The following is a 57,671-nucleotide window of genomic DNA, read 5'->3' on the forward strand; positions in this document are numbered from 1 at the left end:
GGTGAGGGTCAGCTCCCCGCCGCAGGGGTCCGTGTCACGGAGTGCGGCACACTCCCGGACGGCCAGGACGGCCGCCGCCCGTGCCTTGGTCCGGCCGTCGGGCACCACCGTCACCTCGTCCGGCGGGCTGCCGGGCCGGCGCGCGAACCGGGCGGTGCTGCCCGGTCCGTTCATCGGCAGCGTGACCAGCGCGTGCACGGAGCGGCGCCGTTCGTCGAGGAAGACGCCCTGGAGGATCTCGCCGTGATGGCAGGCGGCGTGCCCGGTGCCCACCGTCGCGCGGGCGGCGGCCTGGGGAAGGCGGGTGGCGGCCGTCATGCGCCGGCCGCGGCCCGGTAGCGGTACAGGGTGGTGGGTTCGGCGCTGAACTGGGAGAAGGGAAACGGTTCCGCGGACAGCGCGGTCACACCCGTACCGAGGAACGCGCGCACCACGGCGCTGCCGGTCTGGGCGTACACCACCAGCGGCACGCCGCGCTCGCGGCAGCGGGCCAGGACGGTGTCGAAGCTGCCGTTGCCGAGGGTCATACCGGTGGCGACGACGGCGTCGGCGGTGTCGAGGACCTCGTGCATGTCGTCGGTCACCGGGTCGCCCCACTGGGTGGTGCGCAGGTTGAAGTCACAGAGCAGCGGGTCACCGCCGCGCTCGCGGATGGCCGCGACGAGCGGGTTGACCACGCCGATGAGGCCTACCCTCGTACCGGCCTCGATGTCCAGGAGCCCGGCGATGGCCGCGTCCCGGGCATGCGCGCGCGTTTCGGGGGTTCCGGCGGGCAGGGTGACCGGTTCCGCCCCGGTGGCCTCCCGGTGCGGGCGGGCCGCGCCGAGGTAGGCGTCCAGCGCGGCGACTCGCAGCGGGCGGGGCCCCTCGCTCAGCAGCGTGTCGAGCGCGGCACCGGAGCCGTCGCGGCATACGGACGCGTCGACCTCGCCCGCCTCGAAGGCGCAGGCACCGAAGGAGTCACCCAGCCGGACAAGGACGTACTGGTTGAGGTAGGTGGTGTTCCCGCCGGCCAGCCGCGTGCCGTGGTGCACCCAGAAGACGCTGGTGGCCACGAGGCCGGTGGGGCGGGGGCCGTGATCGCCCGCCAGGACGCCGGCCAGGAGTTCCTCGGTGTTCTTCATCGTCGGCCTCCGGTGCGGGGCGTGTCGTGGGTGATGCGGAAGAGGAAGGTCAGCACGCCGTCCTGCCAGTCGTGGAGATGGTCGACCCGCGGGCTGAGCCCGTGGTCCAGGGCGTGTTGTACGAGGGCCCGCAGATCTGCGGTGTTGGAGGCGATGACGTAGATCCGGCCGCCGGGGGCCAGCAGGTCCTTCTCCGCGATCTGGGCGAAGAATCTCGCCAGCAGCGGCGCGCCCACGCACACGTTGCGGACAATGTCCGGGTCGTCGCTGACGGTCTGGCTGACGGCGGGCGGGTTGAAGGTGACGACGTCCAGCTGTACGTCGTCGGGGAGAGCGTCGAAGACGTCGCTCACGGCGGGGTGGAACGCGGTGTCCGGGCTCTCGTCGACCAGGCGCCGGTAGTGACCGGTGGCAGCGGCCACGCTCTGCGGGTGGACGTCGAGCGCGTGGATCTCCCGGGCGCCCCTCAGACCGGCCACCACCGCCTCGACGCCAAGGCCGACCCCCATGGCCGCGTACCGCAGGCCGCGGGTCTCGATACGGCCGTCGAGCAGCCGCTCGTGGATCAAACGGCTGGTCCAGCCGGGGATGAAGACGCCGGGCGGGACGTCGAAGTCCCAGCCGTTCCACTCGTAGGAGCGGGTGGTGTGCAGGTCGGCCTTGGGCTGGTTGAGGGCGATGATCCGTTCGGCGGACAGGGGCGGGGGCAGTTGCTCAAGCAGCGCCTCGCCGATCGCGTTCCGGTACATGTCCGTGTGCATGTCCGTGTCCATGGTTCCTTCCTTGTCACACGTGTCCTGCGACTGGGTGGCGGGCAAGGTGAAGTGCGGCCTGCCGGGCGGCCGTCGATGCCTGCCCGGCGCGGGCCGTGGCGTGGGATGAAGTGGGGTGGGGTGGCTCAGCCCTTGAGTTCGCGCAGGTAGTCGGCGAACTTTTCCAGGCCGTCGATGTTGCGGGGGCCGCTGATGCCCTCGTTGTAGTCGAGGATGAAGAAGTTGTTCTTCTTCACGGCCGGGAGTTCCTTGGTGTGCGGCGACTTCTTCAGGAAGTCGATCTTCTTCTCGGCGGGCAGGTCGCCGTAGTCGAGGATGACGACGACCTCCGGTTCAGCCTCGGTGACGGACTCCCAGTTGACCTGGGTCCAGCGCTCGTCGAGGCCGTGGAAGATGTTCTCGCCGCCGGCCTTCTCGATGATGTCGTCGGGCGGCACCTGGTTGCCGGCGGTGAACGGCTGGTCGGTTCCGGAGTCGTAGAGGAATACCGGGGTCGCCTCGCCGGTGGGCGCCGCGGCCTCGACCTGTGCCACCCGCTTCTTCAGTCCGTCGACCACTTCCGTGGCCTTCTCCTCGACCCGGAAGATTCTGCCGAGTCGCTCGAAGTCGGTGTAGAGGGCCTCGAAGGGGCTCGCCCGCTCCGGGTGGCCGGGGTAGTTGAAACAGCTCTCGGTGTGCATGAAGCTCTGGATGCCGAGCTTGTCCAGGATCTCGGGTGTGATGCCGCGTTCGTCCTTGAACCCGGAGTTCCAGCCGGCCAGAACGAAGTCGGACTCGGCCTCGACGACGACTTCCTTGTTGAGAAGGTCGTCGCTGAGCATCTTCACCTTCGCGTACTCGGACGCCCACGGCGACTCGCTCACCGGCGGGTTGGCGGGCGGCATCACATAGCCGTGCACATGGTCGGTGAGGCCGAGCGCGAACAGCTTGTCCGCGCTGCCGCCCTCGTAGGCGACCGCACGCTCGGGCACTGTGTACCGCACCGGCTCGCCGCAGCGTTTGACCGTGGCCGTGTCGGACGATTTCGCGTCCGCTTCGACCTCGGCACCGCAGCCGCTGATCGTCATGGCGGCCGCCATGGTGACCGCCATGGCGGATCCGCGAGCGGTGTACTGCCGGGGCACGGCCCGGGTTCGGGTGGTTCGCATGCGAGAGAGAGCCTTTCAGGGGCGGGAGTCGAGCGAGTAGAGCAGTTGGGGGCCGCCGGTGAGCGGATGCGGTACGACACTGGCCGCGACGCCGAAGACATCGGCTACCAGTTCCGCCGTGAGCACGTCCGCCGGGGCACCGGAGGCGACCAGGCGGCCCTGGGAGAGGACACCGAGCCGGTCGCAGGCCGCGGCGGCGAGGTTCAGGTCGTGCAGGACGACGAGGACGGTCAGCCCCGAGCCACGCAGCAACGAGAGCAGGCCGACCTGGTGGCGGACGTCGAGGTGGTTGGTCGGTTCGTCGAGGACGAGGAACTCCGGCTCCTGTACGAGCGCGCGGGCCAGCAGGACGCGCTGGCGCTCCCCGCCCGACAGGGTGAGCACTCCTCGGTCGGCGAGGTGCCGGATGTCGAGCCGGTCCATCGCCCGCTCGCACAGCTCGCGCTCGCGGCGGCCGAGTGCCTGGTTCCCGCGCAGGTGGGGTGCGCGTCCGAGAGCCACGACCTCCTCGACGGTGAAGTCGAAGTCGACGCCGCCGTCCTGGGTCATGGCCGCGATGGTCCGGGCGCTCTGGCGCAGCGGCAGCCGGGTGAGGTCCTGGTCGCCCAGCCAGACGGTTCCGGAGGTGGGCCGCAGCGCCCGGTACACGCACCGCAGCGCGGTGGACTTACCGCTTCCGTTGGGTCCGACGAGGCCGACGACCTGTCCGGCCGGCACGTCGAGGGAGAGCCCGTGCACGAGGCTCTTGCCGTCGGTCACCACGGAGAGCCGGTCGAGTCTCAGGTCCGTGCCAGTGCCCGTGCCGGCACGCATGTCAGCACCCGTTCCGGCGCCCATGTCCGCGCTCATGTCCGCAGCCATGTCAGCGTCCTCCGAAGGTATAGCCCCTGCGGCGCATCAGGGTGATGAAGACGGGAACTCCCACGAGCGCCGTGATGACTCCGAGCGGCAGTTCGCGCGGGGCGACCAGCGTGCGGGCCGCCAGGTCGACCCAGACCATGAGGACCGCTCCGAGAAGCGGGGCCACGGCGAGCACACGGGCGTGCGTGGCACCGACGGCCATCCGCACCACATGCGGCATGATGAGCCCGACGAAGGCGATGGCGCCGCTGACGGCGACCATCACGCCGGTGACGAGCGAGACGAGGACCAGCAGCACCGTACGGTTGCGGTCGGGATCGAAGCCGAGGCTCGTGGCGGTCTCGTCGCCGAGGGAGAGAACGTCGAGCACCCGCCCGTACCGGTGCAGGACCGCGAGCCCGGCCAGCACCACGACGGACACGACGGGCAGCGCGCCCCAGGTCGCGGCACCGAAGCTGCCCATCGTCCAGTACAGGACCATGCTCGTCGCCTCGCTGTCCGGCGCGAAGTAGATGATCAGGCTCATCACCGCCTGGAAGCCCAGCGACATGGCCACGCCGGTCAGTACGAGGCGCAGCGGTGACAGCGCGCCACGACGGGAGGAGGCGGCGTACACCAGCAGCGAAGCGATGAGCGCACCGGTGAAGGCGCCGACGGAGACGGCGTGGATGCCGAAGGCCGCGAGTCCGCCGGTGACCGTGACGCCGACGGCGCCGACGGAGGCGCCCGACGAGACGCCGAGGACGAAGGGGTCGGCCAGCGCGTTGCGCACCATGGCCTGGATCGCCACGCCGACTGCGCTCAGCCCGGCCCCCACCAGTGCCGCGAGGAGCACCCGCGGAGTGCGGATCTGCCAGATGATCTGATACGTCGTCACCTCGTCCGCACCGATTCGCCCGCCGCTGATCGCCGCCCACAGATGGCGGGCGGTCTCCCCGGGGGTGACGACCGCGGGGCCCAGCCCGATGGCGACGACGACGGAGACGACCAGGACGGCGGTCAGTGCCGCGCAGCCGGCCAGCAGTGCCTTGCGGGACGCGGGCGGCCGGCCTTTCCCGGCCGCGGCGGCCGACGCGGCCGACGCGGACACGGGCCCCTCGGCCGGTCCGGCCGAGGCCGCGTCGGCCGACGGCATGGAGGTCGAGGGCGGAGGCACGTGAGCTACCCACACTTTCTTGCGTGGTGAAGACGAACGGGGCAGGGCAGGACGGAGCAGGGCCATGGCGCTCGTTCCGCACAGGCGGTCGACCGCAGCCGACTGCACCTTAATAGAAATGATTGTCATTGCGATAGTGTGTTGTCGACATGACGGCGTCGCACAACCTCCGTGCCGGGTACGGCTGTTGCGGCCGGCGCGCGCCAGGCTCGTCGTACGGCTCACCGTCCGGCCGCCGTCCCCGACAGGACAGGAGTGCTCCCTCGTGCCCACCCCATCCGCCCCGTCCGCCCCGCCCGCACCCGCCGAGGCTCCGCCTCCCAGGCAGCGCTCGATCCTGCTCGACCTCGCCTTCCTCCGCCTCTGGACAGGCGCAACGGCATCGGGCCTGGCCACTTGGGCCCTTCCCTTCGTCCTCGGACTCGCCGTCTTCGACCGGACCCTGGCCGCCACAGACCTGGGCCTGCTGCTCGCGGCGCGCACCGTCGGGTTCCTCGCCGCGGTGCCCGTGGCCGGGGTGCTGGCCGACCGGCACTCCCGCCGGGGCGTCGTCCTGTGGGCCGGGCTCGCCGCCGGAGCCTCGGCTCCCGTGATCGCCCTCGGGCTGGACCGCTCGGTGCTCCTGATGGCGATGGCCGCCGCGGTGGCGGGAGCCGGCCAGGGCGCCTGCCGGCCCGCCTACCAGGCGCTGACCGCCGACGTCGTCGACGCCGGCCGGAGGCAGCAGGCCAACGCCGCCATGACACTGTCCGTCCGGGTCACCACACTGGTGGGTCCCTCCCTGGCCGCGCTGCTCGCCGTCTTCCTGGACACCTGGGCACTGCTGGTGGGTATCGGACTGCTCTGGCTGGTCGCGGCCTGCGTCCCCGGAGCGGGCGTACGGACCGGAGCCGCGAGCGGCACGCCGGATCCCTCGGCCGGCACGGACAGAATGTCGTTCGCCGCTGAGTTCGCCGAGGGTGTCCGCGAGGCCCGCAGGCACCCTTGGTTCTTCGCCGGCCTGGGCGCGCTGACCGCCGTCATAGCCACCGGATACTCCGCGACCGGCGTCGCCCTGCCGTTGGTCAGCCGGGACGAGTACGGCACCGAGGTCGTTCTCGCCGGCGCGATGACCGCCTACACCGCCGGCGCGCTGGGCGGCGCGCTGCTCATCGCCCGATGGCGCCCCCGCTCCCCCGGCCGGGCCGCTCTGGCCGGCCTCGCCTCCTACGGTTTCGCCCCGCTCAGTCTTCTGTTCCCCGTACACCCGGCCGTCGTGATGGCCGCGTACGCCGTCGCCGGCGTCGGCATCGAGCTGTTCAACGTGCCGTGGTTCACCGCCGCCCAGCGCGAGGTGGCCCCGGACAAGCTGGCGCGGGTCTCCTCCCTGGACTTCCTGCTCTCCTACGGCCTCGCCCCGGTCGGACTCGCCGCCATCGCCCCTGCCATCGACGCCTTCGGCACCACATCGGTCCTCGCGGGCTGCGCGGTCGTCTGCTTCGCGGCGCCGGCCGCCGCCGCGCTCGTCCCCAGCGCCCGCACCTTCTCCACCACCGCCCCCGCCCCCGGCGAAGCCCACTGAGGCCGGCAACGATGGAGGGCCGATCTCGGATCACTCCGGAACCGGCCCGTTTCGCCGCACACCTCACCGCGGTCCGCGCCCCACGCTCGCTTCCCGGCCCGATCACCATGGCCCGCCGGCCCGGTCAGGGAAGCCCGGTCCCCCACCGGTCCCAGAAATGATCAGGGGCTGGTTTCGAATCTCTCCGGAACCAGCCCTTACATGCGACCGTCTCCAGTCGGGACGACAGGATTTGAACCTGCGACCCCTTGATCCCCAGGAGCAAGGGCAATCCCTTTTGTCACCACATACAACTCGAAATCAGGGTGCGCAACGTGCGGTAGCAGGCGTGTCGTGGAGGCACGCGGGCACCGTGTGGTCCCCAAGTGGTCCCCAGAACTGTCACTGAAACGGCGAGACCTACCCTCGCTCAGCGGGGCACCGCCCTCAAGCGCAGCGGCCGCACCTGCCGGCCGTGTCGCCAGATCTCGTTCGAGCTCCTCCGGGCCCGCACACGCAGCCTGATCAACAGTCGGCTCCGAAGGCATGGGCGCCACCGCCACCGCACGCCGTACGGGCCCGGACCCTGCCGGCAAAGCCCCTCCCCGACCCGCAGGGAGTAGGGGGGCGCGCAGGGAGCCGACGCTCCCCCTCGGCCTCTCCTCGCGATCCGATGACCGTGCCGCCGGTCCCGGGCGCGCCGGAGCCGTCTGCCGGTAGCCAGGACCGCCACTGACCGGTTCTTCGAAGACATCCCCCTGTACGCCGTACCGTCATGCTCTCCGCCGCTGCCGCCGCCCTGCTCCTGCCCGTCTCCGCCCACACCGCCCCCGCCCCACTCCGGCCCGATGGGCACTGGCCGTCGACCAGGGTGAGCACGAGGCTCACGAAGACCAGCTCGCCGACTGCCCCAATGAGGAGTTCACCGTCGTACTGGCCCGCTAGCCACCGCCCAGGGCCGGTGGCCGGCCGCCTCGATACGGATGCTGAAGCACCGAGCAGACGCGGCCGGCCTGCCCACGCATCCACCGGGCCGCCTCGCGCTGAGCGCATGCCTGCTTCATCACCCCACATTCGGAGCATCCCCGCAGGCTCGGGGGTGATCCGCTCCGGGTCAGCGTCGTTGGCCCACGGCCGACAGTGGTCCCCTCCGACCCACCCGGACAAGAAGGTGCTCCCAGACCTGATCGGCCGCGACCTCCACGCCGAGCGACCCGGGACCAAGCTGGTCGGTGACATCACCTGCCTGTGCCACCGCCGGTGGCTGGCTCGCCCCGCCTGCCGGCCGGACCTGGCCACCCGCGAGGCCGTCGGCTACGCGGTGGCCGGCCACCAGCGCCGAGCTCGTCATCGATGCCCTCGACGTGACCCACGGCCGTGGCGGACTGGGGCTGGACTTCGTGATCCACAGCGACTGCGGCACTGAGTACGTCTCGCACCAATCCTGCGACCGACCGGTGCAGTCGTGACTCCGAGCCAGCCGCGGACGCACCAGATCACGCTTCGGCAACGCCGCCGCGGAGAGTTCCCGGGCCTCACCTGAGGAAGGAATCAGCACGCTTACAGGCTCGGCCATCGCGCTGATCCGGCAAGTCGGGGACCGGCGACTCTGCCGCTGCGCAACGGTGCGTCCCGGTCGTCGGCACCCTGATGGAATCTCCAAGAGCCAGAGATTTTTTCTAGTAGACAGAAAGACGTTCTGCCCAGTAGCTTCCAAGGGAGCATTCGGTGGCCGACACCCTGGACAACAGGACCACCCCACCCGAATCCGGCCGAACCGTTCAGTTGCCCGCATCTGGCGTCAGACACCCCGCCTATGCGGCGGCCGCCCCAGCAGCAAGCAAGGAGTACAGACGCCGATGTTGACGCATGATGCGGTCGCCAGCTGGGACGGACTGCTCGCGACCGGTCTGCTCGACGTCACCAACGGCCCTGCGGCACTGGACTCGGAGGGCTTCTGGGCGGTGGTGGCCGGCTTCGAGGGCGAGGTCATCTGCGCACGGTTCGCGGAGGTACGGGCGTCGACGACCGGGACGGCGCCGGCCCGCCGGCGGGGCCCCGAACCGCAGCGGTGGGACACCTCGCTCGATCGGGGGCAGTTCACCGGACGCCGATATCCTGTGTCTGGCTCATGCGCTGCGGCAGAACAATCCCGCGCCGCAGGCCGGCGTCGTCCGTCTCCCCGGGCAGCACATCGAGGTGGCGACCGCTTCGCCGGAGCTCTATCTGCGCCGCCGCGGACGGACGGTGACTTCGAAGCCCATCAAGGGAACCGGCCGCACCGCCAGCGATCTGCTGGAGAAGGACCACGCCGAGAACGTGATGATCGTGGACTTGGTCCGCAACGATCTGGGCCGCGTCTGCACTCCGGGGAGCGTCACCGTTCCCGAGCTGTGCGCGGTCGAGAAGCATCCGGGTCTTGTCCATCTCGTCTCCTCGGTAGAGGGCGAGTTGAGGCAGGACGTCGGTTGGCCGGATCTGCTCGACGCCACCTTCCCGCCCGGTTCGGTCACCGGAGCTCCCAAAGAGCGCGCACTGCGGGTCATCGGAGAGCTCGAACCTTCGGACCGCGGTCCGTACTGCGGCGCTGTCGGTTGGGTCGACGCCGACCGGAAACGGGGCGAACTCGTCGTCGGCATCCGGACCTTCTGGATCGACGATCGCCGCATCAGGGGCCTCAGGCTCCGCGTGGTGTCCGCCGGAGCAGGACGTGCGCGGTGCATCCGCCGCGTGATCCGCAGCCCTTGTGCCGGTGACCCCACGAGTGAGGACGGGCCTCCGGCACCCGTCCGTACCGAGCGAGGCGCAGATGCCCAGGAACCTCTTGGCGGTCTCCGGCGAGGCTGCCAGACAGTACGCACACGACGAGTTGCGGCGGGCGATCCTGCTCGGTGACCTGGTACCCGGCCAGCGGGTGCTGGAGACCGAGTTCGCGGAACGGCTGGGCGTGACGAGGGCCGCCCTGCGCGCGGCCCTGCTCGACCTGTCTGTCGAGGGACTGGTTGAGCGCGTCCGGCACCGCGGTGCGCGGGTACGGGTGGTCACGGTGGAGGAGGCCGTCACCATCACGGAGTGCCGCATGGTGCTCGAAGGGCTCTGCGCGGCCAGGGCCGCGGTGCACGCCACCGACTCGCAGATCGACGAACTCGACGAGCTTCTCGCCCGGATGACCACCGCGGTCGCCCAGAGTGCCGTCGTCGCCTACTCCGATCTCAACCGCAGGCTGCACGCACGCGTCAACGAGCTGTCGGGGCAGCGCATGGCGTGCGAGCTGCTGGACCGGCTCAACGCCCAGCTCGTCCGCCACCACTTCCACCTCGCGTTACGACCGGGCCGCCCCGCGCAGTCCCTTCGTGAGCACCAGGCCCTGGTCGAGGCGATCAGGGCCCGGGATCCGCGGGCCGCCGAGACGGCTGCCCGTTCCCACGCTGCCGGCGTCATCCAGGCGCTGCGCGGCACCCCGGCGCCAGCCGCGCCGACCGCTTTCGCATCCCCTTTCCGTCAGGAGACACGATCATGACCCCGCCCCTCGGTGACATCGCCCATCTCGGCCATGTGGAGCTGCTCACCCCTGATCCGGAGGCCAGCGTCGCCTTCTTCACCGAGTACCTGGGGCTGACGGTGAACGGCCGCTCGGGTGACTCCGTGTACCTGCGTACATGGGACGACTACGAGCACCACAGCCTGGTCCTGACCTCTCACACCACGTCCGGTGTCCGCCGCACCGCGCTGCGCGCCTCCAGCGAGGAGGCGCTTCTGCGTCGGGTGAAGGAACTGGAGAACACCGGCCACGCGGGACGCTGGACGGAGGACGAACCCGGTCTGGGCCGTCTCTTCGTCACCACTGATCCCGACGGACACGAACTGGCCCTCTACTGGGAGTCCGAGCGCTACCAGGCTCCGGACGCGCTGGCGCCCGCCCTGAAGAACCAGCCACAGGCGAAGCCCGGTCATGGTGTCGGCGTGCGACGCCTGGACCACGTCAACTTCCTGGCCTCCGACGTCGCCGCCAACGGCGGCTTCCTCAGCCGGGTGCTCGGCGCCCGGCCGACCGAGCAGATCCGGCTGGACTCTGGGCGGATCGCGGGACAGTGGCTGACCTTCACCAACAAGTCCTACGACGTGGTGTACACCGAGGACTGGACCGGCTCCCAGGGCCGCCTGCACCACATCGCGTTCGCCACGGACTCCCGCGAGGACATCCTGCGCGCCGCCGACCTCGCCATCGACACGGGTGTGTTCATCGAGACGGGTCCGCACAAGCACGCGATCCAGCAGACGTTCTTCCTGTACGTCTACGAGCCCGGCGGCAACCGGATCGAGCTGTGCAACCCGCTCACCCGTCTGGTCCTCGATCCGGACTGGCCGCTGGTCACCTGGACCGAGGCCGAGCGTGCGAAGGGACAGGCGTGGGGTCTGAAGACGATCGAGTCCTTCCACACCCACGGCACTCCGCCTGTGCGGAGCTGACGGCCGCCGCCTCGCGCCGGCGACCCACACAGCTGGACGCGACGCCGGCGGGGGTCAGTGTGCGCGCCACCGCCTCCATGGCGGTGACCTCCCGGCGCAACGGTTCAAGGACGTCGGACGTGCCCGGTGAGGCGCCGAACGCCTCCGCGGTGCGACACGGCTGCTCGGCCGGCGTCTGTCTCAGGCTTTGCGCCAGGCGGCTGATCCGGCATCCGAGGCCGGTGACGTCGGCTTCGGTGGGAGCGGCCGATCCCTGGGCCACCTGGATGCGTGCGGCGGTCGTCGCGTCCACCGCACGCTCGACAGCGGTCACCAAAGGCCACCACGACAGTGCCCTGCTGCCGGCCGGTGCCGGCTCACCCAGCGCGCGTTGCAGTTCCGTACGTACTGCCGAGAGGTCCCGGTAGAGGCGACGGCGCAGTTGGCCCGGCGACGACGGGGCTGTCCCGGAGGTGCCGAGGGACCGTTCCGTATAGCGGGCCAGATCCTCGACGGCGTCCGCCAGTCGCGCTCCGACTCGGGTGTGCCAGCTTTCCGGCCAGAGCAGGTAGCCCGCGACGAGGGCGATCGCGCAACCGATCGCCGAGTCGAGCAGGCGCGGCAGTACCACCGCCGCACCTTGGTGGCTGAGCATGTCCGACAGCAGGAGGATCAGCGGGGTGATGGCGGCGGTCTGGTGTCCGTATCCCCTAGGTGTGAGAGCCGGGATGAGCGCGGCCAGACACAGGACGACAGGGACGTCCCACCATCCCCGTGGGATGCCCACGAACACCACGGCCGCCACCGCCAGTCCGGGGACCGTACCCGCGACGCGCAGGACCGCCCGGGAGAACACCGAACCGAAGTCGGGCTTCAGCACGAAGGTGACCGTGAGGGGGACCCAGTACGACCGTGGCACGGGAACCAGGGAGATGACGGCCTGCGCGAGCCCGATACACGCAGCCAGGCGTATGCCGTAACGCCAGGACGCGGCCGGGAGCGCCAGGAACCGGCCCAGGCCGCCGGGGGAACCGGCCGGCCTGCCGACAGTCGGATCGTTCACCGGCTTGCCGGTGTTCTCCCGGCCTGCGGTGGCAGCGGTGTCGGCCGTCTCCCACGGGCGGCCGGCCTCCACGGCGTCGGCCGCCCGGTGCAGCGCGGCCGGCAGGCCGGGTGACGTTTCGCGCGCGCCGATGCGGATGGCGGGGGCGGATTCGACGAGGTGGGTCAGTGCGTCGAGCCGCGCGGTGAGACGGGCGGGCTCGCTTCCTTCGTCCTGCCGTGGTCGATGAGCCGCCAGCAGGTCGTACGCCTTGTCCAAGGCGTGCGTGAGTTCGCGGCGTGCTTCGTCGTAGTCGGCTTCTGCCGCCGCGCCGTCCGCGCAGCAGGACAGCAGTTCGGCGACGGCACGGTACGCCTGCGCGACGGCGGCCCGCTCCGCCGCCCACGGTCTCAGTGGCCACGCGAGCAGGGCGAAGGCCAGGACGAGCAGCGCACCGAGCGTCATCAGCGCCGGGGGCAGCCACCACGGTCCGGGCATGGGGAGCCCCGCACCGACCACCGTGTTCAGCAGAAGCAGCAGGCCCGACGCGGAGGCCACGGGGCCGAGAGCGGAGATGAGGCCCGACACCAGCGCGGTGCCGGTCACCACCGCGACCGTCAGCCATCCCCGGCCGAGTACCGCGGCGCCCGAGAGCAGGCCGGCGGCGCCGGCGAGCTGCGGCAGGGCGATGGCACGGATGCGGGTTCGGTAGCCGGCCCCGCTGTCGCTGGTGATGCCGTTGAGGGCGCCCATGGCAACCAGCGCGCCGTACAGCGGCCGGCCGGCCATGAGCCCGACGGCGAGAGGCAGCGCCGTGGCGAGGGCCGCACGGACGACGGCGCCGCGGTTGACGGTGGTCGCCCAGCGGCGCCCTCCGGGACCGGAGCGCGGCCCCGCTGCGGTTCTGCGGCGTGGCGGTCCGTGCCCCTCGGCTGTTGACAATTTCGGCTCCCTCTATTGCGCCGGCGTTACCCGCCACCTAATGTTCTACGGACCAGACACACATTCTACTGAGTAGACAGCGGAGTGCGGCACACGAGGCAGCGGCCTGCGGCCACACCCCCGTACGGACGCTCAGCACGGGAAAGGCGGGACATGAGCCAGGAGAGCGTCGAGCAGGCGATCGAGCGAGCGGGCGGGGCGGTGGCGCTGCTGCGCAACTCCCCGATCCGGCCGCACACGTTTCCCGTCGCCGCGGAGTTCACCAACTGGCGCAGCGAGCAGCGCGCGTGGCGTGACTCGGTCGCCCTGCTGGACCAGTCGCACCACATGACCGACCTGTACATCGAGGGTCCCGACGCGCTGCGGTTGCTGTCCGACCTCGGGGTGAACAGCTTCGCCAGGTTCGGTCCCGGGCGGGCAAAGCAGTACGTGGCCGTCAACCACGACGGCCAGCTCATCGGCGACGCCGTGCTCTTCCACCTGGAGCAGGACAAGTTCGACCTGGTCGGACATCCGATGGTGCTGGACTGGGTGCAGTACAACCTGGAGACCGGCGACTACAACGCCACGACCGAACGGGACGACAACTCCTACGACCGCGTGGCCGGACCGCCCAAGGTCTACCGCTTCGAGGTGCAGGGCCCGAACGCCGTGGCCCTGCTGGAGAAGGTCACCGGAGCCCCGGTTCCCTCGGTCAAGTTCTTCCACATGACCACGTTCACCATCGCGGGTCACCAGGTGCGCGCCCTGCGGCACGGCATGGCCGGCCAGCCCGGCTTCGAGCTCTTCGGCCCCTGGGAGGAGGGCGACGCGGTCCGCGACGCCATCCTGGCCGTCGGTGACGAGTTCGGTCTGGTCCGGGCCGGCGCCAAGGCGTACTCCACCGCGAACCTGGAGTCGGCCTGGGTGCCCGCCCCGTTCCCGGCCGTCTTCTCGGGGGAGAAGATGAAGGGCTACCGCGAGTGGCTCAGCACCGAGGCCATGGGCTCGCTGGGCGGCTCGATGGACTCCGAGGACGTCACCGACTACTACGTGACGCCGTACGACATCGGTTACGGCTCCATCGTCGCCTTCGACCACGACTTCGTCGGCCGCGCGGCCCTGGAGGAGATCGCCAAGCAGCCGCGCCGCACCAAGGTCACGCTGGTCTGGAACGCGGACGACGTCGCCGCGGCCATCGGCTCGCTCTACCGGTCGGACGAACTGCCTGCCAAGTTCATCGAGTTCCCCAAGGCCCGCTACGCCCTCCACCAGAGCGACAAGGTCCTCGTCGACGGTCAGCTCGCCGGCATCTCCATGGACGTCGGCTACATCGCCAACGAGCGGGCCATGGTCTCCCTGGCCACCGTCGATCTCGCCCACAGCGAGCCGGGCACCGAGGTGACGGTGGTGTGGGGCGAGAACCCCAACTCCGCCAAGCCGGGCGTCGAGGCCCACCGTCAGGTGCAGATCCGCGCGACGGTGGCGCCTGCCCCCTACGTGCGGTTCGCCCGAGGCGCCTACCGCGACCGGTAGTCCCCGTCTCCGGCCCGGCCGGTGATTCACGCCCGCCCCGCACACCGGCCGGGCCGGCCGCGTCGCCGGAAGGGGGCGGACTTCACGAGCCAGCGCAACGGTGTCCGCACACAACGATGCCGTCGGCCCGACCGTCGCCGCCTCATCCGCGAGCAAGGAGCACGATGACCACTGTCCCCTCGTCCACGACAACCGGTGCGGCCTTGCTGCTGCGGGACTTCTCACTGGAGATGACCGGCAAGGACACGCCGAAACTGCGTTCCGCCGGGAGGCTCATCCCCCAGGGCACCCGCATCAACGTGACCTACCTCGGCAACGAGGACCTGTCGACGCGGCTGACCGCCGCGCGGGCGGTGAAGGACGGTGGCTTCGTCCCCGTGCCCCACGTCTCCGCCCGGCGCCTGCTCTCCCGGCAGGAACTCGAAGACTTCCTCACCGCCCTGCGGGACGACGACACACAGTCCGATCTCTTCGTCGTCGGCGGCGACCCCGCACGTCCCCACGGCCCCTATACCGACTCCCTCGACGTCATCCGCTCCGGACTGCCGCACCGGTACGGCGTGCGGCACATCGGGATGAGCGGATATCCCGAAGGGCACCCGCAGATTCCGCGGGCCGCCCTGTGGTCGGCGCTCGAACAGAAGGCGGCGTTCCTGGCGTCCGAGGGTCTGGCCTCCGACGTCATCACCCAGTTCGGATTCGACGCCGACCCGGTGCTCGCCTGGATCGAGGAATTGCGCGAGCGGGGTGTCCACCTGCCGGTCCGCGTCGGCGTGCCGGGCCCCGCCGGGGTGCGCAGACTGCTGTCCTATGCGGCCCGCTTCGGAGTGGGCACCAGCACCTCCATCGCCCGAAAGTACGGCCTGTCGGTGACGAACCTGATGGGCACGGCCGGCCCCGACCGGTTCATCCGCGCCCTGGCTCAGCGGTACGCCCCGGCCGTCCACGGTGAGGTGAAGCTGCACTTCTACACCTTCGGCGGACTCGACGCCACCTCCACCTGGATCGACGACTTCCGTACCAAGGAGGGACTGAAGTGACCGCCACCCAGCACGCCCCGGCCCCCGCCGGACGGCGCCCCGTACCCGCGCATCACGCCTCACTGGTCGTGCAGGGCACGGACCGGGTCGGCATCGTCGCCGCGGTCGGCGGTCTCCTGAGCCGTCGCGGCGCGAACATCCTCTCGCTTGACCAGTACTCCGACCCTGAGACCGGCGCCTTCTTCCAGCGCACCCTCTTCACCCTCGACGGTCTCCAGGCCGCGCTGCCGAGCCTGCGCGAAGAACTCGCCGAGCACCTGGCGCAGGGCTTCGCTCTCGACTTCACCCTGCGCGACGTCTCGGCGCCCAAGCGGATGGCGGTCTTCGCCTCCAAGTCGGACCACTGCCTGCTCGACCTGCTGTGGCGCCATCGCCGCGGCGAGCTGCCGGTCAGTATTCCGATGGTGATCTCCAACCACCCGGACGTCGCTGAGGAGGTGCGTGCTTTCGGTATCCCCTATTTTCACGTTCCGTCCATGGGCGCGGACAAGTCGGCCGCCGAGGCCGAGCACCTGCGGCTGCTCAAGGACAACGTCGACTTCGTCGTCCTCGCCCGTTACATGCAGATCCTGTCGCCCGGGTTCATCGAGCAGGTCGGCGTGCCGATCATCAACATCCACCATTCCTTCCTGCCCGCCTTCATCGGCGCCGGCCCCTACGCCAAGGCCAAGGAGCGCGGTGTGAAGCTGATCGGAGCCACCGCCCACTACGTCACCGAAGACCTCGACGAGGGACCGATCATCGAGCAGGACGTCGTGCGGGTCACCCATGCCGAGACTGCCGAGGACCTCAAGCGCCGGGGCGCGGACGTCGAACGCGCCGTCCTCTCCCGCGCCGTCCTGTGGCACGCGGAGGACCGGGTCATCCGCAACGGCAACCACACCATCGTCTTCTCATGACCCCCGCCGAGCCGCGCCAGGGGGACGCGCGATCATGACGACTCTCATCGACGGGAAGAAGACCGCCAGGGAGATCCGCGCACGCGTGGCCGACGAGGTGGCGCGCACGGCGCGAGGGCACGGGCGCGTGCCGGCCCTGGCGACCGTCCTGGTCGGCGACGACCCGGCGAGCGCCGTCTACGTGGCCGCCAAACGCCGCGCGATCCGCGAGGCGGGCATGGGCGACGTGCACCGGGCGTTGCCCCCGCACGCCTGCCAGACCGAGGTCGCGGCCGTCATCGACGAACTGGCCCGGGACCCGGACGTCTCCGGCATCCTCCTGCAGCTGCCGCTCCCAGGCGGCCTGGACGCGGGCGCGCTGATCGACCGTATCCCCGTCGACAAGGACGTAGACGGCCTCACCACCACCAGCGCGGGACTGCTCGCCCGCGGAGCGGACGGTCTGCGCCCGTGCACCCCGGCCGGCGTCCTCAAGCTCCTCGACACCGAGGGAGTCACCCTGCGGGGCGCTCACGCGGTCGTCGTCGGCCACTCCGAACTGGTGGGACGGCCGATGGCCCGGATGCTCCTCCAGCGCGACGCCACCGTCACAGTCGCCCACCGCCACACGCTCCGCCTGGCTTCCGTCACCCGGTTGGCGGACATCCTCGTCGTGGCCACCGGTGTGCCCGGCCTCATCGGCGCCGACCACGTCAAGCCGGGCGCCGTTGTCGTCGACGTCGGCATCCACCGCACTCCGGACGGTCTCCGAGGGGACGTCCGGGCCGGAGAGCTGGACGGCCACGCCGGGCTCCTCACCCCCGTGCCCGGCGGTGTCGGCCCGATGACCATCGCCATGCTGCTGGCCAACACACTGGCGGCGGCGCGGCAGAGCCCGTCCCGCTCATGACGGATTTCGCCGCCCGGACACCGACGCCCTCCTTCGATGCCCTGCCCGCACCGCACGGTGCGGCAGGGTGCGTCGTGATGGGCATCCTGAACGTGACACCGGACTCCTTCTCCGACGGCGGCGTCCACGCGGACACCGCGAGTGCTGTGCGGCACGGGCTCGGCCTGGCCGCCGACGGAGCCGACATCGTCGACGTCGGCGGCGAGTCCACCCGGCCCGGGGCCCGACCGGTACCGGCGGCCGAGGAACTCGCACGGGTCGCACCGGTCGTACGCGAACTCGCCCGTGCAGGTGTCCGCGTCAGCATCGACACCATGCACGCCGAGGTGGCCCAGGCCGCTCTGGACGCCGGAGCCTGCCTGGTCAACGACGTCAGCGGCGGTCTGGCCGACCCACGCATGCCCGGCCTGATCGCGTCCACCGGTGTGCCGTACGTCGTGATGCACTGGCGGGCACCGAGTAGCAGTATGCACCGGCACGCCCACTACCAGGACGTCGTCCACACCGTACGGGCGGAGCTCGTGCGACGTGTTGAGAGGCTGACCGAACAAGGCGTGGACGAGCGGCAGCTCATCCTCGACCCGGGGCTGGGCTTCGCCAAGCGTCCCGAGCACGACTGGATGCTCCTGTCCCGGCTTCCGGCCCTTACGGCGCTCGGCCTGCCCGTGCTCGTCGGCGCCTCCCGGAAGTCCTTCCTCACCGCCCTTCGCGGCTTCGGACCGGAGCGGACAGCCCGTCCCGCGGCCCGCGACGCCGCCACCACGGCGGTGTCCGCCCTGGCCGCCGCGTCGGGCGCCTGGGGAGTCCGGGTGCACAACGTGCCGGCCAACCGGGACGCCGTTGGAGTCGGCGCCGCCTGGCGTGTCCGCGGCCGGACACCCGGCACGTCCGAGGCGGGGCCTCAGAAGCGGTAGGCGCTCATCTCCTTGGCCAGTTCGGCCGCCGCTGACTTCAAGCGGGCCGCGACGCGCGGCTCCCACTCGGGATCAGCGGACGCCTCCGGACAGACCAGGCCAAGCGCCGCGGACATCCCGGGTTCCGGCAGGCTGAACGCCACTCCGAGGGAGAGGACACCGGGCTCGCTCTCACCACGGTTGACGGCATAGCCGGCCTCGCGGGCCGTTCGCAGATCCTGGAGCAGGGACTCGACATCCGAGAGGGACCTGTCGGTGACGGCCTGGGGCGGCGCGTCCCGGTACAGCTGGCGCAGCTGGTCGTCGCTCAGGGTCGCCAGCAGGGCCTTGCCCACCCCCGTGACGTGAGCGGGCAAGGTGTCTCCGGTGCGCAGCGCCGCCCTGATGGTACGGCGGCTTTCCACGCCGTCGACATAGAGGACGTCCCGCCCGCGGGGAAGCGCCAGGTGAGCGGTCATCTCCGTGGAGGTGGCCAGCTCGGTCAGGACAGGCCGTGCCAGAACCCGGACGTCCAGGCCGCGGACGGCGGACAACCCGACGTCGACCAGGGCGGCACCGGGGCGGAACAACCGCGAGGCCGAGTCCTGCCGCACGAAGTCGTAGTACGCCAGCATCGCCATGAGACGGTGCGCGCTCGACCGCGCGATGCCCAGCTCCGCGGCGACGTCCGCGAGATTCAAGTGGTTGCGCTCGCTCAGCAGCAGCAGAATGCGCAGGGTGTTCTCCACCGAGGCGATCGGATAGGCCGGCGCCGCGCGGTCGCTCAGCGGCGGCATCTCGCCAAGGCGGTCGGGTGGATTCTCCATGGGGTCAGCTTCCCATGCCGAGCCGGGGCCGTTCACGGGCTCCTGCGTCACGGGTCCTCCCCGGACCGGTCGGATCGAGCGTCCTCGGCCCCATAAGCTCGTCAGGCCGAGTCGCCCGTCCCTGGAGACCACACCGCATGACCGACCACCAGACACTCTCCCTCGTGCTGAACATGATCAGAGGCGGAACGGCCGTCACCCGGCCCGCCCTCAGTCGCCGTACCGGGCTGGGCCGCACAATCATCACTCAACGGGTGGACCAGGCCATCAGGGCCGGTCTGGTGACCGAAGGGGAGACAGCACCCTCCACCGGGGGCCGGCCCTCCCGCACCCTTCGGATCGCGTCCGGCCGGGGCGTTGTGCTCGGCGCCCTGTTCGGCGCCAGCCAGTTGCATGTGGCCGTAACCGATCTCGACGGCACCGTACTGGCCGACCGCCGTACGGCCTGGGACATCGAGGCAGGTCCCGAGGCGTCCTTGGAGACCCTGCGTCAGATCTCCGGCGAGCTGCTGACACCGCGGCTCCACGAACGCCTGTGGAGCGTGTGCGCCGGGGTTCCCGGACCGGTCGACTTCACCCGCGGCACCCCTGTCCGACCACCGATCATGGCGGGCTGGCACGCCTTTCCGCTGCGGGAACGGCTGGAAGCCCACTACGACGTGCCGGCGTGGGTCGACAACGACGCCAACCTGATGGCCCTGGGTGCCTGGAGCAGGACACGCTCCGTCGCCGGCGACAACATCCTGCTGGTCAAAGCGAGTACGGGTATCGGCCTGGGACTGATTTCCCAGGGTGGCCTGCACAGGGGGGCTCGCGGCTCGGCGGGGGACCTCGGCCACACGATCGTCGCGGAGGAGTCCCGCCTGCGGTGCCGGTGCGGAAAGTTCGGCTGCCTCGAAGCCCTGGCCGGCGGATGGGCCCTCAGCCGTGACGCCCGTGCCGCGGCCCTGAGCGGGCGCAGCCCCTTCCTCGCCGAGCGGCTGGAACGTACGCCGGAGTCCCTGACCGTCACCGACGTGGTCGAGGGGTGCCGGGCGGGAGATCCCGTGAGCGCCGAGCTGATCACCAGGTCGGGTGAGCTTGTCGGTGCCCAACTGGCAACACTGGTCAGCGTGTTCAACCCGTCGACGGTCTATCTGACCGGCCTGCTGGCCCAGGCGGGCGAAGCGTTCGCGGGCCCTGTGGGGGAAGTCGTGGCCCGGCGCTCCCTTCCCATGGCCATCGACGAACTGGCCATCTCCGAGGCCGGCCTCGACCGGCGGGAGGGTGTCATCGGCGCGGCCACTTTGGCGGTCGACGAGCTGACCCGGCCCGGCATGCTCGGCCGGTGGCTGCCGCGGGGGGACCCGCGTGGAGGCCGGAGTGAGAGCGTCGGGCCCCTCGCGTTCGGCGGCGGCTCGTCGTCCTACCGACGCTGAGGCATCGCGTCGGCCTCCTTGTCGCCCTTCAGCGATGCATCAGACACTGTGGCCAGCGTGCCCACGTCGAGCAGGGCCTTCCGCACCGGCAGGACGGCCAGCAGACTGGCGGCGCAGACCCCCGCTATCAGCATGGCGACCGCGTTCGACGTGCCGAAGCGCGTGTAGAGCGACTCCGCCAGCAACGGCACAAGCCCACCACCGACGATCGACCCGATCTGGAAACAGAGCGAGGCGCCGCTGTAGCGGACGGCCGCCGGGAACATCAGGGTGAGCATGGCCGGCTGAGCACCGTTGATGATGGAGTTCGCGATCGTCAGCAGGAACAGTCCGGCGAAGACGAGCGGCACCGCGGCGGTGTTCACCAGCAGGAACATCGGCCACACTCCGACGGCCGCGAGTCCGGTGCCGATGATGAACATGCGCTTGCGCCCGAACCGGTCGCTCGCCTGGGCGGCGCCCAGCATCATGGCGATCCACGGAACGCTGAGCACCACGGTAATCCACAACATCGTGCTGGAGTCCATGTCCAGCCGGTGCGTGCCGTAACTGATCATGTACACGGACAGCAGGGTGCCGAGCGTGGGCCCGGCCAGGGAGAGGAGGCTGCCCGACAGCACCCGCAGCGGCGACCGGCGAAATACCTCGACCAGCGGTATGCGCGCGATGTCCCGGTTCTCACGAGCCTTCTCGAACTCTCCGGTCTCCGTGATCGACAGCCGTACCAGCAGGCCGACCACAATCAGCACCGCGCTGAACAGGAAAGGCAGCCGCCAGGCCCAGGACCGCAGTGCCGCGTCCGAGAAGACCTGAGTCATCAGCAGGAACGCCAGCTGGGACAGGAGGATTCCGGTGGGGATGCCGACCTGCGGGAAGGAACCGTAGAAGGCCCGCCGGCCCGGCGGCGCGTGCTCGACGGCCATGAGTGCGGCACCGCCCCATTCTCCGCCCACCCCGATGCCCTGAAGCAGGCGCAGCGCGACCAGCAGGATCGGCGCCCACACCCCGATCACCTCATAGGTCGGGAGAAGGCCGATCGCCGTGGTCGCCACTCCCATGGTGAGCAGTGAGAGCACCAGCATCGACTTGCGGCCGAGGCGGTCACCGAAGTGCCCGGCGACGATCGCGCCGAGCGGCCGGGCGATGAACCCGACCGCGAACGCCGCCAGCGCGGCAAGGGTGCCGCTGGTCTCGGAGAAGGCGGGGAAGAACTGCTCGCTGAACACCAGCGCTGCCGCCAGGCCGTAGATGTTGAAGTCGTACCACTCGATGACGCTTCCGATGTAGCTGGCCAGAGCGATCCTGCCCGTACTGGCGCGGCTCGGCATGAGGCACTCCTCCTTGAGTGAGCCCGACGGAGCGTCCTGTATAGCAGTCACTCATTCTGTAGTACAGACATCTGCCATCGGCCTGCTCATGCTCTTCGCCGGCACACCTCCGGACCGGTCCGAGGATCAGGCGGCTCGCGACACGTCCGTCGTGACGTCGACCCATCCCCCGTCCCGCGCCGAATCGACCACGGCCTGGGTGATCGCGGCAGCACGCAGCCCATCGGCGAACGTCGGCAGATCCGGCACCCGCTCCCCCCTGACCGCCGCGTAGGTGTCTGCGGCCAGATCGGCGAAGCACTCGTAGTACCCCTGGGGGTGGCCCGCGGGCAGCACGGCCGACCGGCCGGTGGGCGCCTGAGGACGGCCCGGGTCACGGAGCAGGACCTGATTGGCCTCGCGTCCGCCGATCCACAGCGACTCCGGCGTCTCCTGACGGAAGGCATAGCTGGCATCCGGCCCGTCGAAGGAGAACGACAGCGCGTTCTTGTAACCTGCGGACGCCTGGCTCACCACCACCGAGCCGACCGCTCCCCCGTCCGTCCGCAGCAGGACGGCGGCTCCGTCCTCGGTCTCCACGGGGCGCACGGTGCCGTCGGGCGCCGGCCGCTCGGCGACAGCGCGCGCGAAGGAGGCGTTCACCCGGGTGATGCGCTGGCCTGTGACGAACTCGGCGAGGTCGCACCAGTGGACCCCGATGTCACCGAACGCTCGCGTGGCGCCGCCGTCCACCGGGTCCACGCGCCAGTTCGTGGCCTGCGGGTCGGCGAGCCAGTCCTGGAGGTAACTGCCGTGGATGAGCCACGGCGGCCGGTGCCCCGGTCGCGCGAGCCGGGCTCGCGCCTCACGCACGGAGGCGTAGTAGCGATACACGAACGGCACAGCGGTGACCACCCCGCGCTCGGCCGCCAGCGCGGTCAGCTCCCCTGCGGTGGTGACGTCGGTGGCCAGCGGCTTCTCGCACACGACCGCGACACCGGCGGCGAGCGCGGCGCGGGCGAAGCGGGCGTGCGTAGCGTTCGGGGTGCACACGTGCACCACGTCCACGCCGTGCCGCAGGACGTCTTCGACGGAGTCGAAACCGCGGCCGACACCGAAAGCCCCCGCGGCGGCACGCCCCTTCGCCGGGGTGGAGCCGACGACTCCCACGACCTCCGCACCGGCCGTGACGGCCGACCGCGCGTGGACCGCCCCCATGAAGCCGGTACCTATGACAGCGACCCGGAGCTTGTCCATGGCACACCTCTCCCTCTGCTCCCACCGGAGCTAACGACTGATACGAGCTAAAGAAGCACGACGATCGATTGATTCAAGCGACACTTTTGCTCAGAATAGACTTAAGTAAGCTCTGGAACCAGGAGAACGCATGAGCCACAGCCCCGGAACGGCACGCCAGCCGGTCACACTCTTCACCGGCCAGTGGGCCGACCTGCCGTTCGAGGAAGTCGCCCGCCTGGCGAGCGAGTGGGGATACGACGGCCTGGAGATCGCCGCCTCCGGGGACCACCTCGATCTCCCCCGGGCCGAGGAGGACCCGGACTACCTGCCGGCCAAGCTCGACGTGCTTGACCGGTACGGGCTGAAGGTCTGGGCGATCTCCCACCACCTGGGCGGTCAGGCCGTCTGCGACGATCCGATCGACTTCCGCCACCAGTCGATCCTGCGTCCGTCCGTCTGGGGCGACGGCGACGCGGAGGGCGTCCGCCGACGGGCCGCCGAGGACATGAAGCGGGCCGCCCGGGTCGCCCGGCGCCTCGGCGCGGACACCGTCGTCGGCTTCACCGGCTCGAAGATCTGGAAGTACGTGGCGATGTTCCCGCCGGTTCCCCAGGCCGTGATCGAGGACGGGTACGAGGACTTCGCCCGGCGCTGGAACCCCATCCTCGACGTGTTCGACGCCGAGGGCGTGCGCTTCGCGCACGAGGTGCACCCCTCGGAGATCGCCTACGACTACTGGACGAGCGTGCGCGCCCTGGAGGCGATCGGCCGGCGGACCGCTTTCGGCTTCAACTGGGACCCCTCGCACATGATGTGGCAGAACATCGACCCGGTGGGCTTCATCACCGACTTCGCCGACCGCGTCTACCACGTCGACTGCAAGGACACCCGCCTGCGGCGTCCCAACGGGCGGGCCGGTGTCCTCGGCTCGCACCTGCCCTGGGGAGACCCTCGGCGCGGCTGGGACTTCGTCTCCACCGGGCACGGGGACGTCCCCTGGGAGGACGCGTTCCGGGCACTCTCCGCAATCGGTTACACCGGCCCCGTCTCCGTGGAGTGGGAGGACGCGGGGATGGACCGGCTGCACGGGGCCGCGGAGGCCGTCGGCCGGATTCGCGCGGCGCTGTGGCCGCTGCCGCAAGCGTCCTTCGACTCCGCCTTCAGCAATCAGTGACCACCGGTCCGGGGCGCTCACCGCACGGTGGCCCCGGCACACGGGCCCGGGCGGCGTCGTATGGTCGTCCGGTGAAACACAGCGACGACGGCAGCGCGACGACGTCCACCCGTACCGCTCCTTCCCGTGCGGGCGGACGGCAGGGCAATGTGCGCCGCGTGCTGGAGTCGCTGCGCCTGCACGGCCCCTCCTCGCAGGCCGCGCTGGCCCGCCGCACCGAGTTGTCCCGGGCCACGGTGAACAGCATCGTCACATCCCTCAGAGAAGAGGGCATCGCCGAGACCCGCCCGGTCAACGGCCGCGAGTTCCTCGTCGCCCTGGTCTCCCGCCAGGGTGCCGTCATGTCCGTCCAGGTCAACGTCACGTCACTGCGCGCGTCCCTCTTCGACTTCGGCACGCACGCACGCCACGACGCCTCGGTCACCTTCGAGGAGGGCACCGAGGAGGAAGGCGGCGACCCGGATCTCGTCGTCGACATGGTGCGCACCCTGGCCTCCCGGGCCGGGCTGCCCCTCACGGACCTGGCCGGCGTCGCGGTGGCGGTGCAGGCCCCGCTCGCCCGTTCCACGGGAACGGTCACCTCGTGGGCGCGGCTGCAACTGCCCGCGTGGCGGGACATTCCGGTGGCCGGAAGCCTGCAGGAGACACTCGGCGTGCCGGTGTGGGCCGAGAACGACGCCAACCTGGCCGCCCTGGCCGAATGGACCTGGGGTGCGGGGCAGGGGGCGGCCGATTTCCTGTACGCCATGTGCTCCGCGAAGGTGGGCGGCGGGCTCGTCATCGACGGACGGATCTACCGCGGCGGTGACGGCCTGGCCGGGGAGATCGGCCACATGGTGCTGGAGCCCGAGGGGCCTGTCTGCTTCTGCGGCAGCCGGGGCTGTCTGACCACCTTCGTCTCCGAGCGTTCCCTCCTGCACGCCCTCCAGTCATCCGGCGGCGGCCACACCACGCTGCACCAGGTCATCGACAGCGCACGGCGCGGAGACCCGGCCTGCCGACGGGTCCTGTACGAGGCGGGTCGGCACCTGGGGCGTGCCTTCGCCAACACCGCCAAGCTGATGGCGCCCAGCGTCGTGGCGGTCGGCGGGACGCTCAGCAAAGCCGGGCCGCTGCTCTTCGACAGCCTCGTGTCCTCCGCCGAGGTACAGAGCCTCAAGGTCGCCTCGCCGGACATCCGTTTCGTTCCGGCCTCCCTCGGCGAGGACGCGGCCCTGTTGGGCGGAGTGGCCATGGTGCTCGCCGAGACGGGGGCCGGTGCCAGCACCCTGCCCGGATGGGCTCTCCGGCAGCGGACCGTTCAGAATCCGAACAGTCGCTGACGAAATCGTTGACAATCTCGGCCAACAAGGCTGACGATGGCCGAGCCTGATCGGTGAACGGAACGTTTCCTGAACATTCCGCCACCTTTGCCTCTGACGTCATCTGTGACGCGCGAGCCGCCGCGAACAGATCATCGACAGTCGAGAACTATTCGATGACGCTGCACACCGGGTGGTGAATACGCGTTTGGTCCCGGGTTGCCTGACTTCCCGGGACGAGACAACACCTGCCAAGCGCTGACGTTCGACCGCCATCCGCCGCATGATTCGGACACGGATACCGACGGAAGCGGAAACGTTCAGAACGCGAACGGTCTAAGGATCTCAATGATGAGAAGTCAACCGCCGAACGTGGCTCCCCAAGAGCCGGCCGCCTCCGCCGACACCGCGGGTCCCGGCGAGTCCGTACCGGCCACGCCGGCGAACGGCGACACGAAGCTCTTCGTCCAGCTCACCGTCATGATGCTGCTGGAGTTCGCCGTCTTCGGGTCGTGGTTCGCGACCGTCGGCCTGGTGCTCGCCACGAACGGGCTGGCCACCGTCATCGGTACCGCCTTCACCCTGGCCGCTGTGGCCGCGATCGTCTCGCCGATGCTGCTGGGTGCCCTGGGCGACCGCTTCCTGCCGTCCCAGAAGGCGCTGGGTCTGGCCCATCTCCTCGGCGGCGTCGCCATGCTGTTCCTGCCGGCCGCCGTGCGGGCCGGCGGTGGGGGACTCGTCCTGACCCTGACCTTCGTCTACATGCTCTTCTTCCAGCCCACGCTGGGACTGACCAACGCCATCGCCTTCCGGCACCTGGGGGCGAACCAGCGGCGGTTTCCCTACGTCCGGGTGTTCGGCACAGTCGGCTGGGTCGTCGCCGGTGCCGTCGTCGGCTGGCTCGGTCTGTCCTCGTCGCCCGATCTCTTCTACGCCACCGCGCTCATCAGCTTCGCCCTGGGTGTCTACGCGTTCACCCTGCCCAACACGCCGCCGCCCGCCAAGGGCGTCCGCTTCTCCGTCGGCGACCTCGTCGGAGCCAAGGCGTTCCGGCTGCTGCGCCACCGCAACTTCACCGTGCTGATGGTGTGCGCCCTGTTCACCTCGGTCTCCCTCGGCGTGTACAACACCTACGCCTCCTCCTACGCCGGAGCGCTGGGCTTCTCCAACGTGGCGGGAACCCTCGCCCTTGGCCAGGCATCCGAGGTGGCCTTCATCGTCACCATCCCCTTCGTGCTCAAGCACGTCGGTATGAAGTGGGCCCTGTTCGCCGGCATGTGCATGTGGGCCGTGCGCTTCGCGCTGTTCGTCCAGGCATCGAACGGCTCCCACACCGTCGCCATCACCGCCGTGCTGCTTCAGGGCATCTGTCAGGACTTCTTCCTGGTCCTGGCCGCCATGTACATCGACGAGGTGGCCCCCGTCGAGCTGGCCGCCCAGGCCCAGAGCATGCTCATCCTCGTGGTGTCCGGCTTCGGGCAGTGCATCGGCTCCCTCGCCTCCGGCTGGATCTACGACGCGACCGTGGGCGCCCAGGCGCACAGCGTGCCCGCCGACTGGAACACCATCTGGTCACTGCCCATCGCCTCGGCGGCTGTCGCCGCACTGGTGTGGGCCTTCTTCTTCCGCCTCCCTCGCGCCCGGCGCCCGGTGGTCCTCGAAGCCTGACCACCGGCCCCGCACCGGCCCCCACCCGCACCGCACACCCCGAGGAGGTGGAGCACATGGCACACCCGACACCCACGGACACCTACGGCGCGCGCTGGGCTCCACCGCTCCTCGACGGCTCGCACGCACCCCTCGGACTCTTCTGCGGTGCCTGGGCCCGCAGCCGGCGCCTCGGCCTGCGCGAGGTACGCGGACCGACGCACGGTGACCGCCGGCCGAGGCAGAGACCTCGCCGACGTCCGCCCGGTTCCGACGCAGCGGCGGCCCGGGACCCCGAACCACCGTAACGAGCCCGAAGGACTGTGAAACACATGCGCGACACCTACGATGTGGTGATCGTCGGCAGCGGCCCCGCAGGAGCGGCCTACGCCCGGACCATCAAGGAGGCCCGCCCCACCGCGCGCATCCTGATGGTCGAGGCCGGGCCGGCCGTGTCGGACCCGCCCGGACGCCACGTACGCACCATCACCGACCCGCGCGAGCGCGTCGCCGCGCAGTTCGCCTCACAGGGCCCCGAGGCCCGCCCCGACGACTACGAGGAGCAGGTCGCCCGCGCCCTGTCCCCGTCCCGCGGCCGGTCCGCCGGTCTCGTGGCCCGCCCCGGGACCTGGCTGCTCGACACGTCGGCTCCCGCCGAAGGCGAGACCGGCTTCCCGGCCGCCGCGCTGTCCAGCAACGTCGGCGGCATGGGCGCCCACTGGTCGGGCGCCTCCCCCTGGCCGGATGCGGCCGAACTCTCCAAGGATCTCGACCCGGACCGGTTCCACGCCGCGCTGGCCGACGCGCGCCGCCTGCTCCAGGTCACCCAGAGCGCCTTCGAACAGGCCCCGCTCGGCGCCGACGTACGCCGCCTCCTCGGCGCTCACTACAACCCGGGCCGCGAAGTCGACCGTGTGGTCCAGCCCATGCCGCTGGCCATGGAGGTGCGACCTGACGGCCAGCGCTACTGGACCGGCCCCGGCATCATGCTCGGCGATCTCCTCACCGGCCACGGGGACGGATTCGAACTGCGCTCCGACACCGCCGCCAGGCGCATCCTGACCACCGCCGGCCGGGCAGACGGAGTACTCCTGCACGACCGGCTCGAAGACCGTGAGTACGAGGTCGGCGCCCGGTTCGTGGTCGTCGCGGCCGACGCACTGCGCTCCCCCCAGTTGCTCAGCGCCTCCGGCATCCGCCCGGCCGCGCTCGGGCACTACCTCAACGAGCACACGATGACCACGAACACCATCCAGCTCGACGACTCCCTGCGCGCCGCCGCCCAGGGCCTGCGCAAGACCAGCGAAGGCGCAGTCGACGTCCTCGCCGGAGTCAGCTGGGTCCCCTTCCACGACCCGTCCTTCCCTTTCCACGGCCAGGTCACCCAGTGGGACGCGTCCCCCATCCCGGTCGACGACACCTTCGAGGCGTGGCCGGGATCGGTCGTGGAGTGCTCGGTCTTCATGGGCAAGGCAGAGGTCCGCTACGAGGACCACCTGAAGTTCGACGACAGTCATCCCGATTACCTCGGCATGCCGTCCATCAAGGTGCACTACACCTTCACCGAGGCCGACCGACAGCGGCTCGACGCCGCCGTCGCCGAGGCCAAGCGCATGGGTTCCCTGCTCGGCGAACCCATCAACGGCCTGGAGCCCGCCGTCATGCCGCACGGCGCGTCCCTGCACTACCAGGGCACCACCCGCCTCGGCAGCGACGACACCACCAGCGTCGTCGACACCTCACTGCGCATCTGGGGCAACGACACGCTCTACGTCGGAGGCAACGGCACCATCCCCACCCCAGCCGCCTGCAACCCCACCCTCACCACCGTCGCCCTGTGCGTCCTGGGCGCCCGTGACCTCGCCGGCCGGCTCTGACCATCACCTCTCTGACGAGGACAAGGACATGTTCGACAACTTCCTGATCCGCCCGGACAGCCTGCGCAACGAGCAGCGCGACGGACAGACGACCGGCTTCACCCTGGCCGTCCGCCACGCCAACTACCGCGGCTGCTACCTCTCCCTCCACAACGGCTACTACCTGGAGGTCGACGGAACCGAATACCCCACCTCCGTCCAGACCTTCGAGATCAACGGCAAGGCACCCCGGACCTTCGACGAGATCCGCACCGCCGTGCACGAACACTGGGACTACGACGACGAGGGCATCCTGCACATCGCCGCCCCCGGCGGACTCGCCCCCGGCCGCCACACCATCCGCCTCCAGCAGTCGGTCCTCGCCGCCTACGGCTACCTGCCCACCGACGAGGAATGGGTGAAGAACCCGCCCGAGCCCGGTTCCGGCGCCGGCTCGGACAAGACCCCCGAGATCGTCACCTACACCCTCGACCTGACCGAAGCGGAGGCCGCCCGATGACCACCATCCGGCGAGGAGTATCCCTCTACAGCTACCAGCAGTCCCAGTTCTTCAAGGAGCTGTTGCTGGAGGACCAGATCCGCGAGGTCGGCCAGAACCTCAGCGGCGCCGACGGCATCGAGCTGATCGACGAGATGTCCCTGCGCTACCCCGAGCCGGGCGACGACTTCCGCCGCCAGTGGTTCACCTGGATGGACAGCTACGGCACCAGGCCCGTCGCCATGGACGTCGGCATGGACGTCCTGCAGTTCCGCGACCACGTGATGACGTACGAGGAGTGCGCCGACCGGCTGCGCCAGGACATCCGGCTGGCCAAATCCCTCGGCTTCAGCAACGTGCGCGTCCTGTCGGTCGTCCCTGTCGAGATCCTGGTCTCCGCGCTGCCCCTGGCCGAGTCCCTCGACATCCGGCTCGGCAAGGAGATCCACCAACCGATGAACCTCGAGGGCCGGGAAGTCGGTGACATCCTCGACGTCGTGGAACGCACCGGCACCAGGCACCTCGGCATCGTCCCCGACCTGGGCATCTTCCAGTTCCGCCCGTCCGAGGTCCTGCTCGCCTGGCTGGAGCGGCGCGGAGCCCAGCCCACCGCCTCCGCGGCTTCCGTGGACCTCGCCCTGCTCATCCGCCGCGGCGAGGCCCCCTTCGACCTCTCCCCGCTCGCCCGGCACACCGCCGGCAACCTGCGCTCCGACTTCAACCGCTTCCTGTCCACCGGGCAGTGCGAGCCGGGATTCGCCGACGTCTTCACCGCCGTCAAGAAGTACGCCGACGACCGCGTCCAGGACGCCCGGGACATCGACTACCGCACCGTCGCCGAGGCGCTGATGCTCTCCCGCACCTCCGCCGACACCCTCCGCGAGATCGCGCCGCACGTCATCCACGTCCACGGCAAGTTCAACAACATGTCTTCGGTGCCCGACGCCCCCGGCCAGTACCAGGAGATCTCCATCGACTACGACGCCGCCATCGGCGCGCTCAAGGACGGTGGCTTCGACGGGTACATCAACTCCGAGTACGAGGGCCAGCGCTACTTCCAGGACCGCGGCCGGGAAGACCTGATGAGCGAGGTGGACCAGGTCCGCCGCCACCAGGAGATGCTGAGGAGGCTGATCGCCTCGTGACCGCTCCGCACACCCCGCCGACCGGCCGGCTCGTCGCCTTCGTCGGCGCCTACGGCAGCCCTACCGACCCCACGGCGGGCGGCATCACCACCCTCGACGTCACCTGGGACGGCGGCAAGCTGACCCCCGTGCACCGCGTCGCCGAGCCACGGGAAGCCGGATACCTGGTGTACGCGCCGGGCACCAGGACCCTGTACGCGGTGGACGAGCGAAAGACGGACGGCCGCGGCCCCGTCGAGCCACCCGCCGCCGTGCACGCCCTGACGGTGTCCCAGCGCGACGGCAGCCTCACCCCGCTCAACTCGCTCACCGCGCCCGGCCCCCGGCCTACCTTCCTGGCGCTCGACGAGCAGCGGGGCGTGCTCGTCACCGCCAACCACGGTGACTTCGACCACGTCGAACACGTCGTCCGTGCCGAGGACGGGACCTGGCGCACGGAATACCTCTACGACGACTCGACCGTGCTCCTGTACAGGCTGGCGGACGACGGACGCCTCGCCGAACTGCGCGACGTCCGCGTCCTGGAAGGGCACGGCAAGGACCCGAACTTCTCCCCGCAGGCCGGCGGCCACGGCCAGTCCGGCCCGCACGCGCACTGCGCCGTCATCGACCCCACCGGCCGCTTCGTCCTCGTCGCCGACAAGGGCACCGACCGCATCCTCGTCCACACCCTGGGCGACTCGCTCGAACTCGTCCACACCTACCAGCTGCCGCCGGAGACCGGCCCCCGCCACATCGCCTTCGCGCCGGCCGGCGACCGGGCCTACATCACCTACGAGTTCGCCTCCGAGGTCGCGTCCTGGGCCTTCGACCCGTCCACGGGCGAACTGCGGGAGCTGTCGGCGGTCTCCACGCTGCCCGACGGCTACACCGGGCCGAACGAACCGGCCGAGATCCGCGTCCACCCGAACGGCGGCTCCGTCTACGTCAACAACCGGGGGGAAGACACCCTGGTCTGGTTCCGCGCCGCCCTCGATGGCGCCCTCACCCGAACCGGCCACGTACCGCTGGCGCCCTCGATCCACCCAGGGCTGGCGGCCAGAAGCTTCGCCTTCGACCCGACCGGCACGTTCCTCCTCGCCGCCGACCGCCCGGCCTGCCTGGTGCGCTCCTACGCGGTCGGCGGCGAGGGCGCCCTGACCCCGCTGACGGAGACAGCCGTCACAGAACCCGCCTTCATCGAATTCGCGGTACTGCCGGACTGACCGACCTTCCAGTGTGGGGCCACCGTTCAGGTGACGGCCGTGAGGCGCACCTGAACGGACACTGAACCGCCCCGGGTTCGGTAGCTCATCTGCCGGGCAGCGACCGCCGGTCCTACGCTGTCGGCATGGACGGCACCTTCGTTATGGCAGCCTCGAGTCTGGTGCTGTCAGCCGTCTCCGTGGCCTGGCAGGTGACAAGTCACTTCCTCAGCGGGGGCCGCGTTCGCTGCCACCTGTCGGTCGGAGTGAGCGGAAGGGTCACCTTCACCGACGGCCCGTCCTACAGCCTGAGCAGTTCCCCAGCCGACGCCGACCGCCCCTACGACGCCTACGGCAGCCATGACCGCGAGCAGTACCCGTACGACGTTCTGATCGTGCAAGCCTTCAACGCTGGCCGCGCCCCCGTGACCGTCAGCTGGGCCAACGCTCACTTCGGACGTGGCCTTGACTGGGGAATCGGTACGGTTCCCCTCGGCTTCTCCATGACAGGCAGTTACTACCTCCTTGCCCCCGGCGAGACCCGGGAGTGGGTCATGCCCGTCTGGCCGGCCGTCGACAGATTCCGCGAGCTGCATCCTGACAAGCCCGTGATCCTGCGCGCCTCGGTCGGCCTCAACGGCGGGCGCAGGTGCGTCACCGCCACAAATAACGCTCTGACCATTCCGGAAGGGGTGCGGTCTCTCATTCCGGGCGCTCCGCCGCAAGAACCCTGACATCACCAGGCGCCGGGCCTCCCTTGATGACGTCCTGACATGGTGTCTCGGTCTTCGTCGCTGCCGCTCTGCGTCAGCCCGTGCATCGCGGGCCCACTCGTCTGACGTTCAGTTACCCAAACGGCACAAGATCCCGGCCACACCCGGGCCAACGGCTCCAGACGTCCGCCTTGCGAATTTTGGTCCGCCGTTCGCGCCGGGTAAGCACGGCGGGCGAGACTCCCGTACACGGCACTATCTACAACCCGCCCAGTGGTAGACCAGCCAATCTCGCTCCGTCATGGAACGACAGCGGCGCCTCCGGCGCACATAACGGACGGAGAAGGTAAGCCATGATCGCCGGTTGGCCAAACCGGTGTTGCTGCGGACCATTAATAGGGCGTGGTCACGCTGACGCACCTCCACGCGCGGCTGTCGGTCGGCGGAACCCTTATTCGAAAGCTCGACCTACCAGCCAACCGCCCTGGACCGACAAGCCTCGCTGGCACCGGCCAGCAATCCCACACATCCAGCACCACTCGGCCTCGTCGACAGCACGTTCCCACTGCTTTCAGCAACAGCCATGAACCCGCACCACCCGCCCACGCGCCGAAAGCACGCACGGCGTCCGTTCCATCCCGCCCGGAGCCCATGCCTCCCGCCATACCCGACCAGCAACCCACCACTGACACCCCCCACCAGGACCTCCTCACCGGAGGCTGGAGCAGCACCGAGCAGCTCGCCCGCCTGCTCGACGTCGATCCCTCCACCGTGCGCCGCTGGCGTACTGCCCGCCCGCCGCTGGGCCCTCCCTTCGTGCGGCTCTCCGCACGCGTCGTCCTCTACAGCGACTCCGACGTGGAACAGTGGCTACGCAGGCACCGCACCGCCCCCCGGGACGCCCGGGACGGGCACTGGTGAGCCGTGCCACCCAGATCCCGGTCGGCGTCCGGCTCTCCTCCGACATCGAACACCGGCCCCGACCGGCCCTCCCCCTACCGCGCCCGGGTCCGCTGGACCGACCCCGCCACCGGCCGACGCCTCACCCTGTCCGAGGGCAAAGCCACCGAGGACGACGCCCACGACTGGATCAAGGGCCTCAAGGAGGCCGCGCAGGCCGGACTCTCCCCCGACCTCGCCACCATGACACTGACCGACTACGGCAACACCAACATGCCCCTCGCCCTGCGCGGCCTGGAACTCAAAACCCACGACCCCTACCTCGCCGGCTGGCGAAGACGCGTCGTCCCCGCCCTCGGACACCTCCCGGTCCGAATGATCACCAACGGTGCCGTCGACCGCACCGTCCACACCTGGATCGCCGACGAACTCTCCCGCTCCGTCGTCAAGAACAGCTTCGCCGTCCTCGTCCGCGTCATGGAACAAGCCGTCCGCGACGGCCTGATCACCCTCAACCCCGCCCGGGGCGAGGCCGTCCTCTTCGCCGCCTGCACCGCCGCCCGTATCGGCGAGGTCTCCGGCGTCCGCGCCGGCGACATCGACCCCCGGAGCTGGATCTGGACCGTCCGGCGGCAGACCACTCCCGCCCCCGGCGGCCTCACCGACAAGGCCACCAAGGGCAAACGCGCCCGCAAGGACCCCCTCATCGAGGAGATCCGCCCCCTGGTCGCCCAGCGCCTCCTCGCCGCCGGGCCCGACCCCGACGCCCGCCTGTTCACCGGACCCCGCGGCGGACGCATCTCCACCGCCGTCCTGCGCGACGCCACCCACTGGGACACCGTCGTCACCCACCTCGGCTACGAACACCTGCGCCGCCACGACCTGCGCCACACCGGACTCACCTGGCTCGCCGACGCCGGCGTCCCCGTCCCCGTCCACGTCCTACGCAAGATCGCCGGACACGGCTCGCTGATCACCACCCAGCACTACCTGCACTCCGGCCTCCGCCAGATCACCGACGCCGGAGCCGCCCTCACCGCCCACCTCACCATGGTCCGCGCCCCCAAGACCCTGCCCACCCTCCCCGCCGGTCCCCGCCGCGCCCGCTAGACCCCCTGGTCCCCAAACGGTCCCCAGGACATACGGCAGAGGGCCCGCCGGATTCCTCCGACGGGCCCTCTGACCTGCGACCGTCTCCAGTCGGGACGACAGGATTTGAACCTGCGACCCCTTGCCCCCCCAGTCATCGAGGCACTCCCTGGGCTCTTCCACATCACCGGCCCCTCCCGAGATGTATCCGTTCTCACTGGATGTCTGTACAGTCAACAAACCAGCGAGCGCGGCACACCCGCGCGGCAGTCGGTGATGAGCGATGGGGAGGGCGGACACGGTGGCGCCACGGTCGGCACGGGCCAATCGGGAGATGCGCGAGCAGTCCCGGGAGCGCATCCTCGTCGCGGCCCTGGAGGTGTTCGCCGAGAAGGGCTACCACGGGGCCACCGTCTCGGAGATCACCACGCGGGCCGGCGTCTCCCGCGGCCTGCTCAACTACTACTTCCCCGGCAAGCATCAACTCGTCGACGAACTGCTCGCCCGCTACCTCGACGGCGTCGTCGCACTCGTCATGGTCGACGGCACCCCGGACGAACGGCTGGCCGCGATCATCGACCGCGTCCTGGCCACCGCCGTGGCGACCGCCGGAGTGCAGCGGATGACGCTCAGTCTGGTGCTGAGCCCCGCGACGCATCCGCTGTTCGCGGCGGCGGAGGCGCGCAAGGAGGAGCGGGTCGCCGCCCTGGAGGACGCGCTGCGCGCCCTGTTCGCGGAGCGCGGCGCCGACGACCCCGCCCTGGAGGAAGTGCTGCTGCGCAGCCTCCTGGAAGGCGTCATCTTCAAGATCGCCGTGTACGAGGGCCAGTACCCGGTCGAACGGATGCGCCGACGCCTGTACGCCCTGTACGGACTCGCCGCCCCGACCGACGGCCTGACCGCCTCCGACCCGCCGCCGGTGGGACGGATGCGCGCCGCGTCCGCCACCGACGCCGCCGCCCCGCCGCACACCCCATAGACACACCCGTAGACACACCCGCAGACACACCTCGTAGGCACGTCACCGATCACCCGAGTCCGCCGGAGGGACACGCATGCCCTGGATACGGATACGCCGAGGAAGACGGGACACCGAGGAGCGCCGGTTATGGGACCGCGCCCGCAGCCGGGCCGAGGAGTGTGACCTGCCCCGTCCCTTCGACGTCGAAGTGTTCCTCGCCGCGCTGGCCGAACGCCGGGGACGGCCCATCGTGGTACTGCCCGTCGTCGCCGGCCTGGTGTCGCCGTGCGGAATGGTGGTCGGCACGGACCACGCCGACTACATCCTCTGCACGGCCGACAGCACCGGCTTCCACCGGCGGCACATCCTCCTGCACGAGGCGGCCCACCTGATGTGCGGCCACGACCGGCGGCTCCCCGCCCGCGGCGACGGCTCCGTACTGCTGCCGGACCTGCCCCCGGAACTGGTCGGCCGCGTCTGGGGACGGACCGGGTACGCCGATCCGGAAGAACGCGAGGCGGAACTGCTGGCCTCCTTCATCCACCACCGGGCGGGCCGTGAGGCGGCTGCCCCGGACGGAGCCGGCGGGGCAGCGGACCGGGCCGGCGTACTCGTCGGCGCGGCGTCGTCCGCCCGGCCCGCCACCGGGGCGTGAGATGAGCCGGTGGCTCGCGTACGGGCCCGTCGCCGTCGCCGTACTGCTGGCATGGGCCGAACTCCGGTCGGCCGGGCGGCGGCACACCTCCGGGCCAGGGCGCCGGCTGGCGGCGTTCGCCGCGCTGCTCGGCGCGGCCATGCTGGCCCTCGCGCCGTCCACGATCACCTGCGCCGAGCGGGTGCTGCCCGGCTGGCCGGCCCCGCTGCACCTGGCCGGGCGGGAACTGGAGATGGCGGCGCTGTCCCTGCTGCCCGGCATCCCCGCGCGGCTGGGCATGCCCGTGCGGGCGGTCTGCCGCCCGCTGCACCGCCTGCTGACGGCGACCGCACTGCCGGCCTGCCTGCTCCTCTTCCTCGCCGCGGACGCCGATACCACCGGCGGGGCGGTCACCGTCGAGGACCGGGGCTGGGTCGCGCTGGCGCTGTTCGGGACAGTGTTCACCGCCTACAGCGTCTGGTGCCTGGCCTGCTTCACACTGCCCGTACTCGCCCACACCCGCACACTGCCGCCCGGCCCGTCGCGGCTCGGGTTCCGGCTGATCGGCGCGGCGGCGGGGGTGGGGCTGCTGTGGGCCCTGTGGGGCATAGCGGGTATCGCGGGCATGGTGCGCGACCATCACCAGGGTGCGGGCCAGGACCCCGTCGCCGTCCTCCTGGGCACAGGCTGCCTCGCGCTGGCGGCGGCGGGGGCCACCACGGTCCGGTGGAGGGGGGCCGTCGTCGGCTGGGCGCGGCGCCTGCGCGCGGGGCGGGATCTGCGGGCGCTGGCCGCCCTGTGGTCGGCCCTGCACTCGGTGCTGCCGAACACGGCCCTGCCGGTAGCCGGGGTCTCGCCGGGCCGGCGGGGGCACGGGGCGCGCGACGCCGAGTTCGCCCTGTACCGGCGGATCGTGGAGATCCGGGACGGCGGTCTGGCGCTGAGCCGCCACATACCGGAGCAGCTCGCCGAATGGACGGGCGCCGGGCTGGAACGATTCCCTGCGGACGGCCCGTACGGGGAGCGTGAACAGTACGGGCCGTACGGGGAGCGTGAACGGTACAGGCCGTACGGGGAGCGTGAACGGCACGGGCCGAGCGGGCCGTACGGAGCCGGTGGCGTCCGGGCCGTCGTGGGTCGGGGGGTCGGCCTGTCCCGCTCCGGGCCCGCGTACACGGTGGCGGCGGTCGCCGAGGCCGCCGCACTGGCCGCCGCGATCGAGGCGGTGAGGGCGGGGCGGGGTGCGCGGCCCCCCGCCCCGGCCGGGATTACGCCCGCGACAGGGGCGGGAGGCGGGGACCCGGACCGGGACCGGGGCCGGGGTGTCTTCGCCGGGACGGTCGAGGACGAGGCGGCGTGGCTGTGTCAGGTGGCCGCGGCGTTCGAGTTCTCCCCGACGGTCGCCTACGTACGTTGCCGGGCGCGTGCGGAGTTCACCGGCCAGGAGCCGTCTGAACTGGCCGAACCGACCGAGGTGGCCGAACCGACCGAGCCGGTCAAGCCGGTCAAGCCGGTCGAGCCGACCGAGGTGGCCGAACCGGTCGAGGTGGCCGTGTCGTCTGCGCCGGCCAGCCCGTCAGCACCATCCGGCCCGCCCACACCGGCTACACCGTCCGGCCCGTCCGGCCCGCCCGGCCCGCCCGGCCCGCCCGGCGCGGACGCACCCGTCGCCCCTCAGACGGACACCGCCGACGGTGAGGCGTCCGCCGTCAACGGTGAGGCGTCCGCCGTCGACGATGTGGCGGAATCCGTCGACGGCGGGACGGCGCGCTGGCCCTCGACCAGCGCCCGGTAACCCGGGCACCCGTCGAACAACTCCTCGTGCGTGCCGGTACCGAGCACCCGGCCCGCCTCCAGGTAGACCACGCGCGGCGCGTGCCGGACGGTGGACAGCCGGTGCGCCACCACGACAACCGCGCGTTCATCGGCCATCCGGCCCACCACATCACGCAGCAACTGCTCGTTGACACCGTCGAGTTGAGAGGTCGGCTCGTCCAGGAGCACCACGTCGGCGTCGGTCAGCAGCGCACGGGCGAGCGCCAGCCGTTGCCGCTGGCCGCCCGAGAGGTCCGTCGCGCCGCCGATGGGTGTGTCGGCGCCCCGGGGCAGCGCGGCGACGGCCGAGGTGAGCCCGACCGCGTCCAGAGCGGCCGTCAGGACGGCGTCGTCCAGCGGCTCGTCCCGGCCGAGGCCGAGGTTCTCCCGGACGGTGCCCTCCAGGAGGGTGAAGGACTGGTCGACGTAGGCGACGCGGCGGCGCAGCGCGGCCAGCGGCCAGTCTGCGAGGTCGGTCCCGTGCAGGGCGACGGTGCCGGCCGAGGGCAGCAGCAGCCGTTCGACGGTGGCCAGTACGGTCGACTTGCCCGCTCCGGACGGCCCGACCAGGGCGGTCACCCCGCGGGCCGGTACGGTGACGTCGATGCTGTGGAGCACCGGTTCGCCATTGTGCCCGGCGGTGAGGCCGCTGAGCCGCAGCGCGGGCGCGTTCCGGTCGGGCGCCGGTTCCCGCGCCGGGCCGGGGTCCTCGCGCGGAAGGCCCAGTACGGCCTCGATCCGGCCGCGGGCGGCCATGCCCGCCTGGATCCGGCCCAGGCCGGAAGCGAGCACCGTCAGCGGCGTCACGATCTGGAACAGGTACATCATGAACGCCGCGAAGTCGGCCGCGCCCAGGGCGCCGGAGGCGAGCCGGACGCCGCTGCCGGCGAGCACGCCGACGATGGCGATCTGCTGGCCGAGGCTCATCAGCGGCGTGATGAACGCCTGCGAGCGGTCCGCCGCCACGGCCGCGCGGGCGGCCGCCCCGGCGCCGTCCAGGATGCCGCGCGCGGTGTGTTCCTCCGCCCGCGTGGCCTTGATCACGGCGATGGCCGACAGGGCCGCGGTGAACCCCTGGGCGACCTGGCCGAGCGCCTCCTGCTGGGCGGAGATCCCCCGTCGCACTCCTCTGACGAACACCGCGATGGCACAGCCCGCCACCGCGAACGTGCCGGCGACGATCAGCAGCAGCACCCAGTCGAGGAACCCCATGAGGACCAGGGAGACCACGGCGACCAGGGCGGAGGCCGGCATGGAGGTGACGCCGACGTCGAACATCGAGCGCAACTGGGCGCAGTCCGCCGTCACCCGGGCCGTGAGATCACCGGTGCCGGTGCGGCGCAGGTCGGGCAGGGGCAGCCGCAGCGTGTGCCGGATTAGGCGGCGGCGGGTCTCCAGGACCGACCACTCGCCGATCCGTCCGAGCAGGAACGAGGCCCACGCGCCGGCCAGCGCCCCGCCGACGGCGAGTACGAGCAGGAGCGCCGCCGACGGCACCACCGAGCGGTCCGCGCCGATGTCGATCACCAGCTGACGGACGGTGAGGGGCACACACAGGGACGTGGCGACGGAGAGCGCGATCAGGGCGAACGCGGCCGCGGCCGGTGCCCGGTGCCGGCGCAGCTGGGCGGTCAGCAGGCCGCTGAGCGGCGCGTCAGGCGGTGCGGCCGACGGAAGCGGCGGGGAGGTGCGCGACACGGTGGTCCTCCAGGGCGGTGCGGTGGACGGGTACGAGCGAGGCGCCGCCGGTCTCGTCGGCGGCCGGGGAAGCGGCGGTGTTGCGCAGCACCCAGCCGGCGATGGCGACGCGTGAGGTGCAGTCGAGGCGGCGCATGGTCTCCCTGATGTGGTTGACCACGGTCCACTCCGAGATCTGGAGCCGACGGGCGATCTGCTTGTTGCTCAGCCCGGCGGCCACCAGCCGGGACACCTGGGTCTGGCGCGGGGTGAGCAGCCCGTCGGCCGCACCGGGGCGGTCCGGCGCCTCGTGGGCGGGCCCCAGGGCGCGGTCCGAGCGGGGCGTCGGCCGCTCGGGCGCCGGCCGCTCCGGCTCCGCCCGTACGGACGCCAGCCGTACGCCGAAGGCGGCGACCAGGTCGGCCGTCGGCGTCCGGGCGCCCTCACGTAACGCGGCGAGGTAGCGCCGCTCGCCCAGCAGCCGGCGCGTCGCCCCCTCGAAGCGGGCCAGCGTGAAGTCCGGGGCAGGATCGTCGTCACCCGCCAGGGCGCGGGCGCTGTGGACACTGCCGATGAGCCGTGCGGTGTCCTCGGGGCGGTCTGCGGTGGCCGGCAGCAACGGGCTGCGCAGCAGGGCCAGATGGGCGCCGAGCACGGCGGCCCAGCCGAGGGGGCGCAGCGTCGCGACGGCACGGTGGTGGTACTCGGCCCCCGCGTGCTGTCCGGTCGCCGCGTCGAACGCGCACAGGTGCAGCAGGGCGGCGCCGGCGAGGAGTTGGTCGTGCCGGCGCAGTGCATCGGACAGGACCTTCCGGGCGGTGCCGGTACCAGTGTCGGTGTCGGTGTCGGTGTCGGTGTCGGTGTCGGTACCAGTGTCCGTGTCAATACCGGTGTCGGTGTCGGTGTCGGAGTACAGGAAAGCGCTCAGGGCCGCCTCCAGGTCGACGCGGCCGGCCAGGTGGTCCGCGCCCCGCGCTCGGTGCTCATGAGCGGCCCGTGCGAGCAGGACGGCGGCGTCGGACGGACGGAGGGACAGCGCCGCGTACGCCTGGACGCGCAGATACGGGGCGGTGGCGGCGCCAGGCACCTCGTACGGCGCGGCATCAGGCACCTCGTACGGCGCGGCGTCCGGCCGGTGGACGGGGTCGGCCTCCGCCAGGAACGCCGGCCCGCACTCCGGACGGCCCGCGCGGATCGCCGCGTCGGCCTGTGCCAGGGCCGCGTGCCCGCGCAGGGCGGCCGGCACCGTGCCCGGCCGGGACAGCGGCCGCAGCAGCTGCGGCCAGTCGGCGGGTGCGCCGACCGCGTCCCAGTACACGGTCAGGTCCGTGGCCAGGGCGAGGGCCTCCTCGGTCAGCTCGCGGCTGAGCAACTCGTCCAGGGCCGTGCGCACATTGGCCTCCTCGGCCCGGAGGGCCGTGAGACCCAGGTGCTGGTCGGCCAGGGTGAGTTGACGGGTCGCGGCGCGGGCGAGCCGCGCGTAGTACCGGGCGTGCCGCAGCCGCGCGCCGTCGTGGCCGGGACCGGAGGTGTCGGGCACGCTGGCCGGTGGCAGGTGGAGCCGCGCCTGCCCGGCCCCGTCCAGGGTCCCCGACGGGCGTGTCGAGGCGATGAGCAGACCTTGGCGCAGCAGCCGTTCGACTCCCTCGGTGAGCCGGGGGCCGGGCAGCCGGGTGACCTCGCGCAGCGCTTCCGGACCGAAACCGTCGGCGAACAGGGCGCAGAACGGCAGCAGTTCCGATGACGCGGCACACGCGGCGTCCGTCGGACCCGGGACCGTGTACTGCCCCAGCAGCCCGGTCAGCCGGCCGCCGCGCGGTCGGCCGACCGCGCCGTGGACGGCCTCGGGACCCTCCAGGGCGGCCACCCGCGCCGCACTGACCAGGGCGCCGGGCATCCCGTGCAGGGCGGCGCACGTCCGTGCGAGGGCCTGATGGCTGTCGTGCCCCGGCACGAAGGCGGGGTTCAGCGCACTGATGGCGGCGGCGTAGAGGGCGACGGACGGGATGCGGAGTGAGGCGTCGAGATCCAGGGCGGTGCAGTCCCGCGGCACCGGCAGACCGGACAGCGGCAGCTCACGCACGTCGGGCAGGGCGAGCGGTCCCCGGGCCGTCGCCAGCACCGCCAGCCCCGCCGCGGCGGCCTCGGCGAGCAGCCCGGCGTACTCCTCGCGCGGCAGCCGGTCGAGCCCGTCGAGGACGAGCAGCGGCCGGGGATCGCCGCTCCCGGCGGCGAGGACGGCCGCGCGGGCCCGCGCGGCGCCGCCGGCATCGATGTCGAGGTAGAGATGGCGGGCCCCGGTCTGCCGGGAGCGGTGGACGGCGACCGCCGCGGCGAGGTGAGTCTTGCCCGCGCCGGCCGCTCCGCGCAGGACCACGGCCGGCGGGGTGAACGCGGTACGGGCCAACAGGCCGAGCAACAGAGCGGTTTCCCGCTCCCGGCCCACGGTCGGGCCACGGGGCGGGGACGATGGCTGAAGGGTCGGGCGAGGCCGTGACGGGGTCATCAGTGGATGCTCCGGAGTGGGATACCGAACGGCGACCGGATATTCTGAGATGAATGAAGAGGCGAGAGCCATCCACCTCAGCATGACTCCTATGCTGTCTCCGGCGGGCGTCGCCTGTCAACCAGGATGAATGATCAGCCAGAGATCATTCACTTCCGCTGACGTCCGATGCGTCGTCGAAAGGGAGAGGACCGTGGCCGACACCGAGCCCGTGGCGTCGAAGCTCGCCGAGAAGATCGAGGCGCTGTTCCGTGTGGTCCGCCGCCCCGACCAGCAGCCCTACTCCAACGAGGACGTCGCCGCGGCGTGCCGGCAGGCCACCGGCGAGTCCTTCTCGGCGACCTACCTGTGGCAGTTGCGCAGCGGACGTCGCGACAACCCGACCAAGCGTCACCTGGAAGCCCTGGCCCGCTTCTTCGACGTGCCGCCGGCGTACTTCTTCGACGACGAGGAGGGCGAGCGCATCGCCTCCCAGCTCGAACTGCTCGGCGCGCTGCGGGACGCCAACGTACGCAGCGTCGCCCTGCGCGCGGTCGGTCTGTCACCGGAGGCGCTGGACACCGTCAGCGATCTCATCGACGTCATCGCCCGCCGCGAGGAGGCGACGCGCAGGACCGACGGGACCACCACCGCCTGAGGCCGGGCCCGGCACACGGATCGGCCCCGCGGCAGGGATCGTCCGCGGGGCCGACGTCTCAGGGCCGTGTCTCAGGCCGTCGTGAGGATACTGATGGTGACACCGCTGACGAAGGAGAGCGACAGGCACAGCAGCGTGCTCTGGGCGTCCTCCTTCTGGATGCCGGTGGCGGCCAGTTCCCGGACCGCTTCGTTGGGCGTGGTGTAGGCGGCGTAACCACCCATCAGGCCGGTGTTCTCCATGACGTGACTCCTGTTCTTCCCTCGGTGGTTCTCAGCCCCACAGGGTGGTGGTGATGGACAGCAGCAGCGAGGCGGCCGAGATCGCGGTGACGATCGACGGGAGAAGGGTGACCTCCGGTTCGTTGCTCGCGGAGGCCATCTCCTCCACGGCGGCGTTGGGGCTCGTGTAGGCGGCGTAGCCGCCCATCAGCTGGGTTTCCACGGCTGCTCCTCGAAGAAGGGTGAAGAAGGACGAAGAAGGGCGCAGACCCGGAAGGCTCCGGGGCCCCTGGATCACATGGATGACATCGCATCCGGGCCCACATCCGACAGAGCAGGAATCTGGCTCCAGCCGGCTCCGGGGCGGCCCCCAGACATCTGCCATACCGCTGCCGTACCGCCGGCAGGTGCCTGCCCCGCAGACATCTGCCTCTGCCCCGCCCGACGCCGCGCTCCCTAGCGTGCCGTCCATGGCAGCAGCGACGATCACCCACGCTCCCGAGCCCGCCGCGGCGGACCGGCACCGACTCGCACCCACTCCCCTGGACGAGGTTCCGCAGATCCGCGCGGGCATGGAGCAGCTCGGTCTCCCGCCGTTCGCGCCCGGTGACCTCACCGGGCGCGCCGGCCGCAACGACAACTGGGCGGGCCGCACCGAGGACGGCCGCCATCTCTTCGTGAAGCGGCTCGACCCGGCCGCACCCGGAGCGAAGGACCGCTTCGAGCGAGTCCTGGCCTTCGAACGCGTCCAACGCGTCCGGCAACAGGCCCGGGAACAGCTCCGGGGGCAGCCCCAGAAACAGGCCCAGGGGCAGGTCCAGGGGCAGCCCCCGGGGCAGGTCCAGGGACAGCCCCAGGAGCAGCCCCAGGGGCAGGTTCCGGAACAGCAGCCGGCCTGGCGCACCCCCGCCTTCCTGGGAGGAGACCCCGACACCCTCGTCCTCGTCTTCGCGTGCCTGGACGGCGCGGTCACCGGTACCGCCCTCGCCGACGACGGCCGGTTCGACCCCGCGCTGGCCCACCGGGCCGGCCGGGCCCTCGGCGAACTGCACGCGCTGCCCGCCGACGGCGTACCACTCGTCGACACGGCCGCCACGCGGGCCACCGCGAACCGCCTGGCGTCCCTCCCGCTGGCGGCCTACACCGCCGCCAGCGCCGCCGAACTGGACGCCTGGGCGCTGCTCCAGCACGACCGCAAGGTACGGGAGGCGCTGCGGCTGCTGGCGGAGCGGTCCGCCGAGACACCGGCCACCCCGGTCCACGGCGACATCCGGCTCGACCAGTTCCTGCTGCACGACGGCGAGCTGTACCTCACCGACTGGGAGGAGTTCCGCCTCGCCGACCCCGCCGCGGACGCCGGCGGATTCGTCGGGCAGTGGCTGCACCGGGCGGCCACCCGCATGTTCACCGAACTGGACGCCGAGGACGCCGGCGCTCCCGCCGAAACCCACCGGTCGCTCGTCGCCAACGGTGAGCGCCAACTGGACGCCGTGAAACCGCACATCGCCGCCTTCTGGACCGGCTACCGCGCCGCCCGGCCGCACCCCGGCAGCGGATTCGCCGCCCGCGTCACGGCGTACGCCGGCTGGCACCTGTTCGACCGGATGCTGGCCGCCACCCCCTTCACCCACCGCCTCGGCGCCGTACAGCGGGGTATCGCCGGTGTGGGACGCAACGCCCTGCTGGACCCCGCCCGGTTCGCCGCCGTGCTCGGCCTGACGGAGGACTGATGCCCACGACCGCCGCGGCCCCGCCGCTCTCCCCCGCTCTCCAGGACGCCCTGGCCACCGTCGAGTTGCACCCCGGCGACTCCGGCGGCACCCCGGCCGTCACCGTCGCCGGCCACCGCGTGGAGGCGGCCACACCCCGCGAACTGCGCGTCGCCCTCGGCAACGTCCTGTACGAACAGTGGCACGCCGGCATCCGCGACGCCGGCGACGGTCCCGTGCGAGGGCCACGCCGCGACACCGCCCTGGAGGAGCGGCTGGCCGCCCAGGTGCCGCACACCACCACGCGCGCCGACGCCGTCCTGCGCCGGCCGGCGACGGACAGTACGCCCGCGGTCGTGGAACTCGGACGCGTCCTGGTCTCCGTACCCGCCGACGCCGTGCACGCCGTACCCGGAACCGGCCCCGGCCCCGGCCCCGGCCCCGGCCCCAACCTCGGCCTCAGCCTCGGCCCCGGCGACCCGGTACAGGTGGAGCACCCCGCCCTCCGTCCCGCCCTGTCACCCGGGTTCCTGCTGGTGGACGGCGCGCAAGGGTTCGCCCGGCACGTCGGGCGGCAAGAGGTCCTGCGCCTGTACGTGCACGTCGCCGAGGCCGCCGCGGCCCCCGCCGTCTGGGGTGCCCTGCTGCGGGAACTGGCCGGCCTCGCCGTCCCGTACCGGGCCAAGGTGCTCTCCCGGAGCTGGTCCTACCCGCGCCGGGACGCCGTCGTCGTCTACCTCTGCGCCGAACACGCCGCCGTGGCCTCCCGCCTGGCCGCCGCCCTGGCGCACACCGCCGGCATCGCGGACGACGTCTCGGTCTTCGCCCACCGCCTCGCCCCCGGCACCGCCGTGGCCTGGGACCCCCGCGATCCGCGCCCCGCCCGGACGGAACGCAGCTTCGGACAGCACCGGGCCGCCGCCGTCGCCGACGGAGTGGTCCGGCACCTCACCGGGCCCGACGACGACACCGGTCTCGCCGCCCGGGTGGCCGCCGCGCTGCGGGAGGCGTCGGTCCTGCCCGCCGAGCCCGCCCGCAACACCACCTCACCCGCCTTCACCGCCACTCCGCCGGCCCGGGAGGTCTGATGCGTCCGCTCCACCGCCTGTCGGTCCTCTTCCCCCACATGGTCCGCGAACCCGGCGAACTCCTGCGCGTCGCCGCCCTGGTCGGCGACTCGGGCGCGGACCGGCTGTGGATGGGACAGTCCCTCACCATCGAGACCCACCAGGCACTCGCCTACCTCGCCGGAGCGGGCCACCGCATCCCGGTCGGACTGTCCGTCGCCCTCATGGCACTGCGCCACCCCTATGACGCCGCGGCCCAGGCCCGGTCCCTGGCCGTCCTCACCGGCCACCCGCCGGTCGTCGCCTACGGCGCCGCCGAACCCGAGTTCGCCACCGCTCTGAACGGCGCCCCCTACGCCCGGCCCGCCTCCGCCGTCGCCGAGTACGTCCGGGTCCTCGGCCGGCTGCTCAGGGAGGAGCGGGTGGACCACCGGGGCCCGCTCTTCCACGTCGGCGGGATGGGGCTGCCGCGGCTGCCCGGCGACGTCCCGGTCCCCGCGCCGGCCGCGGAGATCGGCGCCGGCGTGCTGCGCCCCGGAATGGCACGCGCGGCGGGCGCCTGCGCCGACGTCGCCGTCACCTGGCTCACCCCGCCCGGCTACGTAAGGGACACCCTGCTGCCGGCCCTGGCGGCCGGTGCCGCGTCGGCCGGCCGGGACCGGCCCCGGGTCGCGACGGTGGTGCACGCCGCGCTGGACCGCGCCGGACGCAACGCCCACCTCCTGGCACAGTCCGGGGCAGGCGGACACCTGCGGGTCCACCACTACAGCGACATGCTGCGCCGCGCCGGCCTGGACGTCCACACCTCCGACCCGGTGGGCTCGGCCCGCGAACTGGTGGAGGAGGGTGTCTTCCTGTACGGCAAACCCGGCGACGTGGCCGCCGGCATCCGCGCCCACTACGAGGCCGGCATCGACGAGGTAGTGCTGAACCCGTTCGCCGTCGCCCACGTCCACGGCATGGACGCCGCGCTGCGCGATGTGCGCGACATCCTCGCCGAGTTCACCTGACCGCCCGGCCCGGTCCTCGTCATCCGGAGTCATCCGAAGTCGTCCGGAGTCATCCGGAGTCATCCGGTGGCGAGGCCGACCGTGAGAAAGTCGGTGCGCCTGTCGACGGCCTGATCCACGCACGGGGCCTGCTGTTGGCCGCTCACGGTCGCGTGCACCGCTGCGGGTGCTGTCGGTGCTGCGGGTGCTGCGGGTGCTGTGGGTGCTGTGGGTGCTGTGAGGCGGGGCCTTCTCGGAAGCGAGAACCTCGAACTGGGACGCCGCCTCGGCCCCGGCACACACTCCCCTCCCCAACCCGCGACATCCTGTCGGCGATCTGTTGCCGAAGTCCGGCCTCAGTCGGGCACCGCGACCGCAGTGCCCAAGGCCCGCCTGATCTCGGCGGCCGGGAATGGCGTCCGCCTGCTCTCGGTGAGCAGACGGCGGGCGAACTCGCCGAAGACCACGGCGGGGCGGGAGTGCCGGTCGATGATCGTGGCGATCTCGCCCGGGACGCCATCGGGTCGGTGGCCGACGATCCAGTCGCGCAGGAACGCTTCGTGTTCCCTCCCGTCACGCAGCCCATCGGGCAGGTGGTGGCGGAGCAGATGACTCGCCGTGTGGCAGCGGTCGTACACGAGGTGCTCGGAGAGGAACTCCGCCTCGACCGTCGACAGTTCGAAGCCGGAGCTCAGGGCCAGTCCGAAGTCCGCGAAGTACAGCCGCCGACCGTCTGTGAGGACATTGGCGAAGTGGGCGTCGAAGTGGACGAGCCCGTGCGAGCTCATGAAGGCGGTGCCCCGCGAAAGAGCCTCATCCACCCACTGGTACGGCGAGCTGCCCCCGCGCTCCGGCGCGGCGGCCCGGTGGTCGTGCAGCCAGTCGCCGAGTGTCTGCGGGACGTGTTCCAAGAAGAGCACCAGACTGGACGAGGACCGGCCGATGGCCTCCAGCCGCTCACGCACGGCCGGTGAGCCCTCCCAATGCGAGACCGCCCCGTCGATGCCGCCGAACTCGTCGACGAACCCTTCGGGAGGCGAGTCGGGCAGGACGCGCCAGTGGTACATCAGCGGAAAGCCCTCGTATTCGTCCCCGAGGACCCAGTGGGTGGTCATGACGTGCACGGCCAGTTCTCGCCAGGCCCCGAACCCTGCTGAGCCCACCCCGTACTGGTAGTACATCGGCAGTCCGAAGAGGTTGGCCGTCGACCGCGTGTTCTCCGGCCGCAACTCGGTGTCCGTCAGAGGCACTCGCTTGACGAACACCCGCGTGCCGTCGATGTCCAGCTCCGCGGACCTGCCACCGATGCCGGACCCGCGCGAGGACGCGGCGGCCACAACCTCACCGAGCCGACGGTCACTCAGCAGGGACAGGCGCGTGGCCACGGTCCCGTACACGGCAAGTCGAGCGGCATGCCGCGGGTCCGGACGGTGCATGGACGACTCCTCGGTGCCCCGGAACCAGGGCCTCGGCGATCTGGCGGACCTGGTCGAGCCCGGCCGCCGGGGCTGTCCAAGTATCAGGCACGACAAGCTGCCCGGAACATGGCCTCCGTACGCCGCCTCGGACGGTGACGGCCGCCGCCCAAGCGGAGGCGGTCCGAGGCGGAGAGGCATCGGCGGTCGAGTCGGTCGACAGCCGCCTGAGACGCATCACTGAGGTGGGTCTGGAGTGCATCCGGTCCCAGAAGGTTGCCTCGGCGGGGCGATGGCGACGTCGTTCCTCTCCTCGCGTTCGGGGACGCCGTGCACCGTTTTCAGTTCCGCTTTCCCCGTCCCCACCGAATCGGACGTGCCCGTTGGCCGAGCTTCCGGCCCGGCGGCGGCCGGGCCGACAACCTCCGGCTCGTCCTGCACGCCAACGCCCTCCTCGCCTCCATTCCCGGCATCAGCCACCGTCGTACGCGGCCGGGCGCTCGGCTTCGATACAAGACTCACTCTCCACGGCGACCTCGCCCGCGACGCCGACACCGCCGTGCTCGGCTTCGACGAACTCACCGTCGGACTGCCACCCCTGGTCGTCCTCACCTACCTGTACCGGCACGTCACTCCCAAGATCGCCGACGGCCTAGTACTCCAGCTGTAGATCATGATCGTGCAGATGGGGCCGGTGCGGAGAGGAGTGCAGCCACCGTTGATCGTCGTGAGTTTTGTGGACTGACGACTCGACGGTGATCGCAGGTCACAGCAATCTCCTCCGCCCGATGGCGGGAGGCATTCCAGGGGCTGATGGGTCAGATGGCGGGCCGATTTGCGCAGGTCCGGGCGGGCTCAAAAGGCCGTGCGGACCAGCAGGTCCGGGAGTCTCACATGTACTCGAAGTACCGGTCGTGCCAGTACGCCTTTCCCAGCTCCTCGTCGTCGTCCTCTTCTTCGGCCGCTTCGCCCGCAGCCACGAGCGCCGCCACCAGCTCCTCGTCTCGGTGCGCCTCCAGGACCGACGGCCCGTCGTACGGCTCCCAGAGCAGCTCGGACGGGACGAAGGTGCATGCCACCGCCGCGCAGACGCCGTCGAGCCACGTCACGAACTCCTCGGTCAGGCCCGCCTCACCGCAGGGGGCACCCTCACCGACCACCACCTTGGCGGTGACGAAGTAGTTGCCGAAATTGCTCATCGCGACGCGCAAGGGCCGGCCAAGACCCGTCACGCCCGCTGGGACGTTGATGACACCGTAGAAACTGGCGTCCTGGCCCATGCCACTTGAGCACGACGGCCCGAAGCGCTCCTCAAGGGTGCTCACCAGCCGAGCGAAACAGTCCCGCGAAGTGTCCAGGTCGAAGTTGGCGGGACGTTCCAGGTGATGGGGGTCGTCATGCTCTCGCAGGAGCGTCCGGACCTGATCCAGCAGGAGCATGCGCGACCATCCGTCGGTTCTTGTGCGGAGAAGGGTGGTGGGGCCGGTGCGGAGACGGGTGCGACCACCGTTGATCATAAGTCGTGTGGACTGACGATGAGGCGGTGGCCGCAGGTCACAGCATGGATCCCGGTCGGTGGCGGGCGGCCTTCGAGGTGGCCATAGGCCCGATCGCGGGCCGGATCGCCCGGCTCGAACCCCGACTGCGAGCCGGACAACTGGTGCTGGGCCTGCTGTCGGACCTGTCGCGCAAGAACCGCTGGACGATCGCGGAATGGGCCGGTGAGACCGGCCCGCACGGTATGCAGCATCTGCTGTGCCGGGCTGTCTGGGATGCCGATGGCGTCCGTGACGACGTGCGCGAGTATGTCGTCGAGCACCTGTATGACTATGCCGCGGTCCTAGTGGTCGACGAGACCGGCGACGTGAAGAAGGGCACCCATACGGTCGGAGTCCAGCGTCAATACACCGGACCGGCCGGGCGGATCGAAAATGCCCAGGTCGCGGTTTACCTCGTCTACGCCGGGATGCGTGGGCACGCGGCGGTGGACCGGGAGCTGTACATCCCGCGCTCCTGGACAGTCGACCCGGACCGCTGCTGGGCAGCCGGCCTCCGCCCGGACACCGTCTTCGCGACCAAGCCGGATCTGGCCCGCACGATGATCGAACGGTTCCTGGACGCCGGACACCGCGTCGGCTGGGTCACCGGCGGCGAGGTCTGCGGCGGCAACCCGAAACTGCGCACGGCTCTGGAAGAACGCGGCATCGGCTACGTCCTCGCGGTCGCGTGCTCGGCCGAGGTGCCTACCGGCGCCGGCAGGTTCCGCGCCGATGCCCTGGCGCGGAAGGTGCTGAAGCATGCCTGGCAGACTAGGGTCCGTCTTCGAGATCGTCAGATGGTGGATCATGGTTGAGTGATACGTCGTCATACGTCGTCATGAACTGCCCGAGCGAGAGTGGAGTTACTCGCTACGCTGCTGCCTCGGACTGCAACAGACCGGCCACGGGTGGAGGCCCTCTGGGTCGTCAACGGCATGATCTACAAGATCCGGACCGGCCTTTCCTGGCGTGACCTGCCCGAACGTTACGGGCCATGGAAGACGCTCTACAACCATGTGATCATGGAATTGCTCGACCGGTTGGAGGCTGCCCGGCCGGGAGCCCGGATGGTCAAGCGTCCGCTCTGAGCGCCGGACGCCCTTCTCTCTCGCCCGCCCTGGTCTGTTCGCGTCTCAGCCGTACTGGTGGCAGAGGTGACTCAGAGGTGACTCGGCGGGCTGACCCGGTTGCGCTCAGCACCCTCTGACGCAGGCGGTGGTCACGCGACGATATGTGTGACCTCCCTCGGACTACTCCCTCGGAGTGGATGTCGCGAGCTGTTTATCGTTAACAATCATTTTTTCTGCGAGACGGCGCATTGGAGCACTTGGGGCGCACCGACCGGCAGAAGGGATGGGCCTGCGAGGACTACCTGAAATCCTTGCAGTCTGATCAATCTCGATCATTGGATCATACATAAACGGACAGAAGTTGTCCGTAAACACCATTCGACTCGACCTTCCGATCGATTGGTGTTCTATCTGCGTACACATTCAGGCCAGCAGCGACTCATTGTGCCCTGATCGATCAAATGAGACTTTTGGGAAAGCTAAGATCAGGGCATCCTGGAAGGGTAGTAATCGTGCAAATTGACGAGGCAAGAGAGTTGCGGAACCATCTGATTTCACGGCTCTCTCCACCTGCCACAACAGCATGGACTCACACAGCAGCCTGCGAGCCCCGCAGCGGTATCACCCGCTCGCTGGGTATCGGCGTGTCACGGAAGAGATCTCGGGGCTACCGGTTGGAGTTACGGCTGGAGACACGGGACCTGAGGGAGCATCCCGCAGTCGCGGATCTTCTTACTGCCGCCCGGGGGGAGGTGAACGTCGAGGTGACCGGACGGATCAGCGCGCTCGGTGGGCAGCAAAACCCTCACCAGTCACGTAACCGGCCCCTGACGGTAGGAAGCTCGGTCGGGCACGGCCTCGTGGGGGCGGGAACACTGGGTTGTTTCATCCGCTTTCACGAGTATCCAGGCGCCATCGGGGTCCTCTCCAACAACCATGTCCTGGCCGCAACGAATCAAGGGAAGATCGGCGACCCGGTTTTTCAGCCGGGTCCACTGGATGACGGAGGACCGGAGGACTGCATCGGGGTTCTTTCCCACATGATCCCCCTCGAAGAGAGAAAGATGAATCAACTTGATGTGGCGGCAGCAGTCCTCGATCCAGGAATCGAAACCACGGGAAATCGCCTGCCTGAGGGAGATCTGGAAAAGGTGAGCGATCCGTCCTTCGACGATGTTATTCTCGCGAAGGTCGGCCGGTCCACCGGGCACACGAAAGGCCATCTGTCCGCCACAGAGTTCGACCTGATGCGGGTGGAGTATCGCATCGGAGACGCCGAATACAGGTACTTCCGCTTCTCCAACATCATCGAGATCGAGGGAACCAACGGGTTCTCCTTTTCAGCTGCTGGTGACAGCGGGTCCATAATCTACTCTCCTCGTACCCGAGTCGGCTATGCGATGATCTTCGCAGGCAATGAGGAGGCGAACCGGTCCTATGCCATGCCTCTGTCCGCCGCGCTTCGCGCCGTGAAGGCCGAACCGCTCACTGGCACAGAAGACCGATAGACGCAGTGGAGGCTTCCGATGCCTGACCTCGCAGCAGCCCGCCAGGCCAAGAGCAGAATCATGGACACGGTCCTCAATACCGGTGACGCACAGCGTGTGACTGGGGTCGGCCTCCGACAGCAAGAAGGCAGTTGGGTCGTGCGGATCAACCTGTGCGAGGACGACGACGGGACACGCCGGAGAATCCCTTCCGAGATAGAGGGGGTTCCCGTGGTTGTCGAAGTGACCGGCACCGTCCGCGCGCAGCCGGCGGCCGGCGGCACACTGCGTGCACAACGTGCTGTCCCCCCAGGTGTTCACCGCCATCTCCGGCTCCTGTTCGCAGTCGCTGCCTTCCTCGCGGTCATCACCACGACGATCACGCTTATCGTCGTGGGCTGAATTCCTCGACGCACTCCGCGCCCGCCGCCGCCCGGACGGCGTGCCTGCAAGGCCGGCCGGCCGGTCGACACGGGAGTCGCGTTTGCCGCCTCCCCGGTCTGCTGCTGACCGGGGCCCGCATCCTCCACACCGCTCGCATCTGCCGGCCCTGGCACCGAGAACGTACCGGGTAGCGCCGCGTTCCTGCCCGCCCGACAGCCAAGCGACTTCCCTGTAGGAGCGCCGCTTCCTGCCCAGAGATGTCAGTGCTGCCGGCGTGCGGGACGCGTGCCGGCAAAAGGGGAGCCGGCCGCGGGCGGGGGCCGTTCACGGAACCGGCGGACCAGAGCGCCGGGAAACGGCCAGGGAGACCGGACTTCACGAGCACACGCGGAGTCTCTTCGCGGCGGAGAACATCGATAAAGGTGTTAATCGACGACGAGCCTACCTCTTCGTAGCGCTCACATCGGCCGGCCTTTGCCGGGTCCGAGCGCAGGATGTCGCACACCTGAGCCAGGAGCGGCGTGGAGGGGACGGCCCGGCACGGCGCGTCCCCTTCTCCCGGCTACAAACGGGATGAGACCTGGCTCAACGCTGTCAATGACCAGGTCGCGGGGATCGGCGCGATGGTCGTGCGCGACACTCCGCGCGACAGCCTCTACACGCTGGACACGCTGCTGAACCTCGATGGCGGGATGAAGCCGCAGATGGTCGCGGCCGACAACGCCTCGTACTCCGACATGGCCTTCGGCCTGTACAAGATGCTCGGCTTCCGCTTCGCCCCGCGCTTCCGCGACCTCGCCGATCAGCGGTTCTGGCGGGCCGACCTGCCCGACGGCGAGACGCCGGCCGCCGGGTACGGGCCGCTGGAGGCCGTGGCCTGCAACAAGGTGGACCTCAAGCGGATCACCACGCACCGGCCGGCCATGCTCCGCGTCGCCAGGTCGCTCATCACCAACCAGGTCCGCGCCTACGACCTGCTGCGCATGTTCGGACGCGAGGGCCACCCGACTCCACTCGGCTCTGCGTTCGCCGAGTACGGGCGGATCGACAAGACCATGCACCTGCTTGCCCTGGTCGACCCGGTCGACGACACCTACCATCGGCTGATGAACCGGCAGCTCACCGTGCAGGAGTCCCGGCACCGCCTGGCCCGCACGAACTGCCACGGCGGTCGAGACCAGATCCGCCAGGCGTACCGCGAGGACCAGGAGGACCAGCTCGCAGCTCTCGGCCTCGTCCTCAACGCCGTGGTCCTGTGGAACACCCGCTACTTGGACGCCGCCGTCGCCCAGCTCCGCGCCGAGGGCCACGCCATCAAGGACGAGGACGTCGCCCGCCTCTCCCCGCTCAAGGACCGGCACATCAACTTCCTGGGCCGCTACCTGTTCAACATCAAGGCCAGCGGTCCCGGCCAGGGCCTGCGCCCTCTCCGGGACCCGGACGCCGTCGAAGACGACGAGGGCAGCGACTGAACCGGCGCGCGACGTACGGTGGAGAGGTAGCGCGTACCAGCCCGAGTTGTCAGAACCGTATGGAGCGACGGCATTGCGGTGTCGGCTCCGGACGGTTCGGGGTTCTGGCCAAGGCTTGGAACAAACGGCTGCCGGGCCGCACGGTGAGGGGTCGACTTGACGTGGCGCCTTGGCAGGGGGTGTGTCGGATGTTCTACGAGCGCACGGCGGTGGGCCTGGACGTGCATTCCAGGTCGGTGGTCGCGCACGCGGTGGACTGGGAGACGGGCGAGGTGTTCCGGTCGCGGCTGGTGCCGCAGCATCCGGAGATCTTGCGGTGGGTGCAGCAGCTGCCCGGCCCGGCCGCGGTGGCTTACGAGGCGGGACCGCACGGCTTCGGGCTGGCCCGCGCCCTGGAGGAGGCCAGGGTCCGGTGCGTGGTGGTCGCGCCGTCGAAGGTGGAGCGGCCGCCCGGGGACAAGGTCAAGACCGACAAGCGGGATGCGCTGCGGCTGGCCCGGCTGCTGCACATCGGGGAGCTGCCGGCGGTGCGGGTGCCCGCCGAGTGGGAGGAGACCGCCCGGGACCTGGTGCGGGCCCGCGACGACGTGCGGACGGACCTGATGCGGGCGCGGCACCGGCTGGCCAAGCTGCTGCTACGGCACGGCTACCAGCACGACGGGCAGGCATGGACCATGGATCATGAGCGGTGGCTGCGTTCCCTGCGGTTCGAGGACGCGGCGCTGCGCACGGCCTTCCGCGAAGAGCTCGACTGTGTGCTGGCCACCCTGGCGCGGCGCAACCGGATGGACGCCGCGCTGGAGGAACTCGCCGAGCGGCCCGAATGGCGGCCCACCGTGCGGCGGGTGAGCTGCATACGCGGCGTCGGGGTGCTCACCGCGGTCGGGCTGACCACCGAGGTCAGCGACTGGACCCGGTTCACCGGCTCCACCATCGGTTCCTTCCTGGGGCTGGTGCCCTCGGAGAACTCCAGCGGCAGCCGCCGGGTGCAGGGCCCGATCACCAAGACCGGCAACACGCACGCCCGCCGTCTGCTGGTGGAGGCGGCCTGGCAGCAGCGCCGCCCGCTGCACTCGGTCGGCACGCCGCTGCGCAAGCGCCGCGACCTGGTCTGCCCGGCGGTGCGGGCCCGCGCCCAGCTGGCCGACCGGCGGCTGCACCACCGGTGGGTCCAGATGGACGCCCGGGGCAAACGCTCCACGGTCACCGCGGTCGCCATCGCCCGCGAGCTCGCGGGCTGGTGCTGGAGCCTTGCGGTGATGGACGGCTGAGCCCCGCACCACCCCACAGACCGGTCGGCGGGCGGCCGGACCGGGGACAGCGCGAGGGGCGACCCGCGGCCGTTCTGTGAGCAGGCCGGCGAGCATTCGCAGCCCACGCTCGGTGTCAGACCAGCGGACCGCCCCCGACGAACACCCGGTCATGCGGTAACCAACCCGCGGATATCAGACTGACCGCGCGTCGGAAACGATCCCCGGCACCGGCCTCCCGCCGACCCCCGCAGCGCACCACTCAAGGGGCACTTCGCCATGCCCCTTGACAAGATCGGCCCCATATTAGAACGGCGGTTCGGTGGAGTAGGCGCCGTCCCAGGCGGGTGTGGTCGGTTTGCTTATCGGCTGCTGGAGGAGTCGTACAGCGTCTTGGATGCGGCCGAGGTCGACAAGGCGCTCGGCACGAAGAGAGCTGTTGACTGCCGGGTGCTGTGCGAGGACTGCGTCGGCTTCTTCGGTGCGGCCGGCTTTGGCAAGCATGTCCGACAAGGCCCAGGCCGCGTACCAGGTGTCACCCTCGGGGTGCGCCCGCACCTGCTCGATCGCTTCGTCGAGCAGGCCGCAGTCGGCCATGAGCGGAAGCCGCATTTGGAAGAGGTCCCAGTACTCCTTGCCGTCGCTTCGCTCCTTGATGGCATCGAGGTGGGCCAGGCCCTCTCGGGACCGGCCGTGGTCGGCGTACAGGGTGCAAAGAGTGTGGACGAGCCAGTCCTCCGCGTCGTGTTCGGTGAGCGCGCGCAGCACCTCGATCGCCTCGTTGCTCCGGTCGTGCCGGACGAGGAGCTCGGACAGTGGTACAGCCACTTGCCGCATGCCGGACGGCGTGGCACCGAAGACGCGGTAGGCGGCGATAGCCCCTTCCGCGTCGCCGCGTTCCTCCAGCGCTTCGGCAAGGCGCTGTACGGCGTGCCCGTGGTACTCGGACGCTGCGTACGCACGCAGTTCCGTGATCCGGTCGTGTCTGGCCAGCAGGTCGGCCAGCTGGTCACGGCCGTTGACGGAGGTGACCTCGCGGGTGTGCAGCAGGGCGATCGCCTCCTCGACCCGGCCCTGGCGTTCCCTGATCGTGGCGAGCAGGCCGACGGCGTTGGACGGTTCCATCCGGAGGTTGTCGCAGTCCGGGTCGTTGCAGGCAGGGACCGCCGCTTCCATCCGACCCTCCAACAAAACTGCCGCTTCCTCGTCCATGCCCGCCGTTTGGGCGACGTCGACCAAGCACTCGGCGAGGAACCAGTCCTGGATCCCGGCGCGCAGCAGCATGAACGCCTCGCCGCTGCGGCCGTGGCGGGCCAGCAGGCGCGCGAAGAAGACCAGCGCCAGCCGGTCACCGGCCTCCGCGTACGGGCGGGACAGCGCGATCGCCTCCTCCACCCGGCCCCAGCCCTCCAGCAGCTCCGCCCGGGCTTGGGCCGCCGGCCACCACTTCGTGGCGACGTACGGAGCGAGCACCTCCAACGCCTGTTCGCGCTGGCCCCGATGCCCGAGCAGCCGGGCCCACTCCAGCGAGCAGAACCACTCCCCGCGGCCGGCCTGAAACTCCACTTCCCGCTCATGACCGAGTTCGAGGAACCGCGCCACCAGCCCCGGAGGAATGCAGCCCGTCAGCGTTCGGGCCCGGTAGTCAAGATCATCAGCGTCCACGACAGCGCACCTTAGCCCTCACCACCGACACAGCACGTCGGGGCCATCGCATGTGAGAGCAGGCGTCAATAGACCATGGCGAGCTCAAGCGGCCGGGGCGTCCAATGAACCCGCGCAATCCGGGGGTTCGCGGCGGCTCGAATCCAATCAGATCCGATGGTGATTGATGACAAGGTTTGACGACAGATAGGGCCGATCCTCCGTACGGAAGGGGCCCTTCGGTGGCGGACCTGGTCTACAAGCCGGTCTCGACTGACCAGCAGTCCACCGCCCGGCAGGACTTCGTCCTGGAGGAGGCCGGGATCGAGGACCCGGTCATCTTCGAGGAAAAGCCGGGTACCTCCAGCCGCCTCCATCCACTCCAGCGCCCCAAGTTCCGCGCGCTTCTTGACTACGCGCGGCCGGGCGACACCGTGCACATCTCCGAGATGTTCCGCCTCGTGCGCGGCAACCAGCACATCCTCGACGTGCTCGACGTCCTCCACCAGGACTGTCTCGCGCTGCGCATCCACGACGGCGCGTTCTCCGCGATGGACCTCACCGCCCGCCATCCGCGCACCGGAGAACTGCTGTCCACCGTGAAGTTCATGGTGCAGACCCTCGC

Annotated in this window: 47 protein-coding genes and 5 pseudogenes (2 of these 52 only partly in view); 35 read left to right on the forward strand and 17 right to left on the reverse strand. The window is 70.8% G+C overall.

The window, feature by feature from the left end; all coding sequences use genetic code 11:
• The 6 genes from UW392_RS57920 to UW392_RS57945 all read right to left on the reverse strand — a co-directional run.
• A protein-coding gene (locus UW392_RS57920) for a GHMP kinase (protein ID WP_320783546.1) crosses the window boundary here: on the reverse strand, nt 1-318 show its 5' end (the start). Its footprint begins 627 nt before the window's first position; the window shows 318 of its 945 coding nt (coding positions 1-318); the start codon lies at nt 316-318; its stop codon lies beyond the left edge, outside the window.
• On the reverse strand, nt 315-1,124 hold the full coding sequence (locus UW392_RS57925; protein ID WP_320783547.1) for a Rossmann-like domain-containing protein: 810 nt from the start codon (nt 1,122-1,124) through the stop codon (nt 315-317). The genes UW392_RS57920 and UW392_RS57925 overlap by 4 nt, the downstream gene beginning before the upstream one ends.
• Nucleotides 1,121-1,897 carry a methyltransferase gene (locus UW392_RS57930; protein ID WP_320783548.1) on the reverse strand — a complete coding sequence of 259 codons (777 nt, stop codon included), beginning with the start codon at nt 1,895-1,897 and terminating at the stop codon, nt 1,121-1,123. The genes UW392_RS57925 and UW392_RS57930 overlap by 4 nt, the downstream gene beginning before the upstream one ends.
• Nucleotides 1,898-2,022: 125 nt before the next feature.
• On the reverse strand, nt 2,023-3,045 hold the full coding sequence (locus UW392_RS57935) for an ABC transporter substrate-binding protein (protein WP_320783549.1): 1,023 nt from the start codon (nt 3,043-3,045) through the stop codon (nt 2,023-2,025).
• Between the two features lie 15 nt (nt 3,046-3,060).
• Nucleotides 3,061-3,858 (reverse strand): ABC transporter ATP-binding protein, encoded by a 798-nt coding sequence (locus tag UW392_RS57940; protein ID WP_320783603.1) that lies wholly within the window; start codon nt 3,856-3,858, stop codon nt 3,061-3,063.
• 49 nt (nt 3,859-3,907) lie between these two features.
• Nucleotides 3,908-4,927 (reverse strand): FecCD family ABC transporter permease, encoded by a 1,020-nt coding sequence (locus tag UW392_RS57945; protein ID WP_414497585.1) that lies wholly within the window; start codon nt 4,925-4,927, stop codon nt 3,908-3,910.
• 469 nt (nt 4,928-5,396) lie between these two features.
• Here UW392_RS57945 and UW392_RS57950 point away from each other — a divergent pair, with 469 nt between their 5' ends.
• The 4 genes and pseudogenes from UW392_RS57950 (at nt 5,397) to UW392_RS57965 (ending at nt 11,072) form a co-directional block, all read left to right on the forward strand.
• Nucleotides 5,397-6,623, forward strand: coding sequence for an MFS transporter (locus UW392_RS57950; protein WP_320783604.1), 1,227 nt, complete (start codon nt 5,397-5,399; stop codon nt 6,621-6,623).
• A 1,838-nt stretch (nt 6,624-8,461) separates the two neighbouring features.
• A pseudogene (locus UW392_RS57955) lies at nt 8,462-9,311 on the forward strand (chorismate-binding protein); the annotation flags it as partial.
• A 100-nt stretch (nt 9,312-9,411) separates the two neighbouring features.
• The gene (locus UW392_RS57960; protein WP_320783551.1) at nt 9,412-10,122 is read left to right on the forward strand and encodes a GntR family transcriptional regulator; all 711 of its coding nucleotides are present in this window, start codon (nt 9,412-9,414) and stop codon (nt 10,120-10,122) included.
• Complete coding sequence (locus tag UW392_RS57965; protein ID WP_320783552.1) at nt 10,119-11,072, forward strand: catechol 2,3-dioxygenase; 954 nt, start codon at nt 10,119-10,121, stop codon at nt 11,070-11,072. The genes UW392_RS57960 and UW392_RS57965 overlap by 4 nt, the downstream gene beginning before the upstream one ends.
• Here UW392_RS57965 and UW392_RS57970 read toward each other — a convergent pair.
• Nucleotides 10,975-12,882, reverse strand: a complete 1,908-nt coding sequence (locus UW392_RS57970; protein WP_320783553.1) for an FUSC family protein — start codon at nt 12,880-12,882, stop codon at nt 10,975-10,977. The two genes, UW392_RS57965 and UW392_RS57970, sit on opposite strands and share 98 nt — an antisense overlap.
• 306 nt (nt 12,883-13,188) lie before the next feature.
• On the opposite strand from UW392_RS57970, the gene UW392_RS57975 reads away from it, so the two are divergent.
• The 5 genes from UW392_RS57975 to folP all read left to right on the forward strand — a co-directional run bounded on the left by UW392_RS57975 (nt 13,189) and on the right by folP (nt 18,292).
• Entirely contained in the window at nt 13,189-14,550 is a 1,362-nt protein-coding gene (locus UW392_RS57975) for an aminomethyl transferase family protein (protein ID WP_320783554.1), read from the forward strand.
• A 164-nt stretch (nt 14,551-14,714) separates the two neighbouring features.
• Complete coding sequence (locus UW392_RS57980) at nt 14,715-15,590, forward strand: methylenetetrahydrofolate reductase (RefSeq protein WP_320783555.1); 876 nt, start codon at nt 14,715-14,717, stop codon at nt 15,588-15,590.
• Entirely contained in the window at nt 15,587-16,489 is a 903-nt protein-coding gene (gene purU, locus UW392_RS57985) for a formyltetrahydrofolate deformylase (RefSeq protein WP_320783556.1), read from the forward strand. The genes UW392_RS57980 and purU overlap by 4 nt, the downstream gene beginning before the upstream one ends.
• 34 nt (nt 16,490-16,523) lie before the next feature.
• On the forward strand, nt 16,524-17,378 hold the full coding sequence (locus tag UW392_RS57990) for a bifunctional 5,10-methylenetetrahydrofolate dehydrogenase/5,10-methenyltetrahydrofolate cyclohydrolase (RefSeq protein WP_320783557.1): 855 nt from the start codon (nt 16,524-16,526) through the stop codon (nt 17,376-17,378).
• A 77-nt stretch (nt 17,379-17,455) separates the two neighbouring features.
• A complete protein-coding gene (gene folP / locus UW392_RS57995) occupies nt 17,456-18,292 on the forward strand; it encodes a dihydropteroate synthase (protein WP_320783558.1) in 837 nt (278 codons plus the stop codon).
• On the opposite strand, the gene UW392_RS58000 is transcribed toward folP, so the two are convergent.
• Nucleotides 18,280-19,149 carry an IclR family transcriptional regulator gene (locus tag UW392_RS58000; protein WP_320783559.1) on the reverse strand — a complete coding sequence of 290 codons (870 nt, stop codon included), beginning with the start codon at nt 19,147-19,149 and terminating at the stop codon, nt 18,280-18,282. The genes folP and UW392_RS58000 overlap by 13 nt on opposite strands.
• An 86-nt stretch (nt 19,150-19,235) precedes the next feature.
• On the opposite strand from UW392_RS58000, the gene UW392_RS58005 reads away from it, so the two are divergent.
• Complete coding sequence (locus UW392_RS58005; RefSeq protein WP_320783560.1) at nt 19,236-20,516, forward strand: ROK family protein; 1,281 nt, start codon at nt 19,236-19,238, stop codon at nt 20,514-20,516.
• On the opposite strand, the gene UW392_RS58010 is transcribed toward UW392_RS58005, so the two are convergent.
• On the reverse strand, nt 20,504-21,844 hold the full coding sequence (locus UW392_RS58010) for an MFS transporter (RefSeq protein WP_320783561.1): 1,341 nt from the start codon (nt 21,842-21,844) through the stop codon (nt 20,504-20,506). The two genes, UW392_RS58005 and UW392_RS58010, sit on opposite strands and share 13 nt — an antisense overlap.
• 126 nt (nt 21,845-21,970) lie before the next feature.
• Complete coding sequence (locus UW392_RS58015; protein WP_320783562.1) at nt 21,971-23,080, reverse strand: Gfo/Idh/MocA family oxidoreductase; 1,110 nt, start codon at nt 23,078-23,080, stop codon at nt 21,971-21,973.
• Between the two features lie 130 nt (nt 23,081-23,210).
• On the opposite strand from UW392_RS58015, the gene UW392_RS58020 reads away from it, so the two are divergent.
• The 13 genes from UW392_RS58020 (at nt 23,211) to UW392_RS58080 (ending at nt 37,960) form a co-directional block, all read left to right on the forward strand.
• A complete protein-coding gene (locus tag UW392_RS58020; RefSeq protein WP_320783563.1) occupies nt 23,211-24,236 on the forward strand; it encodes a sugar phosphate isomerase/epimerase in 1,026 nt (341 codons plus the stop codon).
• A gap of 71 nt (nt 24,237-24,307) precedes the next feature.
• Nucleotides 24,308-25,558 carry an ROK family transcriptional regulator gene (locus UW392_RS58025; protein WP_320783564.1) on the forward strand — a complete coding sequence of 417 codons (1,251 nt, stop codon included), beginning with the start codon at nt 24,308-24,310 and terminating at the stop codon, nt 25,556-25,558.
• A gap of 351 nt (nt 25,559-25,909) precedes the next feature.
• Nucleotides 25,910-27,205 (forward strand): MFS transporter, encoded by a 1,296-nt coding sequence (locus tag UW392_RS58030; protein WP_320783565.1) that lies wholly within the window; start codon nt 25,910-25,912, stop codon nt 27,203-27,205.
• Nucleotides 27,206-27,516: 311 nt separating this feature from the next.
• Nucleotides 27,517-29,061, forward strand: a complete 1,545-nt coding sequence (locus tag UW392_RS58035; RefSeq protein ID WP_320783566.1) for a GMC oxidoreductase — start codon at nt 27,517-27,519, stop codon at nt 29,059-29,061.
• Between the two features lie 28 nt (nt 29,062-29,089).
• Nucleotides 29,090-29,560 (forward strand): DUF6379 domain-containing protein, encoded by a 471-nt coding sequence (locus tag UW392_RS58040; protein ID WP_320783567.1) that lies wholly within the window; start codon nt 29,090-29,092, stop codon nt 29,558-29,560.
• Nucleotides 29,557-30,684: a hypothetical protein gene (locus UW392_RS58045; RefSeq protein WP_320783568.1), complete on the forward strand. Its 1,128-nt coding sequence runs from the start codon at nt 29,557-29,559 to the stop codon at nt 30,682-30,684. The genes UW392_RS58040 and UW392_RS58045 overlap by 4 nt, the downstream gene beginning before the upstream one ends.
• A complete protein-coding gene (locus UW392_RS58050) occupies nt 30,681-31,889 on the forward strand; it encodes a lactonase family protein (RefSeq protein ID WP_320783569.1) in 1,209 nt (402 codons plus the stop codon). The genes UW392_RS58045 and UW392_RS58050 overlap by 4 nt, the downstream gene beginning before the upstream one ends.
• A gap of 125 nt (nt 31,890-32,014) precedes the next feature.
• The gene (locus tag UW392_RS58055) at nt 32,015-32,602 is read left to right on the forward strand and encodes a hypothetical protein (RefSeq protein ID WP_320783570.1); all 588 of its coding nucleotides are present in this window, start codon (nt 32,015-32,017) and stop codon (nt 32,600-32,602) included.
• Nucleotides 32,603-33,232: 630 nt separating this feature from the next.
• Entirely contained in the window at nt 33,233-33,502 is a 270-nt protein-coding gene (locus UW392_RS58060; RefSeq protein WP_320783571.1) for a helix-turn-helix domain-containing protein, read from the forward strand.
• 3 nt (nt 33,503-33,505) lie between these two features.
• Nucleotides 33,506-34,591, forward strand: a complete 1,086-nt coding sequence (gene xerC / locus UW392_RS58065) for a tyrosine recombinase XerC (RefSeq protein WP_320783572.1) — start codon at nt 33,506-33,508, stop codon at nt 34,589-34,591.
• A 313-nt stretch (nt 34,592-34,904) separates the two neighbouring features.
• Entirely contained in the window at nt 34,905-35,549 is a 645-nt protein-coding gene (locus tag UW392_RS58070; RefSeq protein ID WP_320783573.1) for a TetR/AcrR family transcriptional regulator, read from the forward strand.
• 76 nt (nt 35,550-35,625) lie between these two features.
• On the forward strand, nt 35,626-36,186 hold the full coding sequence (locus UW392_RS58075) for a ParH-like protein (RefSeq protein ID WP_320783574.1): 561 nt from the start codon (nt 35,626-35,628) through the stop codon (nt 36,184-36,186).
• 1 nt (nt 36,187) lies between these two features.
• On the forward strand, nt 36,188-37,960 hold the full coding sequence (locus UW392_RS58080) for an MAB_1171c family putative transporter (protein ID WP_320783575.1): 1,773 nt from the start codon (nt 36,188-36,190) through the stop codon (nt 37,958-37,960).
• Between the two features lie 197 nt (nt 37,961-38,157).
• On the opposite strand, the pseudogene UW392_RS58085 reads toward UW392_RS58080, so the two are convergent.
• Nucleotides 38,158-39,678, reverse strand: a pseudogene (locus UW392_RS58085) (ABC transporter ATP-binding protein); the annotation flags it as partial.
• Nucleotides 39,635-42,076, reverse strand: a complete 2,442-nt coding sequence (locus tag UW392_RS58090) for a LuxR C-terminal-related transcriptional regulator (RefSeq protein WP_320783576.1) — start codon at nt 42,074-42,076, stop codon at nt 39,635-39,637. The gene UW392_RS58090 and the pseudogene UW392_RS58085, both read right to left, overlap by 44 nt.
• 280 nt (nt 42,077-42,356) lie before the next feature.
• Between UW392_RS58090 and UW392_RS58095 the strand changes: the two genes are divergently transcribed.
• A complete protein-coding gene (locus tag UW392_RS58095) occupies nt 42,357-42,800 on the forward strand; it encodes a helix-turn-helix domain-containing protein (RefSeq protein ID WP_320783577.1) in 444 nt (147 codons plus the stop codon).
• A 71-nt stretch (nt 42,801-42,871) separates the two neighbouring features.
• Here UW392_RS58095 and UW392_RS58100 read toward each other — a convergent pair whose 3' ends face one another.
• Nucleotides 42,872-43,042 (reverse strand): hypothetical protein, encoded by a 171-nt coding sequence (locus UW392_RS58100; RefSeq protein ID WP_320783578.1) that lies wholly within the window; start codon nt 43,040-43,042, stop codon nt 42,872-42,874.
• Between the two features lie 31 nt (nt 43,043-43,073).
• On the reverse strand, nt 43,074-43,244 hold the full coding sequence (locus UW392_RS58105; RefSeq protein ID WP_320783579.1) for an LxmA leader domain family RiPP: 171 nt from the start codon (nt 43,242-43,244) through the stop codon (nt 43,074-43,076).
• Nucleotides 43,245-43,491: 247 nt separating this feature from the next.
• On the opposite strand from UW392_RS58105, the gene lxmK reads away from it, so the two are divergent.
• From lxmK to UW392_RS58120, 3 genes are read left to right on the forward strand one after another with little or no spacing between them, the layout of a single operon-like run.
• Nucleotides 43,492-44,751 (forward strand): class V lanthionine synthetase subunit LxmK, encoded by a 1,260-nt coding sequence (lxmK, locus tag UW392_RS58110; RefSeq protein ID WP_320783580.1) that lies wholly within the window; start codon nt 43,492-43,494, stop codon nt 44,749-44,751.
• Nucleotides 44,751-45,818, forward strand: a complete 1,068-nt coding sequence (locus UW392_RS58115; protein ID WP_320783581.1) for a T3SS effector HopA1 family protein — start codon at nt 44,751-44,753, stop codon at nt 45,816-45,818. The genes lxmK and UW392_RS58115 overlap by 1 nt, the downstream gene beginning before the upstream one ends.
• On the forward strand, nt 45,818-46,807 hold the full coding sequence (locus UW392_RS58120; protein ID WP_320783582.1) for an LLM class flavin-dependent oxidoreductase: 990 nt from the start codon (nt 45,818-45,820) through the stop codon (nt 46,805-46,807). Before UW392_RS58115 ends, UW392_RS58120 begins: the two co-directional genes overlap by 1 nt.
• Nucleotides 46,808-47,142: 335 nt before the next feature.
• Here the strand turns inward: UW392_RS58120 and UW392_RS58125 are convergent, their stop codons facing one another.
• Nucleotides 47,143-48,222 carry a protein kinase family protein gene (locus UW392_RS58125; protein WP_320783583.1) on the reverse strand — a complete coding sequence of 360 codons (1,080 nt, stop codon included), beginning with the start codon at nt 48,220-48,222 and terminating at the stop codon, nt 47,143-47,145.
• Nucleotides 48,223-48,493: 271 nt separating this feature from the next.
• On the opposite strand from UW392_RS58125, the gene UW392_RS58130 reads away from it, so the two are divergent.
• On the forward strand, nt 48,494-48,871 hold the full coding sequence (locus UW392_RS58130; RefSeq protein WP_320783584.1) for a hypothetical protein: 378 nt from the start codon (nt 48,494-48,496) through the stop codon (nt 48,869-48,871).
• Nucleotides 48,872-49,091: 220 nt separating this feature from the next.
• On the opposite strand, the gene UW392_RS58135 is transcribed toward UW392_RS58130, so the two are convergent.
• On the reverse strand, nt 49,092-49,640 hold the full coding sequence (locus UW392_RS58135) for a hypothetical protein (RefSeq protein ID WP_320783585.1): 549 nt from the start codon (nt 49,638-49,640) through the stop codon (nt 49,092-49,094).
• Between the two features lie 161 nt (nt 49,641-49,801).
• Between UW392_RS58135 and UW392_RS58140 the strand changes: the two are divergent.
• From UW392_RS58140 to UW392_RS58165, 6 genes and pseudogenes are all read left to right on the forward strand, one after another.
• A pseudogene (locus tag UW392_RS58140) lies at nt 49,802-50,509 on the forward strand (IS701 family transposase); the annotation flags it as partial.
• An 87-nt stretch (nt 50,510-50,596) separates the two neighbouring features.
• A pseudogene (locus UW392_RS58145) lies at nt 50,597-50,749 on the forward strand (transposase); the annotation flags it as partial.
• A gap of 812 nt (nt 50,750-51,561) precedes the next feature.
• On the forward strand, nt 51,562-52,317 hold the full coding sequence (locus UW392_RS58150; protein WP_320783586.1) for a hypothetical protein: 756 nt from the start codon (nt 51,562-51,564) through the stop codon (nt 52,315-52,317).
• Nucleotides 52,318-52,335: 18 nt separating this feature from the next.
• A complete protein-coding gene (locus tag UW392_RS58155; protein WP_320783587.1) occupies nt 52,336-52,698 on the forward strand; it encodes a hypothetical protein in 363 nt (120 codons plus the stop codon).
• Between the two features lie 527 nt (nt 52,699-53,225).
• A pseudogene (locus UW392_RS58160) lies at nt 53,226-54,152 on the forward strand (Tn3 family transposase); the annotation flags it as partial.
• A 188-nt stretch (nt 54,153-54,340) separates the two neighbouring features.
• Nucleotides 54,341-55,423 (forward strand): IS110 family transposase, encoded by a 1,083-nt coding sequence (locus tag UW392_RS58165; RefSeq protein ID WP_320783588.1) that lies wholly within the window; start codon nt 54,341-54,343, stop codon nt 55,421-55,423.
• 285 nt (nt 55,424-55,708) lie between these two features.
• Here UW392_RS58165 and UW392_RS58170 read toward each other — a convergent pair whose 3' ends face one another.
• The gene (locus UW392_RS58170) at nt 55,709-57,067 is read right to left on the reverse strand and encodes a hypothetical protein (RefSeq protein ID WP_320783589.1); all 1,359 of its coding nucleotides are present in this window, start codon (nt 57,065-57,067) and stop codon (nt 55,709-55,711) included.
• Between the two features lie 221 nt (nt 57,068-57,288).
• Between UW392_RS58170 and UW392_RS58175 the strand changes: the two genes are divergently transcribed.
• On the forward strand, nt 57,289-57,671 hold the 5' portion of the coding sequence (locus UW392_RS58175; protein ID WP_320783590.1) for a recombinase family protein. 535 nt of this gene lie beyond the right edge of the window; only the first 383 of its 918 coding nucleotides appear in the window; it begins with the start codon at nt 57,289-57,291; its stop codon lies off the right edge, out of view.

Source organism: Streptomyces sp. CRN 30 (genome assembly GCF_034105845.1).

Excerpts from the sequence above, each read along its gene's own strand:
- UW392_RS57925 (WP_320783547.1), bottom strand. The coding sequence starts at position 1,124 with ATGAAGAACACCGAGGAACTCCTGGCCGGCGTCCTGGCGGGCGATCAC.
- UW392_RS57930 (WP_320783548.1), bottom strand. The coding sequence starts at position 1,897 with ATGGACACGGACATGCACACGGACATGTACCGGAACGCGATCGGCGAG.
- UW392_RS57935 (WP_320783549.1), bottom strand. The coding sequence starts at position 3,045 with ATGCGAACCACCCGAACCCGGGCCGTGCCCCGGCAGTACACCGCTCGC.
- UW392_RS57940 (WP_320783603.1), bottom strand. The coding sequence starts at position 3,858 with ATGCGTGCCGGCACGGGCACTGGCACGGACCTGAGACTCGACCGGCTC.
- UW392_RS57960 (WP_320783551.1), top strand. The coding sequence starts at position 9,412 with ATGCCCAGGAACCTCTTGGCGGTCTCCGGCGAGGCTGCCAGACAGTAC.
- UW392_RS57965 (WP_320783552.1), top strand. The coding sequence starts at position 10,119 with ATGACCCCGCCCCTCGGTGACATCGCCCATCTCGGCCATGTGGAGCTG.
- UW392_RS57970 (WP_320783553.1), bottom strand. The coding sequence starts at position 12,882 with ATGGCCGGCCGGCCGCTGTACGGCGCGCTGGTTGCCATGGGCGCCCTC.
- UW392_RS57975 (WP_320783554.1), top strand. The coding sequence starts at position 13,189 with ATGAGCCAGGAGAGCGTCGAGCAGGCGATCGAGCGAGCGGGCGGGGCG.
- UW392_RS57980 (WP_320783555.1), top strand. The coding sequence starts at position 14,715 with ATGACCACTGTCCCCTCGTCCACGACAACCGGTGCGGCCTTGCTGCTG.
- UW392_RS57990 (WP_320783557.1), top strand. The coding sequence starts at position 16,524 with ATGACGACTCTCATCGACGGGAAGAAGACCGCCAGGGAGATCCGCGCA.
- folP (WP_320783558.1), top strand. The coding sequence starts at position 17,456 with ATGGGCATCCTGAACGTGACACCGGACTCCTTCTCCGACGGCGGCGTC.
- UW392_RS58005 (WP_320783560.1), top strand. The coding sequence starts at position 19,236 with ATGACCGACCACCAGACACTCTCCCTCGTGCTGAACATGATCAGAGGC.
- UW392_RS58010 (WP_320783561.1), bottom strand. The coding sequence starts at position 21,844 with ATGCCGAGCCGCGCCAGTACGGGCAGGATCGCTCTGGCCAGCTACATC.
- UW392_RS58015 (WP_320783562.1), bottom strand. The coding sequence starts at position 23,080 with ATGGACAAGCTCCGGGTCGCTGTCATAGGTACCGGCTTCATGGGGGCG.
- UW392_RS58020 (WP_320783563.1), top strand. The coding sequence starts at position 23,211 with ATGAGCCACAGCCCCGGAACGGCACGCCAGCCGGTCACACTCTTCACC.
- UW392_RS58035 (WP_320783566.1), top strand. The coding sequence starts at position 27,517 with ATGCGCGACACCTACGATGTGGTGATCGTCGGCAGCGGCCCCGCAGGA.
- UW392_RS58040 (WP_320783567.1), top strand. The coding sequence starts at position 29,090 with ATGTTCGACAACTTCCTGATCCGCCCGGACAGCCTGCGCAACGAGCAG.
- UW392_RS58045 (WP_320783568.1), top strand. The coding sequence starts at position 29,557 with ATGACCACCATCCGGCGAGGAGTATCCCTCTACAGCTACCAGCAGTCC.
- UW392_RS58055 (WP_320783570.1), top strand. The coding sequence starts at position 32,015 with ATGGACGGCACCTTCGTTATGGCAGCCTCGAGTCTGGTGCTGTCAGCC.
- UW392_RS58060 (WP_320783571.1), top strand. The coding sequence starts at position 33,233 with ATGCCTCCCGCCATACCCGACCAGCAACCCACCACTGACACCCCCCAC.
- UW392_RS58070 (WP_320783573.1), top strand. The coding sequence starts at position 34,905 with ATGCGCGAGCAGTCCCGGGAGCGCATCCTCGTCGCGGCCCTGGAGGTG.
- UW392_RS58075 (WP_320783574.1), top strand. The coding sequence starts at position 35,626 with ATGCCCTGGATACGGATACGCCGAGGAAGACGGGACACCGAGGAGCGC.
- UW392_RS58080 (WP_320783575.1), top strand. The coding sequence starts at position 36,188 with ATGAGCCGGTGGCTCGCGTACGGGCCCGTCGCCGTCGCCGTACTGCTG.
- UW392_RS58100 (WP_320783578.1), bottom strand. The coding sequence starts at position 43,042 with ATGGAGAACACCGGCCTGATGGGTGGTTACGCCGCCTACACCACGCCC.
- lxmK (WP_320783580.1), top strand. The coding sequence starts at position 43,492 with ATGGCAGCAGCGACGATCACCCACGCTCCCGAGCCCGCCGCGGCGGAC.
- UW392_RS58115 (WP_320783581.1), top strand. The coding sequence starts at position 44,751 with ATGCCCACGACCGCCGCGGCCCCGCCGCTCTCCCCCGCTCTCCAGGAC.
- UW392_RS58120 (WP_320783582.1), top strand. The coding sequence starts at position 45,818 with ATGCGTCCGCTCCACCGCCTGTCGGTCCTCTTCCCCCACATGGTCCGC.
- UW392_RS58125 (WP_320783583.1), bottom strand. The coding sequence starts at position 48,222 with ATGCACCGTCCGGACCCGCGGCATGCCGCTCGACTTGCCGTGTACGGG.
- UW392_RS58130 (WP_320783584.1), top strand. The coding sequence starts at position 48,494 with ATGGCGACGTCGTTCCTCTCCTCGCGTTCGGGGACGCCGTGCACCGTT.
- UW392_RS58135 (WP_320783585.1), bottom strand. The coding sequence starts at position 49,640 with ATGCTCCTGCTGGATCAGGTCCGGACGCTCCTGCGAGAGCATGACGAC.
- UW392_RS58155 (WP_320783587.1), top strand. The coding sequence starts at position 52,336 with ATGCCTGACCTCGCAGCAGCCCGCCAGGCCAAGAGCAGAATCATGGAC.
- UW392_RS58165 (WP_320783588.1), top strand. The coding sequence starts at position 54,341 with ATGTTCTACGAGCGCACGGCGGTGGGCCTGGACGTGCATTCCAGGTCG.